Source organism: Saccharothrix luteola, assembly GCF_020859565.1.
GTDB classification, from domain to species: Bacteria; Actinomycetota; Actinomycetes; order Mycobacteriales; family Pseudonocardiaceae; genus Actinosynnema; species Actinosynnema luteola.
Genome location: NZ_JAJHUO010000002.1, coordinates 312,964 through 370,634, shown reverse-complemented (window position 1 = coordinate 370,634; position 57,671 = coordinate 312,964). Strand labels below are relative to the sequence as shown.

General features: G+C 73.5%; 30 protein-coding genes and 1 pseudogene (1 of these 31 running past the window's edge). 15 read left to right on the top strand and 16 right to left on the bottom strand.

Features of this window, described 5'->3' with window-relative positions:
• A protein-coding gene (locus LNK82_RS46560; protein ID WP_268995674.1) for an NACHT domain-containing protein crosses the window boundary here: on the top strand, positions 1-4,413 show its 3' portion. Its footprint begins 840 nt before the window's first position; the window shows 4,413 of its 5,253 coding nt (coding positions 841-5,253); its start codon lies beyond the left edge, outside the window; it ends in the stop codon at positions 4,411-4,413.
• Here the strand turns inward: LNK82_RS46560 and LNK82_RS03220 are convergent.
• Genes LNK82_RS03220 through LNK82_RS03205 form a run of 4 tightly spaced genes read right to left on the bottom strand, consistent with a single transcriptional unit; the run spans position 4,404 to position 9,588 of the window.
• The gene (locus LNK82_RS03220; RefSeq protein ID WP_230565386.1) at positions 4,404-5,636 is read right to left on the bottom strand and encodes a cupin domain-containing protein; all 1,233 of its coding nucleotides are present in this window, start codon (positions 5,634-5,636) and stop codon (positions 4,404-4,406) included. The two genes, LNK82_RS46560 and LNK82_RS03220, sit on opposite strands and share 10 nt — an antisense overlap.
• A gap of 25 nt (positions 5,637-5,661) precedes the next feature.
• Positions 5,662-6,798, bottom strand: coding sequence for a cupin domain-containing protein (locus LNK82_RS03215; RefSeq protein WP_230565385.1), 1,137 nt, complete (start codon positions 6,796-6,798; stop codon positions 5,662-5,664).
• A gap of 5 nt (positions 6,799-6,803) precedes the next feature.
• Complete coding sequence (locus LNK82_RS03210; protein WP_230565384.1) at positions 6,804-8,597, bottom strand: GMC family oxidoreductase; 1,794 nt, start codon at positions 8,595-8,597, stop codon at positions 6,804-6,806.
• A gap of 4 nt (positions 8,598-8,601) precedes the next feature.
• On the bottom strand, positions 8,602-9,588 hold the full coding sequence (locus LNK82_RS03205; RefSeq protein ID WP_230565383.1) for a gluconate 2-dehydrogenase subunit 3 family protein: 987 nt from the start codon (positions 9,586-9,588) through the stop codon (positions 8,602-8,604).
• 209 nt (positions 9,589-9,797) lie between these two features.
• Between LNK82_RS03205 and LNK82_RS03200 the strand changes: the two genes are divergently transcribed.
• Together LNK82_RS03200 and LNK82_RS03195 are read left to right on the top strand one after the other, a co-directional pair.
• Positions 9,798-10,952 (top strand): hypothetical protein, encoded by a 1,155-nt coding sequence (locus LNK82_RS03200; protein ID WP_230565440.1) that lies wholly within the window; start codon positions 9,798-9,800, stop codon positions 10,950-10,952.
• Between the two features lie 47 nt (positions 10,953-10,999).
• A complete protein-coding gene (locus LNK82_RS03195) occupies positions 11,000-12,094 on the top strand; it encodes a hypothetical protein (protein WP_230565382.1) in 1,095 nt (364 codons plus the stop codon).
• Positions 12,095-12,112: 18 nt separating this feature from the next.
• On the opposite strand, the gene LNK82_RS03190 is transcribed toward LNK82_RS03195, so the two are convergent.
• Together LNK82_RS03190 and LNK82_RS03185 are read right to left on the bottom strand one after the other, a co-directional pair.
• Positions 12,113-12,616: an inclusion body family protein gene (locus LNK82_RS03190; protein ID WP_230565381.1), complete on the bottom strand. Its 504-nt coding sequence runs from the start codon at positions 12,614-12,616 to the stop codon at positions 12,113-12,115.
• A gap of 276 nt (positions 12,617-12,892) precedes the next feature.
• Positions 12,893-13,498, bottom strand: coding sequence for a TetR/AcrR family transcriptional regulator (locus LNK82_RS03185; protein ID WP_230565380.1), 606 nt, complete (start codon positions 13,496-13,498; stop codon positions 12,893-12,895).
• A gap of 64 nt (positions 13,499-13,562) precedes the next feature.
• On the opposite strand from LNK82_RS03185, the gene LNK82_RS03180 reads away from it, so the two are divergent.
• Positions 13,563-14,474: an oxidoreductase gene (locus tag LNK82_RS03180; RefSeq protein WP_230565379.1), complete on the top strand. Its 912-nt coding sequence runs from the start codon at positions 13,563-13,565 to the stop codon at positions 14,472-14,474.
• Here the strand turns inward: LNK82_RS03180 and LNK82_RS03175 are convergent.
• Both LNK82_RS03175 and LNK82_RS03170 read right to left on the bottom strand, forming a co-directional pair.
• Positions 14,471-15,091 carry a GyrI-like domain-containing protein gene (locus tag LNK82_RS03175; RefSeq protein WP_230565378.1) on the bottom strand — a complete coding sequence of 207 codons (621 nt, stop codon included), beginning with the start codon at positions 15,089-15,091 and terminating at the stop codon, positions 14,471-14,473. The two genes, LNK82_RS03180 and LNK82_RS03175, sit on opposite strands and share 4 nt — an antisense overlap.
• Positions 15,088-15,651 carry a PadR family transcriptional regulator gene (locus tag LNK82_RS03170; protein ID WP_230565377.1) on the bottom strand — a complete coding sequence of 188 codons (564 nt, stop codon included), beginning with the start codon at positions 15,649-15,651 and terminating at the stop codon, positions 15,088-15,090. Before LNK82_RS03170 ends, LNK82_RS03175 begins: the two co-directional genes overlap by 4 nt.
• Before the next feature lie 126 nt (positions 15,652-15,777).
• On the opposite strand from LNK82_RS03170, the gene LNK82_RS03165 reads away from it, so the two are divergent.
• The 8 genes from LNK82_RS03165 to LNK82_RS03130 all read left to right on the top strand — a co-directional run bounded on the left by LNK82_RS03165 (position 15,778) and on the right by LNK82_RS03130 (position 23,910).
• Positions 15,778-16,575: a hypothetical protein gene (locus LNK82_RS03165; protein ID WP_230565376.1), complete on the top strand. Its 798-nt coding sequence runs from the start codon at positions 15,778-15,780 to the stop codon at positions 16,573-16,575.
• Positions 16,576-16,629: 54 nt separating this feature from the next.
• The gene (locus LNK82_RS03160; RefSeq protein WP_372470391.1) at positions 16,630-17,064 is read left to right on the top strand and encodes a PPOX class F420-dependent oxidoreductase; all 435 of its coding nucleotides are present in this window, start codon (positions 16,630-16,632) and stop codon (positions 17,062-17,064) included.
• An 88-nt stretch (positions 17,065-17,152) separates the two neighbouring features.
• The gene (locus LNK82_RS03155) at positions 17,153-17,986 is read left to right on the top strand and encodes a vWA domain-containing protein (RefSeq protein ID WP_230565375.1); all 834 of its coding nucleotides are present in this window, start codon (positions 17,153-17,155) and stop codon (positions 17,984-17,986) included.
• Between the two features lie 8 nt (positions 17,987-17,994).
• Positions 17,995-18,780, top strand: coding sequence for a protein phosphatase 2C domain-containing protein (locus LNK82_RS03150; protein WP_230565374.1), 786 nt, complete (start codon positions 17,995-17,997; stop codon positions 18,778-18,780).
• Positions 18,743-20,887: a hypothetical protein gene (locus LNK82_RS03145; protein WP_230565373.1), complete on the top strand. Its 2,145-nt coding sequence runs from the start codon at positions 18,743-18,745 to the stop codon at positions 20,885-20,887. Before LNK82_RS03150 ends, LNK82_RS03145 begins: the two co-directional genes overlap by 38 nt.
• An 84-nt stretch (positions 20,888-20,971) precedes the next feature.
• Positions 20,972-22,720 (top strand): glucuronyl esterase domain-containing protein, encoded by a 1,749-nt coding sequence (locus LNK82_RS03140; protein ID WP_308257146.1) that lies wholly within the window; start codon positions 20,972-20,974, stop codon positions 22,718-22,720.
• Between the two features lie 183 nt (positions 22,721-22,903).
• Positions 22,904-23,407, top strand: a complete 504-nt coding sequence (msrA, locus tag LNK82_RS03135; protein WP_230565372.1) for a peptide-methionine (S)-S-oxide reductase MsrA — start codon at positions 22,904-22,906, stop codon at positions 23,405-23,407.
• A 2-nt stretch (positions 23,408-23,409) separates the two neighbouring features.
• Positions 23,410-23,910: an MOSC domain-containing protein gene (locus LNK82_RS03130; protein WP_230565371.1), complete on the top strand. Its 501-nt coding sequence runs from the start codon at positions 23,410-23,412 to the stop codon at positions 23,908-23,910.
• A gap of 22 nt (positions 23,911-23,932) precedes the next feature.
• Here the strand turns inward: LNK82_RS03130 and LNK82_RS03125 are convergent.
• The 3 genes and pseudogenes from LNK82_RS03125 to LNK82_RS03115 form a co-directional block, all read right to left on the bottom strand.
• Positions 23,933-29,845: pseudogene (locus tag LNK82_RS03125) on the bottom strand (thioester reductase domain-containing protein); the annotation flags it as partial.
• Positions 29,846-29,886: 41 nt separating this feature from the next.
• A complete protein-coding gene (locus LNK82_RS03120) occupies positions 29,887-38,841 on the bottom strand; it encodes a type I polyketide synthase (RefSeq protein ID WP_230565369.1) in 8,955 nt (2,984 codons plus the stop codon).
• Between the two features lie 8 nt (positions 38,842-38,849).
• A complete protein-coding gene (locus tag LNK82_RS03115; protein ID WP_308257145.1) occupies positions 38,850-51,302 on the bottom strand; it encodes an SDR family NAD(P)-dependent oxidoreductase in 12,453 nt (4,150 codons plus the stop codon).
• Positions 51,303-51,498: 196 nt separating this feature from the next.
• On the opposite strand from LNK82_RS03115, the gene LNK82_RS03100 reads away from it, so the two are divergent.
• Together LNK82_RS03100 and LNK82_RS03095 are read left to right on the top strand one after the other, a co-directional pair.
• Positions 51,499-51,873, top strand: a complete 375-nt coding sequence (locus LNK82_RS03100) for a YybH family protein (protein ID WP_230565368.1) — start codon at positions 51,499-51,501, stop codon at positions 51,871-51,873.
• Position 51,874: 1 nt separating this feature from the next.
• Positions 51,875-53,323: an aspartate aminotransferase family protein gene (locus LNK82_RS03095; RefSeq protein WP_230565367.1), complete on the top strand. Its 1,449-nt coding sequence runs from the start codon at positions 51,875-51,877 to the stop codon at positions 53,321-53,323.
• Between the two features lie 68 nt (positions 53,324-53,391).
• On the opposite strand, the gene LNK82_RS03090 is transcribed toward LNK82_RS03095, so the two are convergent.
• Both LNK82_RS03090 and LNK82_RS03085 read right to left on the bottom strand, forming a co-directional pair.
• Positions 53,392-53,553: a DUF397 domain-containing protein gene (locus tag LNK82_RS03090; protein WP_230565366.1), complete on the bottom strand. Its 162-nt coding sequence runs from the start codon at positions 53,551-53,553 to the stop codon at positions 53,392-53,394.
• A gap of 9 nt (positions 53,554-53,562) precedes the next feature.
• Positions 53,563-54,402 carry a helix-turn-helix domain-containing protein gene (locus LNK82_RS03085; RefSeq protein ID WP_230565365.1) on the bottom strand — a complete coding sequence of 280 codons (840 nt, stop codon included), beginning with the start codon at positions 54,400-54,402 and terminating at the stop codon, positions 53,563-53,565.
• A 108-nt stretch (positions 54,403-54,510) separates the two neighbouring features.
• On the opposite strand from LNK82_RS03085, the gene LNK82_RS03080 reads away from it, so the two are divergent.
• Positions 54,511-54,819, top strand: coding sequence for a hypothetical protein (locus LNK82_RS03080; protein ID WP_230565364.1), 309 nt, complete (start codon positions 54,511-54,513; stop codon positions 54,817-54,819).
• A 54-nt stretch (positions 54,820-54,873) separates the two neighbouring features.
• Here LNK82_RS03080 and LNK82_RS03075 read toward each other — a convergent pair whose 3' ends face one another.
• From LNK82_RS03075 to LNK82_RS03065, 3 genes are all read right to left on the bottom strand, one after another.
• Positions 54,874-56,442, bottom strand: coding sequence for an acyl-CoA carboxylase subunit beta (locus LNK82_RS03075; protein ID WP_230565436.1), 1,569 nt, complete (start codon positions 56,440-56,442; stop codon positions 54,874-54,876).
• Positions 56,443-56,453: 11 nt separating this feature from the next.
• A complete protein-coding gene (locus LNK82_RS03070; protein ID WP_230565363.1) occupies positions 56,454-56,978 on the bottom strand; it encodes a flavin reductase family protein in 525 nt (174 codons plus the stop codon).
• 64 nt (positions 56,979-57,042) lie between these two features.
• Positions 57,043-57,459, bottom strand: coding sequence for a YybH family protein (locus LNK82_RS03065; protein WP_230565362.1), 417 nt, complete (start codon positions 57,457-57,459; stop codon positions 57,043-57,045).
• Positions 57,460-57,671 lie beyond the last annotated feature (212 nt).

Below are 57,671 nucleotides of genomic sequence, written 5' to 3'. Positions count from 1 at the left end.
ACGACCAGGCCGATCGAGGGCGCGGCCCTGGCGCCGTTGCAGCGCATCGGCGCCGCCCGCTACGAACTGCAACCGTTCGACGAACGCGCGCTGCGGCAGTTCGCGCGCAACTGGTTCGGCGACCGGGACCTCGCCTACCGGTTCGTGCGCCAGATCCGGGCCGCCCACCTGGACGAGCTGGCGCGCGTGCCGCTGCTGGCGACGATCGCCGCGATCATCTTCGAGCAGCCGGGCAACCGCCCGTTGCCGGACAACCAGTACGAGCTGTACGAGGCGTACCTGAAGTTCCTCCGCACCGCCCACACGGCCGAGCCCGGCCCGTTCGAGCCCGTGCGCGACGCGTTGCTGGAACACCTCGGTCGCGTGCGGCTGGAGGCCGACACCTCACTGGTGAACGCCGCGCACGACTGGGCCGCACGGCGCCTGCCCGACCTCGTGGGCAGGTGGCAGGACGACCTGATCACCTACCTCGCCGCCGTGGGTCCGTTCAGCCGTCGCGGCGACGACCTGCGGTTCCTGCACCACAGCTTCGCCGAGCACCTCGCCGCGACCGCGAAGGCCCGCCTGCTCCCCGACCGCTTCGACCCCGTGCACGCGGACTTCGCGAGCCTCCTGCACGCCGCCCGCGCCGAGGACCGGGGCCGCCACGCCAGGGCCGTGCTGCTGCACCACACCCGCCTGCACCCGACGGAAGCCGACCGCCTCCTCGAACACCTGCACGCGGCCGGTTCCGACCAGCACCTCCTGGCCGCCCGCCTGCTCGCCCGGCACCTGCCGGCCGGACCGGCAGCGGTCGACGACTTCCTGGGCACCGTGCGGGGGTGGGCGATGACCACCCAGCACCCCGCGCTGAAGATCCTGTCGCAGACCAGCCGTGCCGCCCACCACCCCGGCACCGCTTCGTGGCTGCGCGGTCTCATGGACTCGGACGACGCGCCGTGGCCGTCCCGGGTCGAGGCGGCCGCGGCGCTCGCGACCAGGCTTCGCGGCACCGAGTCCGCCGACGCGGCCCGCCTGCTCCAACGCGTCGTGGACGACCCCGCGATCCCGGTCGAGCACCGGCTCGCTGCCGCCGAGGCGCTGACCGAGTGCGGCCCGGACGGCCATCGCGCCTCCGACCAGGGCCTGCGGGCCATCCTCGCCTCCCCTTCGGTCACGGCCGAGCAGCTGCGCAACGCCGCCGTCGTCCTGGCCGGCTTCGACGGCGAGTCGCGCGACCACGCCGTCGCCGCCCTGACGGCCGTGCTCGACCGCACCAACGCCCGTGATCACGCCCGCGTGCACGCCGCCACCGGGCTCGTCGAGATCGACGTGGAGCACCACGAGCGCGCCGCCGAGGTCTTCCGCGAGGTCCTGCGCACCCGCACGCACTTCAGCGCCGGGTTGCGCGAGGCCGCGGTCGGCCTGGCGTCCCTGGGTCCGCAGCGCTCCGACGAAGCCGTCGCCGCCCTCGCCCGGCTGATCGCGGACCGGCACTCGGCCATCGGCGACCGGGTCTCCGCCGCCGAGGCCCTCGCCGAACTGGGTCCGCAACACCGCGCTGCGGCCGTCGACCACCTGCTGGCGTTGTCCAAGGCGTTCGACATCGACGCCTACACGCGGTCGAGCATCGCCCGTGCCCTCGCGGACATGGGCGCGCAAGATGAGGCTTTGAACCTCCTGCAAGCGCTCCTCGCCGAGTGGACCACCGACGCCAACGGCAGGTTGTGGGCCGCTCAAGCACTTGCCGACCTGGGACCGGAACACCGGGACGAGGCCGCGGCGACGCTGCTCGGCGTGACCACCCACCCGACGGCCTCCGCCTACGACCGGTCGTCGGCGTTCGCCAGGCTGGCGGCGTTGGGCGAGCCCTATCGCGCACCGGCGGTGTCGTCCCTGCTCGCGACGCTCGCGGACCGCTCCCTCGACGCCGCCTTCCGCACCCAAGCGGGCACGCAGCTGATCGGGCTGGGCCCGGAGTTCCACGACGAGGTGGCCCGTCACCTGTCGGAGATCGTCACCCGGCAGGAGGACCCCGACGCGCGCCTGGTCGCGTGGCGCACGCTGCGACGCCTGGGCACCGGCTTCCACGAGCGGGCATCCGCCGCCCTGTTGTCGCTGGTCGCGCTGGAGCAGCGGGAGCTCTGGGCCTCGTACCGCGACTACCCGACCTTCAGCCACCTCGACGTCACCGATCGGGACCTGCACGCCACGGCCATGATCGCCGTGGTGCGTGACCCCGCGTCGGACGGCCGGGCGCGGCAGAGCGCGGCGTCCGCCCTGATCTCACTGGGTCGTCCCTTCGGCCTTCCGGTCACCGAGGAGATCGTGCGCCTCATCAAGGCGCGGATCGTGCCGGATCCGTGGTTGCACCTGTGGACCAGGGACGTCCGCCGGATGGGTTCCGGTCCACGCGCCGAGGTGGCCGCCGCGCTGCGAGCCTTGGCGGAGGACCCCGATGCGAACGCCACCACCACGTGCCACGTGGCGAAGGCCATGGCGGCGTTGGACCACCGGTCCGACCCGGTCGTCGTGGCCCGCCTGAAGCGGATCATCGCCGACGACCTGCTGCCCTTGTCGGACCGCGGTGACGCGGCGGTGGAGCTGGCCCGCGCGGACCCGGCCGCGATCGACACCGCGGTCGCCGTGGTGATGCGGGAGGACGACGACACCGCGGCGACCACGTGGAGATCACGCGTGAAGGCCCTGGCCGAGCTCGGCGCGAACCTGGCGCCCGCTCTCCGGGCTCGTCTGGCCGATCCGGATTCCGACCGCCACCGGCGCCTGGCCGCCGCCGACGTGCTGGCCGACATCCACCCCGGTTCGCGGGACGAGGCGCTCTCGGAGATGCGCGAACAGGCGGCCGACGCATGCCTCGGGTTCCGGTGGCGCACGGACGCGGTGAGGACGCTCGCCGAACACGACCCGACCACGCTCGACGCCGCGGTCGCCTTCCACGCCCGGGTGCTCGACGACGAGTCAGAACCGGTGCGCGACCGCGCCGAGGCCGCGTGGCAGCTGATGGTGCTGGCCCCGGCACAGGGCGAGGCGGCCTTCTCCTCGTTGCGGAGGTTCGCCACGAGCCCCGAGTTCACCGTCGAGGAACGTGCGGACGCCCTCGACTGGTTCGTGCACCGCGTATCCCGCGATCGTGAAGTGGCCCGGTTCGTGCAGGCGGTCGTCGACGACCCGGCCGCCGGCCCGAAGCAGCGACGTCAGTTGATCCCCGCGCTGTGGGGCAAGGACCGGCTCCGCGCCGAACGCGACCTCCTGGCCGACCACACCGCGTCGCCGGCCCAACGGGTCGGTGATCTCAGCGAGTGGATCGAGCCCGCGCTCGCGACCGAGGCGGCAGCGGTGCTCCGTGAGCTCATCACCGCGGTGGAGACGATGCCGGCGGACCGGATCAGAGCCGCCTCGGCCCTCGCCGGGCTGTCACCCCGCATGCGTCCCGAAGCGGTCCGGGTGCTCGAACGGACGGCGTGGGGCCCGACCTTCCGCTACAACGTCCGTCACGCGCTCCTGGGCTTGAAGGGCGCCGGCCGCCAGTACCTCCTGGCCGAGGACGAGGCCACGGCCCGCGACGGCGCCGAACCCGTGGCCGACCGGGCGAGTGCCGCCCGCCGGATCCACTCCCTGACCGGCGACACCCCGAAACGGCTGGTCCCGGTGCTCCACGAGTTGGAGGAGGACCACCGGTTGTCCGATTCCGACCGCGTGCACCTGCTCTACGCCTTGAGGCGATCAGGCGGTCTGCGACGGCTGCGGGCCATGCGGGACGACGGGCGGACGTCACCCGCGATCCGGTGGCAGGCCGCGTGGCGGCTCCACCACCACTCCGTGGGCGACCGCGCCGCCGCTGTTCGCGTCCTGCACGGCATCGCCACCGATCCGACCCTCAGACCTGCGGTGCGGTGGCAAGTCGCCCACGACCTCATGGCGTTCGGCGAACGGGGTCGCGAGCTCGGAGCCGCGTGCCTCTGGGAGATCGCCACCGACGAGGGGTTGCCGGCCCTCCCCCGGGTCGACGCCGCGCGCAGGCTCGGCGCGGCACGACCCGACCTGCGGAAACAGGTCATGCCTCTGCTGCGGCAGTTCCGCACCGCCGAGAACCCGTTGGTCCGCACCCAGGTGTTCGAGGCCATCGGCGTGTTCGACCCGGCCGAGGGTGCGATCGCGTTGCGGGACATGGCACGTGACCTCACGCTCCCTCCCGGTGCCAGGCTGCGTGCCGCGACAGCCGCAGCCAACCTGCGCCGTGACCACCGTGAGAGTGCCGCCGTCGTCGCCCGGGAAGTCGCGCACGACCCGGCGGTCCCGCGTCACGTCCGCGTCAAAGCCGCACGGGCGTTGGCCCGGTGGAGCGAGCTGTGCCGTCCCGAGGCGCGGGCGTTGTTGGTGGAGCTCGGCGTGGCGAACGGTGGTCAGTCGTAGCCGCCGAACATGAACAGCGAGATCTGGTGGTCCGACGGGTTGGCAAGGCCGTGCAGGTTGCCGCCCTTCAGGAACGCCAGGTGGCCCGCCCGCAGCAGGCGCACCTCGAAGCACCGGTCGCGGGTGTCGGGCTCGGCCCAGTCGCCGATCACCATCCAGCCCTCGCCCTCCAGCATCAGGAACACCTCGGAGTTGTCCCGGTGCCGGTGCAGGCCGATGCCGCACCCGGCGTCGAGCACGTGCAGGTCCATGTAGTCGACCGCCAGGAACGGCTCCTGCCCGCCCGTGCCCTTGCGGCCGAACGCGTCCAGGTTGTACGGCTCCAGCCCGCGCCCCAGCTCACCGGAGCCGGTGAACCGGAAGTAGTTCGACAGCAGGTTGCGGTACTCCAGGAACCCGATGCCGCCGTGCGGGTTCGGGCTCCGGCCCACTTCGAGGAACGCGTCCCACCCGCGCACCACCATCTGGAACGCGAGCGCCACCGGCCCGATCTCGGCCGCACGATCGGCGCTGCGCCACCGCAGCACGACCCGCAGCGGGCGGACCGGGTGCAGCAGGTGGTCGGGCACGACCTCCCGGACGTCCCGACCGTCCAACCCGGCGCGGCCGAACGCGTCCGGCGCGCCGCGCGCGAGGTCCGGGCGCGCTTGCAGGATCCCCAGCTTGAGCGACTGCCTGCCGCGCACGCCGACCCGCGACTCCAGGTCGTCACCGCGGTAACCCCACAGCTCCGCGACGTAACGCCCGGTGTCCGGGTCGTAAGGCGCCTCCACCTCGGCCCGGCCGCCACCCTCGACCGCCACCTCCACGAGCACCCGGTCGCCGAGCGAGCCGCCGTGCGCCCGCGCCAGCGCGCTGTCCGGGCCGGCCCGGTAGGACAGGTGCAGGAACGGCCCGGTCCAGTCGCCGGCCAACGCCCACCCGCGCACCGCCCTGGTGTCGCCCAATCGGAAGTCGGCGACGTTCTGCTTCTGGAAGTCGGTCTTGAAGTCCTGCGCCACCGGGTCGAGGACGTCGGTGTTCGGGCTGCTCGGCCCGTACAGCTCCAGCCACTCGTGCGGCAGCACGTACTGCAACGACGGCGTGGCGTAGCACTCCAGCTCGGCGGCGAGCCGGGTCTCCTGCACGACCGTGAGCAGTCGTTCCAGCGGGTTGTCGGACGAGTAGTCCGGCGTCGCACCGGGCTCGACGCGGCGCACGGCGTCACCTTGGGGTATCCGCACGGGGGTCACCTCCCACTCAGGGGTTTCAGGGCTGGTACAGGAACGCCACGAACTTCAACGGCTCGTCGCCGTCCGCGCGGATGCCGTGGATGCCGCCGCTCTTGGTGAACAACGTGCTGCCCGGCCCCACGGCCACCTCACGGCACTGCTTGCGGCCGATGCCGTACACGTGCCGCTCGACGATCGGCTGCCCCGCGGCGGCCGGGTCGTCGTCCACCCCCAGGTAGGCCCGGCCGCGACCGGACACGACGTAGTACAGCTCCTCCGAGCCGATGTGGCGGTGCGTGCCCTCGACCACTCCCGGCGGGATCGTCACCTCGTGGAAGAACACCAGGTCGCCGCCCAGCTCGCGCTGCACGAGCCAGCGCATGTCCAGCACGTTGCCGTCGCCGGCCTCAGGGTTGTCCGGGTCCATCATCGCGTTGCGGTAGCGCACCGGCGGCACCTGCGCGGAGTCGGGGATGAACCACGCGCGCTGGTAGTCCAGCAGGTAGTTCAGGTCGCGCACGGTGTTCCGGTCCGAGGAGGGCGACGGGTCGCGCGGCTCCTGGTGCGAGCGCAGGAAGTTGTTGTCCCACTGGACGTCCGGCACCGGGTGGCCGGTGGGCGTGGTCATCGCCACCTCGCTGAACGCCACCTCCAGCCGGCGCAGCGCCTTGATGTCGACCAACGCCGACGACAGCGACGGCGGACGCGTGATCGGGGCGTTCGCGCCCATCAGCGGCAGCACCCGGTAGTCGTGGTGGGTGTGCTCGGGCGGCTCCAGCGTGTCCCACAGCTCCACCGCGTACGCGTCCACCGCCTTGTCGTAGCGCAAGGTCACCGTCGCGTCCGCCGTGAGCGCGGCGTCGTCCGGCAGCAGGCGCACCCACGCGTTCACCGAGGAGCCGAGGCGGCGTCCGCGTTCCCGCACCAGTTCGGTGAGCCGTCCGGCGCGGTACTCCAGGCGCAGCACGGAGCACAGCCGCGTGCCGTCGAGGTGGACGCTGCCCTTCATCGCGGTGATGTCCGGGCCGTTGCGCACCTCGTCCACGTCGTAGCGGTACCGGGGACTGCGCGAGGCGTGCAGGTAGCGCGAGTGGTAGATCCGGTCCGGGAAGAACACGACCCGGAAGATCTCGTTCTCCGGCTGGGTGAAGATGTCGTCGAACGCGGGGTCCATCGCCGTCACACCCTCGTGGTGAGCAGGTCGCCGACGCGGAAGGCGTTGGCCTGGATGGTCAGGGTGGGGTTCGCGCCGCCGGAGGTCGGCATGAACGACCCGTCGGTGACGTAGAGGTTGTCGAACCGCCACGCGCGGCAGTCCGGGTCGAGCACCGAGTCGGCCGGGTCCGCGCCGAACCGCGCACCGCCCAGCACGTGGTTGGCGATGCGCCGCACGTCGTTGCCGACGTGGCCGTGCCCGATCACCTGCACGCCGTCGCCACCGGCGGCGAGGATGCGGCGGCACTGCTCGGCCAGCACGTCCATCACCGCGCGGTCGTGGCTGTGCCAGCCCTTGTCGATGTGGGCGACGGGCCGGTTCCACTTGTCGCGCACGGTCGGGTGCAGCGTGATCCGGTTGGTGGGCAGCGGCAGCTGGTTGGCCATGAACGCCACCGACAGCTGGCGGCCGAAGTTCTCGGTCAGGTAGCCGTCGAACGCGTCGCCGCGCATGTCCAGGTCGTACAGGTAGCCCTTCCAGATGGTGTCCATGTCGTTGGCGGCCCACGTGCGCGCCATGCTGATCGGCAGCGCCGAGTCCGACGTGTTGTTGTAGATCGCGCCGCCCGCCCACAGGTTGTTGGCGCGCAGGAACTCCGGCGCGGCGCACGCGTCGGTGGCCCAGTCCGAGTCGAGCGTGCGCGACTTGTCGTGGCGGCCGGGCACGCGGGCCGACGCGCCGCCGAAGCAGTGCGTCAGGAAGTAGCGGCCGAGCAGGTCGTTGCCGTTGATCCGGGCGGCGAAGCCGTCGTCCAGCGCGGCGGACAGCTGCAGCAGCCGCACGGACTCGATCGCGCTGCACGCCACCACCACGACCGTGCCGCTCACCGTCCGCTCGCGACCGAGCGGGTCGCGGTAGTGCACGGCGGTCACCCGCGAGTCCGTCGCGGACAGGTGCGTCACGGCGCAGTTGGCGCGCAACGAGAACCCCGGTTCGGTCGAGATCGGGTGCAGCAGCGAGACCCACGTGTTGGACTTCAGGCCCAACGGGTCGCCGTAGCGGTTCACGAACGCGGTCTTGATCGACTCGCGGTCCAGCGGCACCGTGCGCCCGCTCGGCACGTGGTCCTCCGTGATGACCGCCAACGGCGTGCGGTAGCGGCGGTAGCCGAGCGCGTCCATCCCGGTGGCGACGTGCGCGCTGATGCTGTTGGGCTCCAGCGGTTTCTGGTAGTGGTCCACGCTCACGGGCTTGAGCCGGCCGTCGCGGGTGCCGTTGATGCCGACCAGGTCCTCGGCGCGGCAGTACCACGGCTCCAGCTCGTCGTAGCCGAACGGCCAGTCGCGCGCCTCCCGGGCCACGTCGCCGTTCACGTCGTCGCGCAGGTCCGAACGCCCCTGGTTCACCGTGCGCAGCCGGAAGTCGTCGGGCGCGAACCGCAGCGACACGCCGCCGTAGAGCTGCGTGCCGCCGCCCACGACCTGTGCCGTGTACCCCTCGATGGTGACCTTGTCCCGGCCGTCGCTGTCGCGGTAGACGTGCGGCTCGTCGTTCAGGTCCGGCTCGACGTGGCTGGAGTAGAACGACACACCGGTGTTCGCCACGCCCTGGACGCGGAGCACCTTCTCCGCGCCGGTGGCGAACTCCTCGTCCCGCTTGAAGTCCGACAGGCCGTCGGGGCTGGTGTGCTGGGCGTGGAACAGCGGCCCCTTCTCCAGCACCAGCACGCGCTTGCCCGCCCGCACCAGCGTGTGGGCGATGGGCGCGCCGCCCGCGCCGCTGCCGATGATCACCGCGTCGAACGCCTCGTCGGCCATGGTCTCATCCCCGGTAGTCGGTGTTGCGGCCCAGCGGCGCTTCGAGCGCCGCGCGCCAGTCGAAATCGAAGCGCTCGGCGAGGTACGCCCACGCCGCCGCGCCGTTGTTGCCGCCGTGCTTGGGGTGCGCGAACGCGCCGGTCATCGCGTGGCGGCGGAGCAGGACCAGGAAGTGGCGCGGCTCGCCGTACCGCCCGGTGTCCCAGCCCGGGACGTTGTTCGCGGCCAGCTCGTCGTACAGGTCCATGAACGCCTGCCTGCCCAGCTCGGTCGGCTCGCGGCCGGGGAAGCGGGCGCGCAGCACGCCGTCGATCAGCCGCAGGCACGTCTTGTAGTCGTCGAGGTTGTGCCGTTCCTCGCGGGCCAGCAGCTTGTCGATGAAGTTGACCACGCCGACCGACTCGTCCAGGAGGAACGCCAGCGGGAACTGCCGGTCGCGCTCGGAGCGGCTGAGCCGGTGGTAGAAGTCGCCGAGGAACCGCCGGTTCTCGGCGAGCTGGAACGGCAGCACCTGCGTGACCAGCCGTTCCAGCAGGCGCAGTTCCCAGCGGTCGAAGCTGATCGGCACGGCGCAGCCGTGGGTGAAGAACCGCGACCACTCCTGGCCGTTGTCACCCCGTTGCCGCTGGGGGTTCACGGGGTCGAGCACCGATCGACCGTCCACGGCGAACCGGTAGCGGTGCACCTGTCCCTTGCCCACGCGCACGGTGACGGCCCACAGGTCCGTCGGCTCGTCCAGGAACCGGACCCGGCGCAGCGGCACGGGCGTGTGCAGGTCGCCGAACGTGCCCACGACGCCGACCTCGCGCGCCTGGTCGTCGCGGTGCGCGAACGTGACGTCGTTGAAGCGGTAGGACGTCTCCGCCGACGAACCGTCCCAGTGCGTGTCGATCACCGGGAGGTGGAACGGCTCGGCCACGTCGCCCGCGTCGCGGGCGAGGAAGCGCGTGGTGTGGTTGAGCACGTACTGGTCGTCTCGGGCAACCCGCACGACGGGCATGGTCTTCACCCACCTGATGAGCGCGGGCCGCGGGCCCGGTCGCGAATGGACGGCGCGGAGCAGAACGCGACGCGCACTGGGGACGTCGCATCCGGCCGGGACCGGGTTAGCAGGCCGCCGCCCGATTCAGCGCTACGGGTGAATCCCGCGGCTCCGCCGTAACGAATCTCTTTCACGTCGACGGAGGACCGTTTTTGTCGGTGCCCTCCGCCATGATGTCGGTCGACCGGATCTCGGGGAGGGAGTCGCGGGTGCGGACGCTGATGAGCGGTGCGGCCAGGGTGGACTACGGGCAGCTCTACGTGGAGAGCGGCGAGGCCTCGTTCGCCATGGACGAGTGCTTCGGCGGTCAGGTCAACGGGCTGTGCGGCGGCGCGGTCCCGGGCACGTTGTTCCTGATGATCGGCACGAACGTCGGTGAGGTCGACTTCGCCGTGGAGCTGCACGACCGGCCGCCACCGGTCGGTGCCGAGTGGGAGGACGTGGTCGAGGTGTCCTTCCGCCCCACGGGACCGGTGGCCCTCTACGTCTGGGCGCACGAGGACTCCTGGTCGTTGGACGAGTTGGAGCCGATCGACTACCGGGTCCGCTACTGCGCCGTGGGGATGGACGACGCGCGGGACGACGACTTCCGGAGACCGGCGCGCGATCGCTACGCGCTCCAGTTCTGGCCGGCACCGCCCGAGGCGGACCGGATCGTCCGCCAGACCACCGAGCACGCCGCCTACTGGCACCGCTACGCCGCCAAGCAGCCACCGCCGCCGACCGCCGAGGAGAAGGCCGAAGCCTCACGTCGAGCGCGGGAGGAACAGGAACGCGCCGCCGCCCGGGCACGTCTGGAGGCCGAGGAACGCCGGTGGGGCGGGCGGCTGCCCGTCGACGCGCTGCGGCAGTTGCGCGGGAGGCCGTTGCTGGTGGTGGGACTGGACCGCCCGTTGGGCGAGGCGATCGCCGAGGCCGGTCCGGCGCTCCAGCGGGACGTGGCCCGCTGGGCGGCCCGCCGTGCGTTCACCGAGGCCGGGTTGGCCGAGGTCGACTGGATCGCGCCCGCCCTGGCCGCGATGGACCGGGGCGAGCCCCTGCCGCCACCGTTCGGCGACGAGCCGCTCTGGGAGCTCCTCGACCCGCTGCTCGCCGACGACCGGGTGCCCAAGACGCTGATCAGCTCGCTGGACGGCAAGCGCGACAACGTCCTCCAGCAGGCGATGGCCCTGCCCGCGATCTTCGCCGCGCAGCAGGAGAACCCGTTGGAGGCCGCTCTGGAGGCGCTCTGGGCGGGGGTCACGACGTTCGGCCACCGTCGCCACGGCGTCCTGTTCACCGAACTCCGCGAAGCGTTCCCCGTCCTCGCGTGAACCGGACCGACCACGGCGACGAAGGGAGTTCGAGGGTGCGGACGTTGATGAGCGGGACGGCCTGGGTGCACTACGGGCAGATCACCGTCGAGACCGGCACTGACGTGTTCGGCCTGGGCGAGTGCTTCGGCGGTCAGGTCAACGGGCTGTGCGGCGCCGCGATCCCCGGTGGGTTGTTCCTGTTCACGGGCCTGCACACCGGTGACGTCGCCTTCACCGCGGAGCTGCACGACCAGCCGCCACCGGTGGGCGACGAGTGGGAGGACGTCGTGGAGGTGTCCTTCCGCCCCGAAGGGCCGGCGGCGCTCGTGAGCTGGGCGGGCGAGGAGTGGTGGCCGTTGGACGGCTTGGCCGAGGTCGACTACCGGGTCCGCTACTGCGCGGTGGGGATGGATGAAGGCCACCGCATGGACAACCGGAGCGAGGACGAGCCGACGGTCGAGCGCTACCTGCTCCAGTTCTGGCCGGCGCCGCCGGAGCCGGACCGGATCGTCAAGCAGACCAGCGCCCAGGCCGCCCACTGGCACGCGTACGCCCGCGAACAGCCCGTACCGCCCACGCCGGAGGAGAAGGCCGAAGCCGCACGCCTGGCGCGCGAGGAACAGGAACGGGCCGCCGCACGGGCACGTTCCGAAGCGGAGGAACGCGAGTGGGGCGGGCGGCTGCCCGGCGAACGGCTGAGACAGCTCCGCGGCACGGCGATGAGCCTCGCGTCGCTGGACCGGCCGCTGGTGGACGCGCTCGCCGAGGCCGATCCGGCGACCCAGCGGCAGGTGGCCCGCTGGGCGATCAGACGCGCGTTCACCGCGGCGGGGCTCGCCGACCTCGACTGGATCGCACCGGCCTTGGCCGCGATGGACCGCGGCGAGCCCCTGCCGCCGCCGTTCGAGGACACCTTGCAGCCGTGGGACCGCATGATGGTCGACGAGCGGATCCCCCAGACGGTGGTGACCACCCTAGACGGCCGCTACGACAACTTCAGCCAACAGGCGATGGCCCTGCCCGCCCTCTTCGCCGAAGCGGAACCGGACCCTTTGGCAGCCGCCTGTGAAGCGGTCTGGTCGGCCGTCTCCACCCTCGGCCCCGGTCGGTACGACGCGCTGTTCGACGAACTCCGCAAAGCCTTCCCGGCCATCGCGTGAATCAGCGTGCCGCCGCCGTCAGTCCTGAATGCTGATGAACGGGTCCCAGTAGTAGTAACCCAGCTTCTCACCCGTGTGGTCGAGGATCATGAAGCTGAAGTGGTAGGTGACCGAACCCGTTTGCAGGACGGTGCACTGCCAGTAGAAGCTGTTGATTTTCTGGGTGGTCGGGTGCAACGGGTCGTGACTGTTCGGCAGCGGCTCGTTGACGACCACCGATTTCGCCTCGGGGGTGTCGATCAGGTCCGCCCCCGAGGAGGCGTCGAACTTGTAGAGGACGCTCGTGTACTTGGAGTTCAGGGACAACGTCGTCTCGCGCCACCTGATGATGTCGTCCGGAGAGGCCTTGACGGTCAACTCGCTGCCCGGAGAACCGATGATGTGGTCCTGCCGTGTGGTCATGTAGATCAGGTTGCTGCTGTCGGGAATCGCCGTCGGCCGGTCCGGGTCGGAATTCTTGCCGTACCTCTCGATAATGGTTTCGGCGTCGATGACGATGAGCACGTTGATGAAATCCGACATACCCCAATTCCTCCTGTCACACCCTCCGGAAGATCCGTTTCCAACAATTCCGCACCCACCCGCCGGGCGTCAATCGTCCGTACCAGTGACCCCATTCGACTCGCGTCACCCGCGTTCGACCACGGAAGTATCGGAATTCTCGGCGCCGTGGACTGCGCCCGTCACCCCGTTGCGCCAGGGTAATGCGACGGAAAGTAGAGCTACCCGCACGTGAAGCCGGAAAGGCGCATCTCCGGACTCGGCGCCGCGCCCGGCGGCCCGGTCGACGGGCAGGCGTCACCCGACCGGGCGGGCGCCGCGCAGGAATTGGTCGACCGCGGTCTCGACGAGGCCGTCGAGCAGTTCCGGTTTGACGATGTTGCCGTTGATGATGGTGGCGATGCCCTGGAGCGTCGCGAACAGCACGATGCCGATCCGCTCGGGGTCGCCCGCTTCGAGCGCGCCTTGTGCCTGCCCCTGCCTGATCAGGTCGTCCATCAGCCGGAACGGCGCCTCGGCCGCCTCGACGATCCGCTCCGCGCCCGGCCGGTGCTTGCTGCTGTACATCAACTCGAGGAGCGCGGCGTTCTCGGTGGCGAACCGGGTGTAGGCCGTCATCGTCGCCCGCACGCGTGCCGGGAAGCCCTCGCCCGCGCCCGCCAACGCGGTGCGCAACGTGGCCTCCAAGCGGGCGAACCCGGCCACGGCGAGGGCGTCGAGCAGCGCCTGGCGGTCCGGGAAGTGGCGACGCGGCGCGGCGTGGCTGACACCGATCTCCCGGGCCAGGTCGCGCAGCGACAGCTGGTCCGCGCCGTGCTCGCGCAAGCCGCGCTCGGCCGCGTCGAGCAGTGCGGTGCGGAGGTTCCCGTGGTGGTAGGGCCGCTCCGGGGTTGCTTCGGGCACCGAGCCACCCTAGCGAACGGTGTTTTCGTTGACAACATAGTTGTCAGTGCCTACTTTGTAGCTCATGACAACATTCACCGCCTCGGACGTTCCTCCCCTGCCCGGCCGGACCGTCGTCGTCACCGGCGCCAACAGCGGGATCGGCCGCGTCACCGCCCGCGTGCTCGCCGCCAAGGGCGCACGGGTCGTGCTGGCCGTGCGCGACCCCGAGAAGGGCCGTGAGGCCGCCGCCACCATGACCGGGCACGTGGAGGTCCGGCGGCTCGACCTCGCCGACCTCTCCTCGGTCCGCGCGTTCGCCGACGACTTCACCGACCCCGTCGACCTGCTGATCAACAACGCGGGCGTGATGATCCCGCCGCTCACCCGCACGGCCGACGGCTTCGAGCTGCAGTTCGGGACCAACCACCTCGGCCACTTCGCGCTCACGAACCTGCTGCTGCCGCGGATCCGCGACCGCGTCGTCACCGTCTCGTCCAACGCCCACAAGGTCGGCACGATCGACTTCGACGACCTGAACCGGGAGCGCAAGCCGTACCGGGCGATGTCCGCCTACGCGCAGTCCAAACTCGCGAACCTGCTGTTCACCGCGGAGCTGCAACGGCGGCTCGCCGCGGCCGGCTCACCGGTGATCGCGACCGCCGCGCACCCCGGCCTGGCGACCACGAACCTGCTGAAGTCCGACGGTCGGCGACGCGTGCGCGACCTCGCGCAGAAGGCCGCGACCGGCCTGCTCGCGCAGAGCGAGGACGACGGCGCCCTGCCGACGCTGTACGCGGCCGTGGCGGACGTCCCGGGCGACAGCTACGCGGGCCCGAGCGGTTTCCTGGAGGGCCGAGGCGCGCCGAAGCTGGTCGGCCGCTCGGCCAAGGCGCGGGACGCCGGGACGGCACGCCGCCTGTGGGCGGTCTCCGAGGAGCTGACCGGAGCCGTCTTCCCCTGGCCCTCCCCGCAGGCCGCCCAGCCGACGCCCTAGCCGGGTTGAACGGGTTGGCGCAGCACCGTCCTGAGCCTCGCGGGCGCGGTCTTGCGGGGGTCGCCGACGTAGACCTCGTGGTGCAGCCCGGTCATCCGCAGCCCGTTCGCCGGGAGCCACTCGTCGTGGAGCCTGGCCAGGATCGGCCCTTCGTCGTCATAGGACCCGATGTGCAGGACCTGGGCGCTGGTCCCCTCGTGCAGGACCTCGCGACGCAGACCGCCGATGGCGGGGAGCTCCTTCTTGGCCGACGCGACCTGCTTGGCCTCCGCGATCGCCTCCTCGGTGATCCAGTCGGGTTGGCTGATGAGCATCCGCCAGTGCCAGGAGTCCTTGGCGCGGGCGGTGAAGACCGCCGGGTCGTCCGCCCACCACAGCCCTTCCAGCGGCGCGACGACGAGGTCGCGGCCTTCGCGCTTGCTCGCGAACTTGATCGTGTAGGCGACGGAGTAGAGCGCTTCGACGGCGTTGGCGTACTCGGCGCTGGTGTTGGGGTCGCCGCGCCCGTCGACGGCGATGAACTGCTGCTCGGGCACGTCGACGAGCGCCCAGTCGGTGTTCTTGGGCGCGTAGAGCTGCTTGAGCTCCCGCTTGACGTCGTAGCGGTCCGGGCTCATGTTCCGCCGTCCTCCTGGTCGGGTGACTCGGTCAGTTCGGCCCGGTAGGCGGCCAGCCAGTGCTGTTCGGCCGTCAACTGGGCCAGGGAGTAGTCGAAGATCGCGCGGGCGAAGCGGGGCGCGTGCGGTTGGGCGGCGACGGTCGCGCGGAGCTCGGCGATCTTCTCCGCCACCGAGGCGGCACGGTGGGCGAGCGCGGCGCGGAGCCGTTCCGGCGGGATGACGGGCTGGTTCGCCAGCCCGACCAGGACTCGCGGGAACACCGGCTGCAGTTCGGTCACCGCCGCTTCGGCCGCCCGCGCGCACGCCCGGCGCCCGTCCTCGGTCGGTCCGAAGACCTTGCGGGCCTTGCCCCGGCCGGACGGCGACGGGTCGACCTCCACCACTAGGCCGCGGTCGCGCAGCTTTCCCAGCAGGTAGTAGATGGAGCTGAACCCGATCTCGGTCCACTCCCTCATGCCGCGGGCGGTGATCACCTCTTCCAGCTCGTAGCCGTGCCGGGGTCGTTCGACCAGCAGACCCAGCAGGGTCAGTTCGGCGGGGGTCAGCTCCGAGGGCACCCGCCTATTCTAGTACTAGAATAGGCGGGTGCGGAATCCAGGGCAGACGGTCGTGTTCACCGAGCGCCACCGCCGGCACCGGAGACAGACTGGACGGACAGTTCCGTGGCGCGGGAAGGATGTCCGGTGAAGGCCCGAACGACCGCCGTGCTCGCCGTGTGCGTCGCCGCCGGTCTCGTCGCGAGCCTGGTGCTCCTGCGGCGGTCCGGGCCGGACGCGCCGTCACCCTCGTCGGACGCGCCGACGGCCGGGGCGGACGTGCGGGTCGGCGTCGGGATCAGCGATCGCGACGCCGAGCAGGGGTGGTTCCTGATGGCGTCGGAGGAGGTGGCCCGCCGGACCCCGCCCGAGGACGTCTCGGACTGCCGCGCCTTGCACGCCTGGGCGTTGCGGGAGGGCGCGCTCCCCGTCGGCGACGCCGCGCACACCGTCACCTTCTCGGCGGACCGCCGCACCACGATCGAGAGCACCTACATGCGGGTCGTGCCGGATCCGACGCCCTACCCCGGTGAGCACGCGCCCGTGGTCCGGCTCCTGTGCCTGCCCCGACCCGGCGCCACGCCCCCGTTCCCGGAGCCCGCCGAGGCGCGCTTCCACGTCAACGGCGACCCCCGGCCGCTGACCTTCGACGAACGGCACCAGGTCGAGCCGGGCGCCGCCGCCGGGTTCGACGTCGTGATCGACCTGACCGGCACGACCGGCCCGTTCGCCTACCGCGTCGAGATCGGCGTCGCCGAGGGCGGCGGGTTCCGCATGGTCCCGGTCAACGGCGGCGACGACGTGTTCTTCGCGACCGAGGACGGCGGCGGCATGGGGTACTGGCCGGCCACGACCACGTGGACGATGAGCCCCACCCGCACCCGGACGCACTGCCCCGCGGTGACCGATCCGGCCCCGGACCGGCAACCCGGATGCACGAACTGACCGTGGCGCCCTCCGGCCATAATCGGTCGTGGTGTCTTCGGCGCGGAGGGCGACGTGGAGTTGGACGAGCAGGTCAAGGCGCGGCTGCTGGCGCCGACCTTCTGGCACGTGGCCACGGTGAACCCGGACGGCTCGCCGCAGGTCACCCCCATGTGGGTCGACCTGATCGGCGACCACGTCGTGTTCAACACGGCGCTCGGCCGGGTGAAGGAGGAGAACCTGCGCCGCGACCCGCGGCTGTCGCTGTCCTGCGTGAGCACCGACAACCCGTACGACCGGGTGGAGATCCGGGGCCGCGCGGTCCGGTTCGTCGTGGGCGACGAGGCCGAGCGCGGCATGGACCTGTTGGCGCGGAAGTACCTCGGGACCGAGCGGTACGAGTGGCGGATCCCCGGCGAACGGCGGGTGATGGTGCTGGTCGAGCCCACTCACGTGCGCCACACCGTCGGTGTCGAGCCGTTCCGGCGAGGCATCCTGCCGGAGGGCTGAGTGGTGACACCGGAACCTGCCCGCCTCGGTGGGCGCTAGCCTTTCGGGTGATCCACACACCGTCCCGTGGGAGAGGTGGACACCCTTCGTGACCTACGCAGCCGAGATCAGCCGCGCCAACCCGTCCTGCTTCGTGTTCCTGGTCGACCAGTCGGCGTCGATGAACGACCCGATCGGCGGCGGGCAGCAGCGCAAGGCCGACGTGGTCGCCGACGCCATCAACCGGCTGCTCGCCGAGCTCAGCGTGAAGTGCGCGAAGGAGGAGGGCGTCCGCGACTACTTCCACGTCGCCGTCATCGGCTACGGGCACGCGGTCGGCTCCGCGTTCACCGGCCCGCTCGCGGGGCGCGACCTCGTGCCGCTCAGCCAGGTCGCGGAGAAGCCCGCGCGGGTGGAGAAGCGGACGAAGAAGGTGCCGGACGGCGCGGGCGGGCTGGTCGAGACGACGACCCGCTTCCCGGTCTGGGTCGACCCGGTCGCCCACGGCGCCACGCCGATGTGCCGCGCGCTGACCTCGGCCGAGTCGCTGGTGTCGGACTGGGTGGCCCGGCACCCGGACAGCTTCCCGCCGATCGTGCTGAACCTGACCGACGGCGAGTCCACCGACGGCGACCCGGCCGGCGCCGCGTGGGGCGTGCAGACGCACGTCACCGCGGACGGCGCGGCGCTGCTGTTCAACCTGCACGTCTCCGCCGCCAACGCCGTGCCGGTGACGTTCCCCGACACCGATGTCGCGCTGCCGGACGCCTACGCGCGCACCCTGTTCGGCATGTCCAGCCTGCTGCCGCCCCACATGCGCTTCTACGCGCTCCAGCAGGGCCTGCCGGCCGGCGACCTGGCGCGCGGGTTCGTCTACAACGCCGACATCACCTCGCTCGTGCAGTTCCTGGACATCGGGACACGTGCGACGGACCTGCGCTGAGCGGCGGCATGGTCACCTCTTCCCTCCGCGTGCCCAAGCGGGGCAGCACACCGCGGGAATGCGAGGACGCCGCCCACGTCGTGGCGGTCCCGGACGGGCCCGTGCTCGCGGCCGTGGCCGACGGCGCGTCGGAGAGCCTGCTCGCGGGCGAGTGGGCCGACCTGCTGACGCGGACCGTCGCCGACGCCGCACGGGACGACGACTGCGCGTTGCGGGACGTGGACCGGTTCGCCGGGGCGCTGGTGCGCGCCGGCGAGGCGTGGGGCGAGTGGCTCGCGGACTACGTGGCCGGGCGCGAGGCCGACGACCGCCCGATCGCGTGGTACGAGCAGCCCAAGCTGGACCGCGGCCCGCACGCCACGGTGCTCGCCGCGCGGTTCGACACCGATCCGTCCGGGGTGACCCGGTGGGATGTCGCCGCGCTGGGTGACAGCTGCCTGTTCCACACCCGCGACGACCGGCTGCTGCGCGCGTTCCCGATCGAGTCGGCGGAGGCGTTCGACAACGCGCCGGGCCTGGTCAACGCGTTCAACCGCGACCACGAACTGCTGGCGCGGCACGTGCGGGCGGTGTCGGGCACGGCGGAGCGCGGCGACGGGTTCTTCCTCTGCACGGACGCGCTCGCCGCCTGGTTCCTGCGGGCGGCCGACCGCGGCGACCGACCCTGGCAGGTGCTGGCGGAGTTCACGCGATCGGATGATCTCGACGGGTTCACGGCCTGGTTGGCGAACGCACGGGCGGAAAGGTTGATGCGCGATGACGACGTCACCGTCGTCCACGTCGACCTCGGGTGACGAGCCCACCGGCGCGTTACCGTCGGGCGCGACCTACGTCGAGGCGTTGCAGGACACCGCGCTGTGCTTCCGCGGCACCGACCTCGCCGGGGCCGACGTGCGGGTCGACGCGCTGGGCCGCCCTCGTGCGATCTCCGGCAACTTCGCCGGCGTCTTCTCGGTGACGGCCGCCGACGGCACCCGGTACGCGCTCAAGTGCTTCACCCGCGAGGCGCCGGAACAGGCCGCCCGCTACCGCGCCGTCGGCGAGCACCTGGCGCGCCTGGACGACGACTGGACGGTCGGCTTCGACTACCTCGCCCGGGGCATCCTCGTGGAGGGCGTCTGGCACCCCGTGCTGCGGATGGAGTGGGTCGAGGGGGTCAACCTCCTGCGCTGGATCGACCGGCACGTCGACGATCCCGCGGCCGTCTCGCGCGTCGCCGAGCGGTTCGCGGACCTGGTCGACCGGCTCGCCGCGGCGGGCGTCGGGCACGGCGACCTCCAGCACGGCAACCTCCTGATCACCGCCGACGGCACGATGAAGCTGGTCGACTACGACGGCGTGTACGTGCCCGCGCTCGCCGGGCTGCCCGCCGTCGAGACCGGGCACCGCAACTACCAGTCGCCCGACCGCACCGCGGCCGAGTTCGGCCCGGAGGTCGACCGGTTCTCGTCCTGGGTGGTCTACCTGTCGCTCGTGGCCCTGGCGACCGAACCCTCGTTGTGGCGGCAGCTGCGCGACGAGGACGCCGAGCACCTGCTGCTCGCGGAGTCCGACTTCGTCGACCCGGCGGGCTCGTTCCGGCTCGCCACGCTCACCGGCCACCCCGACGCGCGCTTGCGCGGGCTCGCCGAACGCTTCCACGAGATCCTGCTCCACCACCGCGCCGCGCCACCGCCGCTCGAACGACTCGGCGGCGTGGAGCTATCCGGCGTGGAGCATTTCGGGGACCTGGAGACGGTCGGCCCCGGCTTGCCCGCGTGGGTGGCGGAACGCCTCGAACCGCACCTGCCCGCGCCGCCGCCCCAGGTGCGGTTCGGCCGTCGCGCACCCGCCCTGGCCGCGCTGACGTGGGCGCTGGCGGTGCTGCTGCCGTTCGGCGTGCCGGCGGCGATCCTGGTGGACGAGGCGCTCGCGGTCGCGGACGTGTCCGCCGTGCTGGCGTGGGCGGCGGCCACGGCGGCGGGTTACCGGCGTCAGCCCGAGTCCACCCGGGCGCGTGACGCGCGGGCCGAGCGCAAGCGGCTCGCCGACGCCCGCCTGGCCGCCGCCGCCCAGGCCGCGCGGGTCGACCGGGCCGCCCGGGAGGTCGCCGAGGCGACCGAGCGGGCCAAGGGGGAGCAGGACCAGCGGCGCCGGGGCCTGCAGCAGTGGCACGACCAGCGCCTCCGCGCGCACCAGCGGACCGTGAAGGAGCACCTGGACCGCATCGACCGCGACCGGCAGGGTTCCTTGGCCCGGATGCACCTGGAGGAGCAGCGGCTGCTGGTCCGGCGGCAGAAGGCGCACCTGCGCGCGGAACTGGCGAAGTTCCGCCTCGCGACCGCCGGCGTCGAGGGCGTCGGGCCGAAGCAGATCGCCAACCTCGAAGCCGTCGGCATCCGCACCGCGGCCGATTTCGTCGGCGTCCGCTACGAGGCGGACGGTCTGGACCGGGTGGCGATCTTCGTGCTGGTCGACGGTCGCGCGGTGAGCGCCGCGAGGGTCGGCGAGGTGTCCGCGGTGCTCATCGACCAGTGGCGGGAACGGCGCACCGCCGAGGTCGAGGCCACTCGACCCACCACGCTGACCGAGGTGGAGCAACGCGCGCTCCGGATCCGGTTCGGCGCGGAGCGGGCCCGGCTCGACGCCGAGCACCAGCAGGTGCTGGCCGAGGCCGAGGCGCGGTTCGGTGAGCTGCGGGCCGAGCTGCGCGCCGCACAGGTCGCTCTCGCGGACGAGATCAGGACCGCCAACACGACGACCGCGCACACCCGCGTGGACCACGACCGGGCGGTGACCGAAGCCGCGGTGCGCCTCGAACGCGCCGAGCGGGCCGCCGCCGAGGGCGTCACGCGCGCCGACGCGTTCCGGCCCATCACCTACCGCCGGTACCTCCGGTTCCTCCTCACCGGTCGGAACTGAATTCTCGCCACCGCGTCACGGTCCGCCGCGACGTCCGGCGATCGCCAAGTGAGACCGCGAACTGAAGCGGGACGCCGAGATTCATTGACACGTTTCGGCCTGCTGTTCGAAACTTTAGGAGACCCGGCACCGATCGTCGTCCGGTGTTCCTGCCTCCACACCTCGTCTCAAAGGAGAGCCCTGGTGATCATCAGTTCAGGCCGCTTGAGAGTGCGTTCGGCGGTGCTCATGTTCGCGGTAGCGGTGTTGGCGTTGGCCGGGACGGTGACGGCGCTGGCGCGGTCGACGACCGCGAACGCCGCCGCCGGTGATGTCGTGGCGCTGGCGGGTGTCGAGGACGACGGCGCCGACTGCCCGGTCAGCCCACCCGGCTCGTTCCCGTCGAACTCGCGGTTGCCGGATCCGTTCACGAAGCTCAACGGGCAGCGGATCACCTCGCAGTCGGACTGGCGCTGCCGACGCGCCGAGATCCGCGAACTGGCCGAACGGCACGTCTACGGCGACAAACCCGCCAAACCCGCCGGCGTGACCGGCACGGTGTCCACCAGCGGCATCACCGTCAACGTCTCCCACAACGGCCGCAGCGCGAGCTTCTCGGCCGGCGTGCAACTGCCCAGCGGCACGGGCCCGTTCCCGGCGGTGATCGTCTACGGCGGGTTCGGCGGCGACACCGCCACCATCCGCGCCGCCGGCGCCGCCATCATCACCTTCGACCCCTACACCGTCGGCCGCGAAGGCACCCCCCGCACCAACAAACAGGGCGCCTTCTACACCCTCTACGGCAACACCAGCCCCACCGGCCTGCTCATGGCCTGGGCCTGGGGCGTGTCCCGCATCATCGACGTCATCGAGTCCTCCGGCGGCAGCATCCTGCGCGCCGACATCGGCGTCACCGGCTGCTCCCGCTTCGGCAAAGGCGCCTTCGCCGCCGGCGTGTTCGACCAACGCGTCGCCCTGACCATGCCCATCGAATCCGGCACCGCCGGCCTGCCCGTCTACCGCGGCGTCAACGCCGAAGGCGGCCAGACACTGTCCAGCGCCTACGGCGAGCAGCCGTGGTTCGGCGACGCGTTCAGCCCCTACACCGGCAACCCCAACACCACCCCCATCGACACGCACTCGCTGGTCGCGATGGTGGCCCCCCGCGGCCTGTTCGTCATGGACAACCCCCACATCACCAACCTCGGCCCCCGCTCGGCCAGCGTCGCCGCACTGGGCGGCGCGGAGGTCTACAAAGCCCTCGGCGTGCAGAACAACCTGCTCTACCACTCCAACGTCACCGACGGAAACCACTGCGCCAACCGCACCGAATGGCGCACCCCCCTCACCCAGGCCATCAACAAATTCCTCCGCAACACCGGCACCTTCACCGGCGGCGTCACCATGCACAGCAAAGCCACCGGCACCCTCTCCCAATGGCGCGACTGGACCACCCCCACCCTCACCACCGGCCCCACCAGCACCACCACAACCACCACCACAACCGGTGACACCACCACCACGACCACTACGACGACGACCACCACCACGTCACAGCAGCCCGGTGGCTGCACGGCGACGGTGTCGCTGAACCAGTGGACCGGCGGCTTCGTCGCCACGGTGAAGGTCACGGCCGGCTCGTCGCCGGTCAGCGGCTGGACCGTCGCCATGACGCTGCCGTCCGGCGCCACGGTCACCAACTCGTGGAACGTCAACCGCAGCGGCAACACCGGCGCGGTGAACTTCACCAACGTCAGCTTCAACGGCAACCTCGCTGCGGGCCAGTCGACCGAGTTCGGCTACCAGGCCACCGGCAGCGGCGCCGGGATGACGCCGACCTGCACGGCCAGGTAGCGGCCGGGCAAGCCGACCCGCCTGCTCGCCATCGGTCAGGGCCCGGTGCGGAGGTCGCGAGCCTCCGCACCGGGCCTTGCCCGTCCACGCCGAGCCGCGGGTCACAGCCACCCCGGGATGACAACGAGGCACGGGAGCGTTCACGCTGGTGGAGATATCCCGGACTGAGGAGTGGAGCGCCACATGGCTACCGTGACCGAGAAGGCCGTCCTGGCGGGCGGGTGTTTCTGGGGCATGCAGGACCTGTTCCGCCGCCACCCGGGCGTCGTCTCCACCCGCGTCGGCTACAGCGGCGGCGACGTCCCGAACGCGACGTACTACAACCACGGCAGCCACGCCGAGGCGATCGAGATCGTGTTCGACCCGGCCCAGCTGAGCTACCGGCAGATCCTGGAGTTCTTCTTCCAGATCCACGACCCGACGACGCGCGACCGCCAGGGCAACGACATCGGCGCGAGCTACCGCTCGGCGATCTTCTACGCCGACGACGAGCAGAAGCGGATCGCGGAGGCGACGATCGCCGACGTGGACGCGTCCGGCAAGTGGCCCGGCAAGGTCGTCACCGAGGTGGCGCAGGCAGGCGACTTCTGGGAGGCCGAGCCGGAGCACCAGGACTACCTCGAGCGCTACCCGAACGGGTACACCTGCCACTACGTCCGACCTGAGTGGCAACTCGGCGAGCGGTGAGCATGGCCGTCGAGATCGTGGCGCTGCACGTCTCGCCCGTGCACGCGTACGAGGGACGGCCGGCGGACGGGCCGCGGCCCGACCCCGAGCCGGTCTCGCGTGACCACGTCGTGGTGCGGGCCGGCCTGGGCCTGGTGGGCGACCGCTACTTCAACCGGCCCGCGCACCGAACGGCCGCCGTCACGGTCTTCGCCGTCGAGTCGCTGGAGGACATCACCGGGGGGCTCGGCCTGCGCACCACGCCGAGCCCGCTGGTCGTGCGGCGCAACATCGTGCTGCGCGGGTTCGACGTGGACGGGCTGGCCCGGCACGACGTGTTCACGCTCGACTCGGGCGACGGGCCGGTGCGGTTCGAGGCGCACCGGCCCGCGAACCCGTGCGGTTGGATGGACGCCGTGATCGCGCCGGGCGCCTTGAAGGCGCTGCGCGGCCGGGGCGGCAAGCGGTGCGTCCCGCTGGACGACGGCGTGCTCCGCCTCGGCCCGGCGACCCTGACCACCTGAGCAGCGGGGTCGCCGGTACCCCTCACGCCCCAGCGACCAGCGCAGGCTCCCGGCTCGGCGGGTAGTAGCCGGTCTCGGCGAAGAACCTGATGTAGTTGTCGACCAGGTCACCGGTGACCGGCGGACAGGTGATGGAGGTCCCCGCCAGCGCCTGCTCGGTCTTCGACACGTCCACCGCCGGGTAGAAGCCCGCGTTGTCGGCGACCATCATCTCGAACGCGTCCAGCAGCGGGATCAGGGCGTTGTCGCGGTCGGCCAGCACGTCCCGCCGCCACCGCGCCCACCCGCGCTCCTCCAGCCGGTAGCCGCGGGCGCGCAGCCGGGCCACGATCTCCCGCCAGCTCACCCGACCCGGGTTGTAGAGGTGGAACACCCCGCCGGACTCGCGCGACAGCCTGACCACCGCGGCCGCCGCGTAGTCGACCGGCACCATCGGCACCGTGCCGTCCAGGCCCGCGGGCACCGCCCCCGCCTGGATCAGGCCCTTGGTGGCCAGCCACACGAAGTCCCGGGTCTGGCAGGCGCCGTTGACCTGGTCGCCGGAGACCAGGTCGACCCGGTACACGCGCACCGGCAGCCCCCGTTCGGCCGCCTGGGCGACCAGGTGCTCGGCCACCCACTTGCTGCGCAGGTAGCCGCTGGGCAGCGCGTCCGGCGGGCCCGTCGGGTCGTCCACGGTCAGCGGCACGCCCGGTTCGCGGGCACCGGCGAACACACCGGTGGTGGACAGGTGGTGCACCGGCACGGTCCGGTGCCGGGCGGCCAGGCGCAGCACCTCCTGCGTGCCGTGCACGTTCGGCGCGCGCAGCTCGGTGTACGGCCGCAGCCAGTTCACCGTCGCGCCCGCGTGGTAGACCGCGTCCACCTCGCGGGCCAGCCGGTCGTAGGTCTGCTCGGACAGGCCGAGGCGCGGCTGGGCGAGGTCGCCGGGCACCACGCGCAGCCGGGTCGCGTCCACCTCGTCCCACAGCCGGTACCAGCGCAGGTTCGCTTCGACCTTGCGCAGACCCTCGGCCTCGTCGGCAGCTCGGACCAGGCAGTGCACGGTCGCCGCTGACGCCTTCAGCAGCTCCCGCAGCAGGAACGCCCCGACGAACCCGGTCGCGCCCGTGAGCAGCACGTTCTCCGGCTCGTCGACCGTGCGCACCACCTGCTCGGCGGGCTGGACGTCGTCGGCCAGCACCTCGTCGTACTCCACGTCCGCCGCGCCGGCCGCGCCCGCCAGGAACGCCGTCAACGCGCCGGGCGTCGGGTGGTCGAACACGACGGTGGCGGGCAGGGTCAGCCCGGTGGCGGCAGCGACCCGGTTGCGCAGCTCGACCGACAGCAGGGAGTCGAAGCCCAGGTCGGAGAACGGCTTGTCCTCCACCTCGCCGGACAGGCCCAGCACGGACGCGACCTCCCGCCGCACCAGCTCGCCGACCACCGCCCGCCGTTCGTCCGCGGACAGCTCGGCCAGGTCCGGCACGGGCGCGCCGGTGCGCGCGACCGGCCGGACCGGCGGCAGCAGGGTGCGCAGCAGCGGCGGCGCCTGGTCCGGGCGGGCCCGCAGGGCGGCCAGGTCCAGCGGCGCGCCCACGAGGGCCGGCGCGCCCGACGCCACGGCGGCGTCGAGCATCGCCAGACCCTGCTCGGTCTCCACCGGCCGGAAGCCGGCGCGCGCGATCCGGGCCCGGTCCAGCTCGCTCAGCCCGCTGGTGATGCCGCTGGACTCGGCCCACAGGCCCCAGGCGACCGACGTCGCGGGCAGGCCGAGCGCGGCGCGGTGCGCGGCCAGGCCGTCGAGGTAGGCGTTCGCGGCGGCGTAGTTGCCCTGGCCCGCGCCGCCGATGACCCCGGCGATGGACGAGAACAGCACGAACGCCTTCAGGTCGTGGCCGCGGGTCAGCTCGTGCAGGTGCCGGGCGGCGTCGGCCTTGGGCCGCAGCACGGCGGCGAGCCGGTTCGGGGTCAGGTCGCTGATCAGGGCGTCGTCGATGACGCCTGCGGTGTGCACGACCCCGGTCAGCCGGGTGTCGCCGATGGCAGCCTCGAGCTGGGCGCGGTCGGCCGCGTCGCAGGCGACGATCCGGACGGACGCGCCCAGGGACCTCAGCTCGTCGCGCAGGTCCGCCGCGCCGGGAGAGTCCGGACCGCGACGGCTGGTGAGCAGCAGCTCCCGCACGCCCCTCCGGGCCAGGTGCCGGGCGACCATCGCGCCGAGCGTGCCGGTGCCGCCGGTGATCAGGACCGCGCCGTCGACCGGCCACGCCGTGCGGCCGGCCTGCGCGCGCCGCAGCTTCGGCACGTGCACGACACCGCGCCGCACCACCGCCTGCGGCACGCCGGCCGCGACGACGGCCGGGACAGCGGCCTCCGACGCGGGGTCGTCGTCGACGTCCACCAGCACGATCCGGCCCGGCTGCTCGGACTGCGCCGACCGCGCGAGCCCCCACAGCGCCGCGCCGTCCACGTCCGTGACGTCACGCATCGCGCCGCGGGTCACCGCCACGAACGGCGCGTCACCCCGCAGGTCGGCCAACGCGGACGCGGCCCGGCTGTGCAGGTCGCCGTCGGGCAGCCACCGGACCACGTGCGGCGTGACGTCGGAGGACGGCAGCTTCACCGGCTCCCACACCACGTCCAGCAGCGCGTCCTGCGGGCGCAGCCGGGCGTCGGCCACGGCGTCGGCGGCCGTGGGGCGCAGCCGCACGGACCCGATCGTGGCCACTGGCGCCCCGCTCGGGTCGGCGAGCAGGAGGTGGTCACCGTCCACGTGGGCCCGCACGTCCGACGCGCCGGTGGCGTGCAGCTCCACGTCGCGCCAGTGCACCGCGTCGCCGTCGCCGACCAGCCGCAGGGCGGCGTCCAGCAGCGACGGGTGCAGCCGGAAGCCGTCGGGGGCGACGGCGTCCAGTCCGGTCCACTCCCCCGCGTCGGGCCAGGTGGGGTGGGTGGCCGGGGCGAGCGTCCCGGCGGCGTTCAACGCCCAGTCGCCGTCCAGCCGGGTGTGGACGGTCAGCTGCCCGTTCGCGACCCGCACCTGGACCTGCACCCCGCCGCGGTCCGGTACGACGACCGGCGCGAGGACGTCCATCGACGCCAGCCGGGGCAGGTCGACCTCGTCGCCGGCGCGGATCGCCAGCTCCACCAGGGCCGCCGACGGCAGCACCACGCAGCCGTGCACGCGGTGCCGGTCCAGCCACGGGTGGCTGCGCACGGACACCTTGCCGGTGAACACGACCTCGTCCGCGCCCGCCACCGGCACCGCCGCGCCGAGCAGCGGGTGGTCCGCCCGCGTCACGCCCAGTTCCGCGACGTCGACCGCCTCCTGGTGCTCGACCCAGAACCGCTGCCGCTGGAACGGGTAGGTCGGCAGCTCCACGTGCCGCGCGCCCGACCCGGCGAAGAACGCGCGCCAGTCCACCGGCACCCCGGCCGTGTGCAGCTCGCCCAACGCGGCCACCAGGCCGTCCCGCTGCAACGCCACCGCGGTGGCGTCCACGGTCTCGCGCACCATCGGGGTCAACGCGGGGGCCGGACCGACCTCCACGAACGTGGTCACACCCTGCTCCGCCAGCGTCCGCACGCAGTCGGCGAACCGCACCGCCTCGCGCACGTGCCGGACCCAGTAGTCGGGCGAGGTCACGTCGGCGTCGGCCGCGCCCGTCACGTTGGACACGACCGGGATCACCGGCGCGTGGTAGGTGATCTTCGCGGCGACCCGGCGGAACTCCTCCAGCGCGGGCTCCATCCGGTGCGAGTGGAACGCGTGGCTCACCGTGAGCCGCTTGGTCCGGCGGCCGCGAGCGCGCAGCTCGGCTTCGACCGCCAGCACGGCGTCCTCGTCACCGGACACCACGACGGACGCCGGACCGTTCACCGCGGCCAGCCCCACCCGCGGCGTCAGCAGCGGCTCGACCTCGGCGGCGGGCGCGGCCGCGGCGACCATCGCACCGCCCTCCGGCAGTTCGCCGATCAGCCGGGCGCGTGCGGCGACCAGCGTGCACGCGTCCTCCAGCGAGAAGACGCCGGCGACGTGCGCGGCGGTCAGCTCGCCGAGCGAGTGGCCGGCCACGAAGTCCGGCCGGACGCCCCACTCCTCCAGCAGCCGGAACAACGCCACCTCGAACGCGAACAGCGCGGGCTGCGTGTACCGGGTCTGGTGCAGCAGGTCCGAGTCGCCGAACACCACATCCTTCAGCGGCGTCGGCAGGTGCGGGTCGAGCAGCGCGCACACCGCGTCGAACGCCTGCCGGAACGCCGGGAAGCGTTCGTGCAGGTCACGACCCATGCCGGAGCGCTGCGCGCCCTGGCCGGTGAACACGAACGCGGTCCGGCCCGGCTGCGGCACGGGGACACCGCCGTCGAACGCCGCCAGCGCGGCCAGCAGCTCGTCCCGGTCGCGGGCCACGACCGCGCCGCGGTGCTCCAGGGCCGTGCGGCAGGTGGCGAGGGTGTGGGCGACGTCGACCGGGGAGACCTCGGGGCGTTCGGCGAGGAAGGCACGCAGCCGCTCCGCCTGCGCCCGCAGCGCCTCGGCCGACCGCGCGGACAGCAGGAACGGCAGCTCGCCGTCGGCTTCGGCGGCCGGCCCCCGCTCCTCGGGCACGTGCTCCAGCACCACGTGGGCGTTGGTGCCGCTGACGCCGAACGACGACACCGCCGCCCGCCGGGGCCGGTCGGCCTCCGGCCACGGCCGCGCCTCGCGCAGCAGCTCCACCGACCCCGACGACCAGTCGACCACCGGCGTCGGCTCGTCCACGTGCAGGGTGCGCGGCGCGACGCCGTGCCGCATCGCCTGCACCACCTTGATCACGCCGCCGACACCGGCCGCGGCCACGCTGTGCCCGATGTTGGACTTCAGCGATCCCAGCAGCAACGGCGTCGACCGGCCCTGGCCGTAGGTGGCCAGCAACGCCTGCGCCTCGATCGGGTCGCCGAGCCGGGTGCCGGTGCCGTGCGCCTCCACCAGGTCCACGTCCGAAGTGGACAGCCGGGCGTCGTCCAGGGCGGCGCGGATGACGCGTTCCTGCGCGGGGCCGTTCGGGGCGGTGAGGCCGTTGGACGCGCCGTCCTGGTTGACCGCGCTGCCCCGGATCACGGCCAGCACCGGGTGGCCGTTGCGGCGGGCGTCGGACAGCTTCTCCAGCAGCAGCAGGCCGACGCCCTCCGACCAGCCGGTGCCGTCCGCCGCCGCGGCGAACGACTTGCACCGGCCGTCCGCCGCGAGACCGCGCTGGCGGGAGAAGTCGACGTACCCGGTGGGCGAGCCGTACACCGTGCAGCCGCCCGCCACCGCCAACGTCGACTCGCCCGTCCGCAGCGAGCGGACCGCCATGTGCAGCGCCACCAGCGACGACGAGCACGCCGTGTCCACGGTGACCGCCGGGCCCTCGAAGCCGAACGTGTAGGCGATCCGCCCGGACGCCACGCTGCCCAGCTTGCCGGTCATGAGGAAGCCCTCCAGCTCCTCCGGCCCGGCCAGGCCCAGGTAGCTCTGCTCCCCCACGCCCGCGAACACGCCCGTGCGGCTGCCGCGCAACGCGGCCGTGTCGATGCCGGCCCGTTCGAACAGCTCCCACGCGGTCTCCAGCAGCACGCGCTGCTGCGGGTCCATGCCCAGCGCCTCGCGCGGCGAGATGCCGAAGAACGCGGCGTCGAACTCGGTGGCGTGGTCGACGAACCCGCCTTCCCGGGTGTAGGTCTTGCCCGGCACGCCCGGTTCGGGGTCGTAGAGCCGGTCGACGTCCCAACCGCGGTCGGTCGGCCACGGCGTGATGCCGTCCCGGCCCTCGGCGACGAGCCGCCACAGGTCGTCGGGCGAGGTGACGCCGCCGGGGTAGCGGCAGGCCATCGCCACGATCGCGACCGGCTCGGGCGTCTCCAGTTCGGCGATCCGCTGCCGGGCCTGCTGGAGGTCCGCCGTCACCCACTTCAGGTACTCGACCAGCCGCTCCTCGTTGGACACTGCACTCTCCTCGATGTCGTGGGTGGTCAGCGGGCGGCGCGGCCGAGCTGGTTGTCGATGAAGTCGAACAGCTCGGCGGTGGAGTCGAAGTCGGTGCGCACGGCGGCCGGTTCCGGCTCGGCCCAGCGGGACAGGATGGTCCGCAGCCGCACGGTCACCTGCTGCCGCTGCTCGTCGTCCGCCTCGGCGAGCGTCGCCTCCAGGCGGTCCAGCTCGGTCAGCACCGGCGCGGCCTCGTAGGGCGTGAGGCGGTCGAGCAGGACGCCGGTGAGCGCGGCGGGCGTCGGGTGGTCGAACACAAGGGTCGCCTCCAGCGCGACGCCGGTCTCGGCGGTGAGCCGGTTGCGCAGGTCCACGGCCGTGAGCGAGTCGAAGCCCAGGTCGTTGAACGGCTTCTCCAGGTCCACCCGGCGCGGGTCGCCGTGCCCGAGGACGGCCGCCACCTGGGTGCGGACGACCTCCTCCACGACCCGGCCGCGCTCGCCGTCGACCGCGGACGCCAGCCGTTCGGCCAGCGGCACCCGTGGCGCGCGGATCAGGTCGCGCAGCAACGCCGTGCGCGGCAGCTCGGACACCGGCGCGGCGATCACCACGGGTCGATCGGTGACCACCACGTCCGGTCCGCCGATGACCGCCGTGCCCGGCAGCCCTTGCGCGGCACGGTGGTGCGCCAGGGCTTCCATGAACGCCACCCCGGCCGCGTAGTGCGCGTGACCGGCCGCGCCGAAGCCCTCCACGGCGGCCGCGAGGACCAGGTGGCCGGACGTCTCCCCGTGCAGCCGCCAGGCCTCCTCGGCGGTCGCGCGCAGGGCGTCGGTGAGCGCGTCGTCGGTGAGGCCGGCGAGGGTGGCCCGCGCGGGCGGCGCGGGCCGGTGCACGACCGCGTCCGCCGGCAGGGGCACGGCCTGCGCCGTCGCCCGGACCAGCCGGGGCGCGAACGCCCGCCCGTCGCGGAACACGACCTGCGGCTCGCCGGACGCCACCGCGGCGGCGACGTCGCCGTCACCACCGACCAGCACGATCCGATCAGGCGCCTCGACCTGCGCGGCCCGCACCAGGCCCCACACGGCCGCCACCCCGGGATCGGCCGGGTCGGGGGTGTGCACGACCGCCCGGCCGGTGCCGGTGGCACGTTCACGCAGCTCGGCCAGCACGTGCCGGGTCGCGGTGTGCGCGGTCGCGACCGGGTCCGGGCCGGCTTCGACCCGGATGACGTCGGGCGTCGAGTCCCCTGCCGGCAGGTCGACCGGCACCCAGTCCACCTCGTACAGCGGCACTCCGTCGAGCGCGCGGAACTCGACCGAGTCGACGCGGGCGACCTCGTTGCCCTGCTCGTCACGGAGCACCTGGCCGTCGACGCGCACGGCGGTGCCCGGCGCGGTGGCCCGCAGGCCGCGCCACACGGCGGGTTCCACGTCCTCGCGCGCCAGCAGGGACAGGTCCACCTCGGCGTCGACCGCCGGGCCGGCCGTGAGCGTGCCCCTGGCCTGCTCGACCCACCCGTCCTGCCACGCGTGCACGCTCACCGGCCGGGTGTCGCCGTCCCGCTCGCCGACCTTCAGCTGGATCAGGCCGACACCGGGCAGCGCGGCGACGTCCAGGTCCACCACCGGGAAGCCGACCTCGCGGCCCGCGTGCCACACCAGGTCCGCGACGCCCGCGCCGGTCAGCGGCTCGGTCAGGGTGCCGGTGAACAGCACCTCGTCGCGGTCGGCTACGTGCACCGGCGCCTCCAGCACGGGGTGCCCGCTCGTGGTGCGCGGCTTGGCCGACAGCCAGTACCGCTCGCGCTGGAACGGGTACGTCGGCAGCACGGTCCGCCGTCCCGGGAACGCCGACCAGTCCACCGGCACACCCCGGGCGTGCAGGTGGGCGAACAGCTCGACGGCGGTGCGCCGCTCGGACCGGTCGCGGCGCAGCGCGGGCAGCGCGGCGTGCCCCTCGGGCAGCACGGCCGCGAGCAGACCGGTCAGGATCGCGTCCGGGCCCAGCTCCACGAACGTCGTGACGCCGCGGTCGAGCAGCGTGCGGGCGGCGTCGTGGAACCGCACCGGCTCGCGGACGTGCCGCACCCAGTACGACGGGTCGGTCCAGTCGGCGTCGTCACCGACGGTCGACACCGCGGGGATCTCCGGCCGGTGGTAAGTCAGCTCCTCCGCCACCGCGCGGAAGTCGTCCAGCATCGGGTCCATCAGCGGCGAGTGGAACGCGTGGCTGACCGTGAGCCGGGTGTGCTTGAACGGCTTCGCGCAGGCCAGGACCGCGTCCTCGACCCCGGACAGCACGATGGAGCGCGGCCCGTTCACGGCGGCGACCGCCACGCCTTCGGGCAGCTCCAGCTCGTCCTCGGCCGCCTGCACGGCGACCATCGCGCCACCGCGCGGCAACGCCTGCATCAGCCGGCCGCGTGCCGCGACGAGCTCGGCCGCGTCCGCCAGGGACAGCACCCCGGCCACGTGCGCGGCGGCGATCTCGCCGATCGAGTGCCCGGCGACGAGGTCCGGCCGCACGCCCCACGACTCCAGCAGCCGGAACAGCGCCACCTCCACCGCGAACAACGCGGGCTGCGCGGTCCCGGTCTCGTCGAGGCCGTCGCCGGACGAGATCGCTTCGCGGACCGGCAGGTGCTCGCACACCTCGTCGAACGCGCGGGCGAACGCCGGGAACGCGCGAGCCAGCTCCAGCCCCATGCCGACCCGCTGAGCGCCCTGCCCGGTGAACACGAACGCCGTCCGGCCGTCGCGCGCGCGGGGCTGCACCACGGCGTCACGCAGGTCGGCCGGGCTTTCAACCGCGACCACCGCCCGGTGCTCCAGGAGCGCGCGGCCCGTGCCGAGCGTGTGGGCGAGGTCGGCGACCGGGACGTCGGCCTCGGCCAGCCGTGCCAGCTGATCGGCCAACGCCTGCGGGGTGCGGGCGGACACCACCACGGGCACGGCGCCGTCTGCCCGGTCGACCTCGGCCTCCGCCGGCGCTTGTTCGAGCACGACGTGCGCGTTGGTGCCGCTGATGCCGAACGACGACACCGCCGCCCTGCGCGGCCGGTCCACCACCCACTCGCGGGCCCGCGTCAGCAGCTCCACGGAGCCGGCCGACCAGTCCACGTGCGGAGACGGCTCGTCCACGTGCAAGGTCTGCGGCAGCACGCCGTGCCGCATCGCCTCGACCACCTTGATGATCCCGCCGACGCCCGCCGCGGCCTGGGTGTGGCCGATGTTGGACTTCAGCGACCCCAGCGCCAGCGGCCGGTCACGCTCGCCGTACACCGCCAGCAGCGCTTCGGCCTCGATCGGGTCGCCCAGCGTCGTCCCGGTGCCGTGCGCCTCCACCAGGTCCACTTCGGACGGCTCCAGGCCGGCGGCGGCGAGCGCGGCCCGGATGACGCGTTGCTGCGCCGGGCCGTTCGGGGCGGTCAGGCCGTTGGACGCGCCGTCGGAGTTGACCGCCGTGCCGCGCACCACGGCCAGCACCGGGTGCCCGTTGCGGCGGGCGTCGGACAGGCGTTCCACCAGCAGCACGCCGACGCCCTCGGCCCAGCCGGTGCCGTCGGCGGACGCCGCGAACGGCTTGCAGCGGCCGTCCGGTGCCAGGCCGCGTTGCCGCGAGAACTCGACGAACGCGGTCGGCGTGGCCATCACGGTCGCACCGCCCGCCAACGCCAGGTCGCACTCACCGCGCCGCAGCGCGCTGACCGCGAGGTGCAGCGCGACCAGCGACGACGAGCACGCCGTGTCGACCGTGATCGCCGGGCCCTCCAAGCCCAGCGCGTAGGCCACGCGGCCGGACGCCACGCTGCCGGACGTGCCGCCGACCAGGTAGCCCTCCAGCTCGGGCGGCAACGCGCCGCCGGTGCCGTAGTCGTGGTACATCAGGCCGGTGAACACTCCGGTCCTCGTGCCGCGCGCGGAGGTCGGGTCGATGCCGCCGCGTTCCAGGGCCTCCCAGGCGGTCTCCAGCAGCAGGCGTTGCTGCGGGTCGGTCGCCAGCGCCTCGCGCGGGGACATGCCGAAGAACTCCGGGTCGAACAGGTCGGCGTCGTGCAGGAACCCGCCGTGCCGGGTGTAGGTCGTGCCGGGGTGCTGCGGGTCGGGGTGGTAGAGCCGGTCGAGGTCCCAGCCCCGGTTGACGGGGAACTCGCCGATCGCGTCCCGCCCCTCGGCGACCAGCTCCCACAGCTCCTCGGGCGTGCGCACACCACCCGGGTAGCGGCACGCCATGCCGACGATCGCGATCGGCTCGTCGGCCGCCGTCACCTTCTCCTCGGCCGGCTTGACCGCGCCCGCCAGGTGCTCGGCCAGCGCGGCGGGCGTGGGGTGGTCGAACACCAGCGTCGTGGGCAGCCGCCGCCCGACGGCCTCGGCGAGCCGGTTGCGCAGCTCGACCGCCGTCAGCGAGTCGAAGCCCATCTCGCTGAACGCCCGCCGCGCGTCGACGCCGGACGGGTCCGCGTGCCCAAGCACGGCCGCCACGTGCGACCGGACCAGGTCCGTCAGCGCTCGGACGTCGGTGGGGAGCGTCTTCGGCTTGCTCGCGGCACGGCGTTTCGGCGCGAGTTCCCTCAGGGCCGGGTGGGGGTCGTCGCGCAACGCGGCCCGGTCCAGCCCGGTCACCGCGAGCACCGGTTCGCCGGTGGTCAGCGCCGCGTCGAACGCCGCCAGCGCCGCGTCCACCGCGATCGGCTTGAGCCCGAGCCGGCGGATCCGCTTGCGGTCCACGTCGGACAGACCGCCGGACATCGCGCTGTCGGACTCCCACAGGCCCCAGGCCAGGGACGTCGCGGGCAGGCCGAGCGCGTGCCGGTGCCGGGCCAGCGCGTCCAGGAACGTGTTGCCCGCCGCGTAGTTCGCCTGCCCGGCCGTGCCGAGGACGCCCGCGATGGACGAGTACAGCACGAACGCCTCGACGTCGCCGGCCAGCTCGTGGAGGTTCCAGGCGGCGTCAACCTTGGGCCGCAGCACCCGGTCGACCTGGTCTGGGCTCAGCGAGTCGAGCGTGCCGTCCGCCACCACGCCCGCCGCGTGCACGACCGCCGTGACCGGGTGTTCGGCCAGCACGGCGGCCAGGGCGTCGCGGTCGGCCGCGTCGCACGCCACCGACACGACCTCCGCGCCCTCGACGTCCGGCGCCTTGCCGCTGCGGCTGAGGAGCACGAGCTTGCGCGCGCCGTGCCGGGTGACCAGGTGCCGGGCGATCGCGCCGCCGAGCGCACCGCTCGCGCCCGTGACCAGGACCGTGTCCCAGCGCGGGCCGTCGTGCCCGGTGCGCGGGGCCGCGGTGAGGACGGGTTCGAGTGCCTGCCCGTCGCGCAGCAGCGCGAACCGGCCGGGGTGTTCGGCCGCCGCGCTGCGGACGAGGCCGGCGACGGCCGCGTGGGCGAGGTCGTCGGTGACGGCCACGCCCAGCACGCCGTCCGATCCGGCCGCCCAGTCGCGCAGTTCCGCCAGCACTTGGTGCGTGACGTGGTGGACCTGCTCGGGCACCGGGCCGTTCGGGGTCTCGACGGTGAACACGCGGTCCACGTGGGCCGGTGCGGACCGGAGGGTGGGGGTGAACAGCAGGTCCGTGCCGGTGACCGGGCCGGTGAGCGGGCGCAGGACGAGGTCGGAGACGGAGACGACCGGGGTGCCCGTGCTGTCGGTGACCAGCAGGGCCACCGAGTCCGGTCCGTTCGGCGTGATGCGGACGCGCAGCGACGTGCCGGCGGTGCCGTGGAACCGGACGCCGGACCACGAGAACGGCAGCCGCGCCGGACCGTCCTCGACCAGGCCGGGCAGCAGCGGGTGCAGTGCCGCGTCGAACAGCGCCGGGTGCACGGCGAACCCGGCGGGTGGCACGTCCGCGGTGACCTCGGCGAAGATCTCACCGTCGGCGCGCCACACCTTGCGCAGGCCTTGGAACGTCGGCCCGTAGCCGTACCCGTGCCGGTCCAGGCCGTCGTAGGAGACCGCGACCTCGGGCGCGGCGGGCGGCCACTCGGCGAGGTGGTCCACGGGGTGCTCGGCCGGGTCGGGGGTGCCGGTGGCGTGCCGGGTCCACGGCTCGTCGTCCCGGCGCGAGTGGATCTCGACGGTGGTCGTGGTGCGCACGACCTGGACGGTCACCGCGCCGGTGTCCGGGACGACCACCGGGGAGGTGACGGTCAGGTCGGCGACGTCGCCGACCAGCTCGACCAGGGCCGTGCCGGGGACGACGGCGGCGCCGTGCACGCGGTGCTCGCCCAGCCACGGGTGGGTGGCCAGGGACAGCTTGCCGGTCTGCACGGTCGCGCCGTCGGGCAGCTCGACCGTCGCGCCGAGCAGCGGGTGCCCGGACGACGTGAGGCCGGCCGCCGACACGTCACCGCTCGCCGACGGCGCGAGCCAGTACCGCTTGCGCTGGAACGCGTAGGTCGGCAGTGGCACCTTGCGCGCGCCGGGGAACACCGCCGCCCAGTCCGGGTCCACGCCACGCATGTGCAGCTCGGCCAGCGCGTTCGCGACCGTGAGCGGTTCCGACTGGCCTGCCCGCAGCAGCGGCACCGCCTTGACGTCGTCGAGCGCGGCGGCGGTGAGACCGCTCAGCACGGCGTCCGGGCCGATCTCGACCACCGTGCGCGTGTCGCGGTCGCGCAGGGCGACGAGGGCGTCGTGGAAGCGGACCGTGGCGCGGACCTGCCGCACCCAGTACTCGGGGTCGGTCCAGTCGGAGCCTTCCGCCACCGTCGACACCACGGGGATGCGCGGCTGGTGGTAGGTCAGGCCGCGGGCCACGGCGCGGAACTCGTCCAGCATGGGTTCCATCAACGGCGAGTGGAACGCGTGGCTGACCGCGAGCCGCTTGCCGCGCAGCCCCTCGGCGACCTGGAGGACGGCGTCCTCCGCACCGGACAGGACGAGCGAGCGCGGCCCGTTGACCGCGGCGACCGCCACGCCCTCGGGCAGGTCCAGCTCGTCCTCGGCGGCCCGGACCGCGACCATCGCGCCGCCGGCCGGCAACGCCTGCATGAGCCGGCCGCGGGCGGCGACCAGCGCGGCGGCGTCGGCGAGGGACAGCACACCGGCCACGTGCGCGGCGGCGAGTTCGCCGATCGAGTGGCCGACCAGGAAGTCCGGGCGCACGCCCCACGACTCCACCAGCCGGAACAACGCCACCTCGACCGCGAACAGGGCGGGCTGCGCGTTGCCGGTGAGGTCGAGGTCCGCGCCGGACTCGATGACGTCCCGCACGGGCAGGTGCTCGCACACCTCGGCGAAGGCGCGGGCGAACACCGGGTACGCCTCGGCCAGTTCGAGCCCCATGCGGACCCGCTGCGCACCCTGCCCGGTGAACGCGAAGGCCACCTTGCCACGTGGCGGCACCACGGCGGCCGGGAAGTCGTGCAGATCGGTGCCCGCCGCCCGGTACGGCATGGGCGTGCGGGTGGCCACCGTGAACGCCGCGTCCCGACCGGCCGCCCCGGCTTCGGCGAGCCGCTTCGCCTGCTCCGCCACGGCTTCCGGGCTGCGGCCGGACAGCACGAACGGCACCGGCAACCCCGGGTCGCGCTCGGAGCCCTCCGAAGACGCGACCGGCACCGCGTCATCCGCTTGCGGCTCACCATCGGCGGGCGTGCCCTCGACCGGCGTGGGGTCGGCCTCTTCGATCACCACGTGCGCGTTCGTGCCGCCGAACCCGAACGACGACACACCGGCCCGCCGCGGCCGGTCGGTGCGTGGCCACTCGCGAGCCTCGGTCAGCAGCCCGACCTTGCCCGCCGTCCAGTCGACGTGGCTCGACGGCTCCTCCGCGTGCAGCGTGCGGGGCATGACGCCGTGCCGCATCGCCTGCGCCACCTTGATGATCCCGCCGACGCCGGCCGCCGCCTGGGCGTGCCCGATGTTCGACTTCAGCGACCCCAACCACACCGGCTGCTCGCGGTCCCGGCCGTAGGTGGCGAGCACCGCTCGTGCCTCGATCGGGTCACCCAACGTCGTCCCGGTGCCGTGCGCCTCCACCAGGTCCACGTCCGACGGCGACAGGCCGGCCGCCGACAGCGCCGCCCGGATCACGCGTTCCTGCGCCGGGCCGTTCGGCGCGGTCAGGCCGTTGGACGCGCCGTCGGAGTTCACCGCGCTGCCCCGGATCACCGCCAGCACCCGGTGGCCGTTGCGGCGCGCGTCGGACAGCCGCTCCAGCAGCAGCACGCCGACGCCCTCGGCCCAGCCGGTGCCGTCGGCGTGGTCGGAGAACGACTTGCAGCGGCCGTCCGACGCCAGCCCGCGCAGCCGGGAGAACTCGATGAACGCGGTCGGCGTCGACATCACCGTCGCGCCGCCCGCCACCGCCAGCGTGCACTCGCTCCGGCGCAGCGCGTTCGCCGCCAGGTGCACCGCGACCAACGACGACGAGCACGCCGTGTCCACGGTGACGGTCGGGCCCTCCAGGCCGAACGTGTAGGCCAGCCGACCGGACGCGATGCTGCCCGCGCTGCCGCTGAACAGGTAGCCCTCGACGTCGTCGGGCGGCAGGTTCGGCCGCGAGCCGTAGTCGTTGTACATCACGCCGACGAACACACCGGTCTTGCTGCCGCGCAACGACTCCGGGTCGATGCCCGCGCCCTCCACCGTCTCCCAGGTGGCCTCCAGCAGCAGCCGCTGCTGCGGGTCCACGGCCAGCGCCTCGCGCGGTGACAGGCCGAAGAACCCGGCGTCGAACCGGTCGGCGTCGTGCAGGAAGCCGCCGTGCCCGGTGGTGGACCGGCCGACCCGGTCCGGGTCGGGGTCGTGCAGGTCGGCGGGCCAGCCGCGGTTGGTCGGGAACGGCGTGATCGCGTCACGCCCCTCCGCCACCAGCCGCCACAGCTCGTCGGGCGTGCTGACGCCGCCGGGGTAGCGGCAGGCCATGCCGACGATCGCCACCGGCTCGTGGTCGCGGTCCTCGACCTCCTTCAACCGCCTGCGGGCGTCCCGCGCGTCGGCGATGGCCCGCTTGAGGTAATCGCGGAGCTTGTTCTCGTCAGCCACGTCGTCTCCTAGTCCAGCTCGTCGACCAGCGCGAACAACGCGTCGTCGTCAGCGGAGTCGAGGTCGGTGTCCAGTGCGGTGCCCGCGCCGAGCAGGGTGCGCAGCCGGTCCAGCGCGGTGTCGTCCAGCTCGCCCGCGCGCACCGCCGCTTCCAGGCGGTCCACCAGCGATTCCTCGTCGGCCGACACCAGCGACCGCAGGTGCTCGGCCAACGCCTCCGGGCTCGGGTGGTCGAACACCACCGTGGTCGCCAGCGTCAGCCCGGTGGCCGCGCCGAGCCGGTTGCGCAGCTCGACCGCCGTCAACGAGTCGAAGCCCAGCTCGGTGAACGCCCGCCGGGTGTCGATCGCGTCCGGGTCGTCGTGCCCGAGCACGGCCGCCACCTGCGTCCGCACCACCGCCGGCAGGTCCAGGTCCGCCACGTCGGCAGCCGCCGCGGCCCGCGAGGCCTTGCGGGCGCGGACCACGTCCCGCAGCACGGCGGGCAGGTCGTCCCGACCCCGCAACGCCGCCTGGTCGAACCGGGTCACGGCGAGCACCGGCGCGCCGTGCGCCAGGGCCGCGTCGAACAGCTCCATCGCCTCGTCCGCGCCCAACGGCGACAGACCGGACCGGGCCAGCCGCCGCAGGTCCACTTCGGACAGACCGCCGGACAGCTCGCTCTCGGTCTCCCACAGGCCCCAGGCCAGGGACGTCGCGGGCAGGCCCAACGCGTGCCGGTGCTCGGCCAGCGCGTCCAGGTAGCTGTTGCCCGCCGCGTAGTTGGCCTGGCCCGCGGTGCCGAGCAGGCCCGCGACCGACGAGTACAGCACGAACGCCGACACGTCACCGGCCAGCTCGTGCAGGTGCCAGGCGGCGTCGACCTTGGGCCGCAGCACCCGGTCCACCTGCTCGGAGGTGAGCCCGGTGAGCGTGCCGTCGTCGACCACGCCCGCCGTGTGCACGACGGCCGTCGGCCGGTACTGCTCCACCACCGCCGCCAGCGCGTCCCGGTCGGCCGAGTCGCACGCCACCAGGTGCACCTTCGCGTCCAGTTCGGAGACCAGCCGGTCCGCGCCCGGCGCGTCCGGACCGCGCCGGCTCAGCAGCACCAGTTCCGCCACGCCGTGGGTCGTGACCAGGTGCCGGGCCAGGACCGCGCCCAACGCGCCGGTCGCGCCGGTGATCAGCACCGGCCCGGCGCCCCAGTCCACCGGGCGGTCGGCCGACGGAGTGCGGGCCAGGCGGGGCACCAACACCTCCCCGCCGCGTACCGCGACCTCGGGTTCGCCCAACCGCAACGCCGTGTCCACCAGGTCGTCGGCATCCGCGGTGACCAGCCTGAACCGGCCGGGTTGCTCGGCCTGCGCGCTGCGCACCAGACCTCGCACGGCCGCGTGCTCCAGCCCGTCCCGCACCACGACCGCGAGCGGCCGGTCCGCCCGGCGCAGCACGTCGAGCGTGTGGTGGACCGCCTCACGCGCGTCCAGCTCCGGCACCCGGTGCACGGTCAGGCCGTGCGGCGGCAGGTCACCGGGCACGGTCACGGGCCGCCAGGTCAGCGCGTGCAGCCCGTCCCGGGCCACCCGGCCGCCCAACGGCCGCAACGCCAGCTCGTCCACCGTCAACACCGGCCGGCCCGCCGCGTCCGCCAGCACCAGCGCCACCGACGCCCCGGTCCGGGTCACCCGCGCGCGGACGGCGGGCGCGGTGGAGTGCACCGTCACCCCGCTCCACGCGAACGGCAGCACGGACTGCGCGTCGTCGTCCGCCACCCCGGGCAGCAACGAGTGCAGGGCTGCGTCGAGCACCGCCGGGTGCACCAGGAACCCGTCGCCCTCCTGCGGGACCAGCTCGGCGAACAGGTCGTCACCCGACCGCCACAACGCCTTCAGCCCTTGGAACGCCGGCCCGTAGTGGTAGCCGTGCGGCGCCAACCGCTCGTAGACACCGTCGAGGTCCACCGCCTCGGCATCGGCGGGCCAGGAGAACTCACCGGCCGCGGGAACGTCCTCCGTCAGCGCGCCGGCCGCGTGCTGCTCCCACGGCGAGTCGGCATCCGGACGGGAGTGGATCGTGACGGGACGACGACCGCCCTCCGGCGCACCGACGGTGACCTGCACCTGCGCGCTGCCGAGCACCAACGGCGCGGACAACGTCAGCTCGGCCAGGTGCGGGAACCCCGTGTAGGCGCCGGCGGCGAGCGCCATCTCGGCGAGCGCCGTGCCGGGCAGCAGCACGTCGTCCCGCACCCGGTGGTCGGCGAGCCAACCACCGGCCGACACCCGTCCGGTGAGCACGACGGTGTCGCCACCGCTCAGCTCGACCGCCGCGCCGAGCAACGGGTGCCGGGGGTCGGACAGCCCCAACTCGCCGGCCGAGCGCGTGGAGCGGGGCGCGTCCAGCCAGAACCGACGTCCCCGGAACTGATAGCCCGGCAGCGTCACCGGCCGTGCGTCACCGAAGTCCCACGTCACCGGGATGCCGCGGGTGTGCAGGACGCCCAACGCCGACAGCGCGTGGTCGAGCTCCGGCCGGCCCGCGCGCAGCACCGTCACCGCCGAGCCCGGTTCCCGCTCCAGGCACTGCCGGGCCAACGCGGTCAGCACGCCGTCCGGTCCGAGCTCCACGAACTCCGTCACGCCGAGCCGTTCCAGCGTGCGCACGCCGTCCAGGAAGCGCACGGCCTCCCGGATGTGGCGAACCCAGTACTCCGGCGACCGCAGCTGCTCGACGGTCGCGACCTCGCCCGTGACGTCCGAGACCACGGTGATCGACGGCTCGCGGAACACCACGTCGGCCAGGTCGGCGCGGAACGCGTCCAGCACCTCGTCCATGTGGGGCGAGTGGAACGCGTGGCTGACCGGCAACCGGCGCGTGCGGCGGCCCTTGGCCGACCACTCCGCGACCGCCCGCGCCACCGCCGCCTCGTCACCGGACACGACGGTCGAGCGGGGCGCGTTCAGCGCGGCCACCGCCAGCACGCCGTGCAGCGACGACCGCACCTCGTCCTCGGTGGCTTCGATCGCCGCCATCGCGCCGTCGTCCCGCGCGGACTGCATGGCCCGGCCGCGCGCGGCGACCAGCGTGCAGGCGTCGGCCAGGTCGAGGACACCGGCGACGTGCGCGGCGGCCACCTCGCCGACCGAGTGGCCGAACAGGTAGTCCGGGCGCACGCCGTGGTGCTCGACGAACCGGTAGAGCGCGACCTCGACGGCGAACAGCGCGGCCTGCGTGAACGCGGTCTGCCCGAGCAGCGCCGAGTCCGCCGAGTCGGGTTCGGCGAACAGCACCGCCTTGAGCGGGCGGTCCAGCACCGGGTCCAGGTGCGCGCAGACCTCGTCCAGCGCCTGCCGGAACACCGGCGAGGTCTCGTACAGCTCCCGTCCCATGCCGACCCGCTGGCTGCCCTGGCCGGTGAACAGGAACGCGGTCTTGCCGCGGCCCTCCCCGTCACCGATGGCGAGGTCGCCGAGCAGGGCGTCCCGGCCGACGACGACCGCGCGGCGGTCGAGCAGCGCCCGGCGGGACAGGGTCAGGCCGACGTCGGCCGGGTCCAGGTCGGGGTGCTCTGCGAGGTGGGCGTGCAGGGCCGCGGCCTGGGCGCGCAACGCCTCGTCGTCCCGGGCCGACAGCACCCAAGGCACCACCTCGGGCGTGGCGCGGTCGGCCGGCGCGGGCTCCGGGCCCTGTTCGAGCACGACGTGCGCGTTGGTGCCGCTGATGCCGAACGACGACACCGCCGCGCGACGCGGACGGCCGGCTCGCCACTCACGGGGCTCGGTCAGCAGTTCGACCGCGCCGGACGACCAGTCGACGTGCGGGGACGGCTCGCCGACGTGCAGGGTGCGCGGCATCACGCCGTGCCGCATCGCCTGCACCACCTTGATGATCCCGCCGACACCGGCCGCCGCCTGCGCGTGGCCGATGTTGGACTTCAGCGACCCCAGCCACAGCGGTTCCTCGCGGTCCTGACCGTAGGTGGCCAGCAGCGCCTGCGCCTCGATCGGGTCCCCGAGCTTCGTCCCGGTGCCGTGCGCCTCGACCAGGTCGACGTCCGCCGGGGTCAGCCGGGCGGCCGAGAGCGCCGCCTGGATCACCCGTTCCTGGGACGGCCCGTTGGGCGCGGTGAGGCCGTTGGACGCGCCGTCGGAGTTCACCGCCGAGCCGCGCACGACCGCCAGCACGCGGTGGCCGCGCTCGCGCGCGTCGGAGAGCCGCTCGACCACCAGCAGGCCGACGCCCTCCGACCAGCCGGTGCCGTCGGCGTCGGCCGAGAACGACTTGCAGCGGCCGTCCGCCGACAGCCCGCGCTGGCGGGAGAACTCGACGAACGTGCTCGGCCCGGCCATCACCGTGACGCCGCCCGCCAGGGCCAGGTCGCACTCGCCGTTGCGCAGCGCCTGGGCCGCCAGGTGCAGCGCCACCAACGACGACGAGCAGGCCGTGTCGACCGTGATCGCCGGGCCCTCCAAGCCGTAGGTGTAGGCGAGCCGCCCGGAGATGACGCTGGAGGTGTTGCCCGCCAGCAGGAAGCCCTCGACCTCGTCGGGCGTCTCGGGCAGGCGTGAGGCGTAGTCGTCGTACATCACGCCGGTGAACACGCCGGACCGGCTGCCGCGCAGGGTCGTCGGGTCGATGCCCGCGTCCTCGAACGCCTCCCAGGCCGTCTCCAGCAGCAGCCGCTGCTGCGGGTCGGTCGCCAGCGCCTCGCGCGGCGACATGCCGAAGAAGCCCGCGTCGAACAGGTCGGCGTCGTGCAGGAACCCCCCGTGCCGGGTGTAGGTGGTGCCGAGCTTCTCCGGGTCCGGGTCGTACAGCGCGTCGACGTCCCAGCCCCGGTTGGTCGGGAACTCCGAGATCGCGTCCCGGCCCTCGTCGACCAGCCGCCACAAATCCTCCGGCGACCGCACCCCGCCCGGGAAGCGGCACGCCATGCCGACGATCGCGATCGGCTCGTCGGCGCGGGCCGAGACCTTCCGCTCGGCCTTCCGGTTGCCCGCCACCAGGTACGCGGCCAGCGCGGTCGGCGTGGGGTGGTCGAAGACCAGCGTCGTGGGCAGCTTGCGCCCGGTGGCCGCGATCAGCCGGTTGCGCAGGTCGACGCCCGCAAGCGAGTCGAAGCCCTGGTCCCGGAACGCCTTCTCCGGGTCGACCGCGGCGCCGTCGGCGTGGCCGAGCGCGGCGGCGGCCAGCGAGCGCACCAGGTCCAGCGCGTTCGCCTCGGTCAACGTGGCCGCCACGGCCTTGGCGGCACGCCGCTTCACCAGGCCGCGCAACGGCGGCGGCACGTCACCGTCCACTCGGGACGGCTCCAGCGCGGCCGGGACGAGCAGGCCCGCGTCACCCGCGAGCGCGCGGTCGAACAGCGCCAGGCCGCGCTTCGGGTCGAGCGGCGCGACACCGGCACGTGCCCAGCGCGCCAGGTCGGCCTCACCCAGCCTCTCCCCCATGCCGGCGTCCCACAGACCCCACGCCAGCGACACCGCGGGCAGGCCCCGCGCGCGGCGGTGCGCGGCCAGGGCGTCCAGGTAGGTGTTGGCGGCGGCGTAGTTGCCCTGGCCCGCCGTGCCGAGCACACCGGAGATCGACGAGAACAGCACGAACGCCTCGACGTCGCCTGCCAGCTCGTGCAGGTGGCGGGCCGCGAGCGCCTTGGGTGCGAGGACCCGGTCCACCTGCTCGTCGGTCAACGCCGTGGTGGTCGCGTCGTCCAGCACGCCGGCGGCGTGGACGACGGCGGTGATCCGCTCACCGGCCAGCAGCTCGGCCAACGCCTCGCGGTCGGCCACGTCGACGGCCGCCACCCGCGCGCCCAGCTCCTCGGCCAGTTCCCGCGCGCCGGGCGCGTCCAGCCCGCGCCTGCCGACCAGCAGCAGGTCGCGCACGCCGTGCTGGTCGTGCAGGTGCCGGGCGACCAACGCGCCGAGCCCGCCCGTGCCACCGGTGACGAGCACGGTGCCGTGCAGCCGCACGGGCTCGCCCAGCTCGGTCCGGGTCAGGCGCGGCACGAGGAACCGGCCGTCCCGCACGGCGACCTGCGGCTCACCGGTCGCGACGGCGGCGGGCACCGCGTCGGCGTCCTCGGCGTCCACCACGACCACGCGGTCCGGGTGCTCGGACTGCACCACCCGCACCAGACCCCACACGGCGGCGTTGGCCAGGTCGTCCACCGGCTCGCCCGGCTGGGCCGCGACCGCCCGCCGGGTGTGGAACACCAGCCGGTCGCCCGGGTCGTGCTCCTCCGCGAGCCAGTCCTTCACCAGCCCCAACGCCCGGCGCACGGCCGCGCGCGGGTCGTCGGTCCCGGCCGGCGGCACGACCACCAGGTCGCCCACCGGCTCGTCCGCCGCGACCTCGGTCCAGGTCACCGCGAACGTGGAGCTGCCCGCGAGGGCGTCCTTGGCGACGGCGCGCAACGTGATGCCGTCGATGCGGCCCAGCGGCACGCCCGCCGGGTCGGCGACGTCCACGGCGAAGGTGTCGGCGCCGTCGGGCGTGATGCGGACGCGCAGCCCGGTCGCGCCGGCCGCCTTCAGCTCCACCCCGCTCCACGCGAACGGCAGCCTGATCCGACCTTCGCCGGCCGGTTCGAGCACGAGCGGGTGCAGCACGGCGTCCAGCAGCGCCGGGTGGACCGCGAAGCCCTTGACCGGCGCGGTGATCGCGACCTCGGCGTAGACCGTGTCGCCGTCACGCCACATCGCCCGCAGGCCGCGGAACGGGTCGCCGTAGTCGTAGCCGAGAGCCGCCAGGCGGTCGTAGGCGTCGTCGATCGGCTCTTCGTCGACCTCCGGGGGCCACGGGAACGACTCGGCCTGCGTGGCGGCCTCGGTGAGCGTGCCGGAGGCGTGCCGCTGCCAGGTGTCCTGGCGCGAGTGCACGGTGAACCGGCCCTCCCGCACGGTGACCTGCACCGACACCGACCCGGTCGCCGGCACGACCAGCGGCGCTTCCAGGGTCAGGTCCTCGACGCGCGGCAGGCCGACCCGCTCCCCCGCCGCCAGCGCCAGCTCCAGGAACGCCGTGCCCGGCACCAGCACCGAGCCGTTGACCACGTGACCGGCCAGCCACGGCTGCGCGGTCAACGACACCTCGCCGGTGAGCACGACCTCGTCCCGCTCGGCCAGCTCCACCACCGTGGTGACCAGGCCGGTGGCGCGGGGCCGGTCGGTGAGCCAGTAGTGGTCGCGGCGGAACGGGTAGGTCGGCACGTCGTCGGCGCGGTCCGCGCCGGGCACGAACGACGCCACGTCCAGAGGCGCGCCGTGGGCGTGGGCGTGCGCCATGCCCCACACCGCCGTCACCGGCTCGGGCCGGCCGGCGCGTCCCAGCGACACCGCCGTGACGCCGGCGGCCTGCGCGAGCGGCGCGAGCACCGCGTCCGGGCCGACCTCCACGAACACCGTCGCGCCGTGCCGCTCCAGGCCGCGCACGGCGTCCAGGAAGCGGACCGTGCCGCGGATCTGGCGCGTCCAGTGGTCGGCGTCGGGGACCAGCGGCTCGCCGGTCACCGTGGAGATCACCGGGATCCGCGGCTCGTGGTGGGTGACGGTCGCGGCGATCGAGCGGAACTCGTCCAGCACGTCGTCCATGTGCGGCGAGTGGAACGCGTGGCTGACCTGGAGCTTGCGGGCGCGCGGGAACCGGCTCGCGAACGCCGTGACGGCGTCCTCGTCACCCGCCAGCACCAGCGAGGTCAGGCTGTTGACGGCCGCGAGCGCCACCCCGTCGGGCAGCTCGCCGAGGTCGTCCTCCCCGGCCTGCACTGAGATCATCACTCCGCCGCCGCGGGCCGACTGCATGAGCCGGCCGCGCGCGGCGACCAGCTTGGCCGCGTCGTCGAGCGTGAGGATCCCGGCGACGTGGGCGGCGACCAGCTCGCCGATGGAGTGCCCGGCCACCAGGTCCGGGGTGAGGCCGTGGTGCTCGGCCAGCCGGAACAGGGCGGTCTCGAAGGCGAACAGGGCGGGCTGGGTGCAGCGGGTCTCGTGCAGCTCCGGGCGGTCGCCGAACATCAGGTCCTTGAGCGGCACGTCCAGGTGCGGCGCGAAGGCGTCCACGACCTCGTCCAGGGCGCGGGCGAACACCGGGAACGTCTCGTACAGCTCACGTCCCATGCCCGCGCGCTGCGCGCCCTGCCCGGTGAACAGCACCGCCGTGCGGCCGTCGGGGACCGCACGACCGGTGGCCGGCGCGGCGCCGGAGAAGTCCTCGGGCGTGACGCCGACCAGGACGGCCCGGTGGTCGAAGCGCGTGCGTCCGGCCAGCGCGCGGGCCACCTCGGCGACGTCGGTCCGACCGCGGACCCGGTCCAGGCCGGCGACGGCGGCCTCGGCGTCCCGGCCGCTGAACACCCACGGCACGGGCGTGGCTACCTCGGCGCGCGTCGGCTCGTGCACGTCGCCCTGCTCCAGCACCAGGTGCGCGTTGGTGCCGCTGATGCCGAACGACGAGATGCCCGCCCGGCGGGGCGCGGGCCACTCGCGCGCGTCGGCCAGCAGCTCGACCTTGCCCGACGTCCAGTCGACCTTCGGGGTGGGCTCGCCGACGTGCAGGGTGCGCGGCATGACGCCGTGCCGCATCGCCTCCACCAGCTTGATCACGCCACCGACGCCGGCCGCCGCCTGCGCGTGGCCGATGTTGGACTTGAGCGAGCCCAGCCACAGCGGTTCGTCGCGGTCGCGGCCGTAGGTGGCGAGGATGGCCTCGGCCTCGATGGGATCGCCCAACGACGTGCCGGTGCCGTGCGCCTCCACCACATCCACCTCGGACGGCTCCAGCCCGGCGTCGGCCAGCGCCTGCCGGATCACGCGCTGCTGGGACCGGCCGTTGGGCGCGGTGAGGCCGTTGGACGCGCCGTCGGAGTTGATCGCGCTGCCCCGGATGACGGCGAGCACCCGGCGCCCGTTGCGGCGGGCGTCGGACAGCCGTTCCAGCATCACCACGCCGACGCCCTCGGCCCACGCCGTGCCGTCCGCGTCGGCGGAGAACGACTTGCACCGCGCGTCGGCGGCGAGGCCGTGCTGGCGGGAGAACTCCAGGAACATGCCGGGTGTGGCCATGACCGTGACGCCACCCGCGATGGCCGCGCTGGACTCGCCGCTGCGCAGCGACCGCACCGCGAGGTGCAGGGCCACCAGGGACGACGAGCAGGCCGTGTCCACGGTGAGCGCGGGTCCGATGAGCCCGAGCTGGTAGGCGATGCGGCCCGACATCACGCTCGGCGTCGCGCCGGTCAGCACGTGCCCCTCGGCCTGGTCGGACGCCTCGTGCATGCGGGGCCCGTAGTCGGCCGCCGTGCCGCCGACGAACACGCCGGTCCGGCTGCCGCGCAACGACTCCGGGTCGACGCCCGCCCGTTCGACGGCCTCCCACGCGGTCTGGAGCAGCAACCGCTGCTGCGGGTCCATGGCCAGCGCCTCGCGCGGCGAGATGCCGAAGAACGCCGGGTCGAACTCGCCCGCGCCGGCCAGGAAGCCGCCCTCCCGCACGTAGCTGGTGCCCGAGCGGTCCGGGTCGGGGTGGTAGAGGTCGCCCGACCAGCCGCGGTCGGTCGGGAACTCCCCGATCGCGTCCCGGCCCTCGGCGACCAGCCGCCACAGGTCCTCCGGCGACTCCACGCCGCCCGGGAAGCGGCACGCCATGCCGACGATCGCGATCGGCTCGTCGTGCTGCTCGCGCTGCTCGAACACCTCCTCGGTGACCTCGTCCTCGTGCAGGTAGGAGATCAAGGCCTGCGGCGTGGGGTGGTCGAACAGCAGGCCGGTGGGCAGGGCGCGGCCGGTCGCGGCGGCCAGGTTCTCCCGCAGCTCCACGCCCATCAGCGAGTCGAACCCCAGGTCGCGGAACGGGCGGCGCGGGTCGACCTTGCCGGGGTCCGCGCCGAGCACGGCGGCGACGTGGTGCAGCACCAGGTGCGCGACGTCCGCCGACCGTTCGACCCGGACCGGCGCGGCCTCCTCGTCCAGCCAGTGCCGTTCGCGCTGGAACGGGTAGGTGGGCAGCTTCACCCGCCGCCCGAGGTGCAGGGCGGACCAGTCGACGGGCACGCCCCGCGTGTGGGCGGCGGCGAACGCGGTCAGCGCCGTGGTCACCTCGTCGTGGCCCTTGCGCATCATCGGGAACGCGCGCACGCCCGCGTCGGCCGCCATCGCCGAGCACACGCCGTCCGGCCCGGCCTCGACGAGCGTGGTGACGTCCAGCGCGCGCACGGCCTGGAGGAACCGGACCGGCTCGCGGACCTGGCGGACCCAGTGCTCGGGGTCGGTGAGGTCGGCGTCGGGGCGCACGGTCGACACCACCGGGATGACCGGCTGGTGGAACGTGAGGCCGCGCACCACGTCGCGGAACTCGTCCAGCATCGGGTCCATCAGCGGCGAGTGGAACGCGTGGCTCACGGTGAGCTGCTTCGTGCGGTGGCTCAACGTCTTCGCGTAGGCCAGGACGGCGTCCTCAGGCCCCGACAGCACGACCGCGCGCGGACCGTTGACCGCCGCGAGCGCGACGCCGTCCGGGAGGTCCAGCTCGTCCTCGGCCGCCTCCACCGCGACCATCGCGCCACCGGCCGGCAACGCGCCCATCAACCTGCCGCGCGCGCTCACCAGGGCGCAGGCGTCGGGCAGGGAGAGGATCCCGGCCACGTGGGCGGCCGCGATCTCGCCGATGGAGTGGCCCAGCACGACCTGCGGCGTGAGGCCCCACGACTCGGCCAGCCGGTACGCGGCCACCTCGACCGCGAACAGGGCGGGCTGGGTCCAGGCGGTGTCGTCGAGGCCCTCGCCCGAGGTGACGACGTCGCGCAGGCCGGGGTCGAGGTGCGCGCAGACCTCGTCGAACGCCTCGGCGAACACCGGGAACGCGCGGTGCAGCTCGGCGCCCATGCCGGCGCGCTGCGCGCCCTGACCCGTGAAGACGACGCCGAGCGTGCCGTCCGCGACCGTGCCGCTGACGACGTTGGGCGCGGGCACGCCCGCCGCGACGGCGTCCAGGCCGGTGTCGAGGGAGGCGCGGTCGGACGCGATCACCACGGCCCGGTGCTCGAACGACGTGCGCGTGGTGGCGAGTGACCAGCCGAGGTCGCGTGGTTCGCCTTCGGTGGCCCGCATGAGGGCCGCGTGCGCCCGCAACGCCTCGGGCGTGCGCCCGGAGACCGGCACCACCGCGAACCCGTCGGCGGTCGCGGTGGCCGGCTCGATCACGTTCGGCGCCGGCGCGGGCGGTTCGGCGACCACCACGTGGCAGTTCGTGCCGCCCATGCCGAACGAGCTCACCCCCGCCACCAGCGGCCGGTCCGGGTGCGGCCAAGCGGAACGTCCCGTTTGGACGGTCAGGTTGTGCTCGTCCAGCCGCAGCTCCGGGTTGGGCGAGCGGAAGTTCAGGCTCGCGGGCAGCTCGCGGTGCCGGATGGCCAGCACCGACTTCAGCAGGCCGACGATGCCCGCCGCGCCCTCCAGGTGCCCGATGTTCGTCTTCACCGACCCCACCGGCAGCGGCTCGGCCCGACCGGCGAACGCCTCGCCCAGCCCCGCCGCCTCGATCGGGTCTCCGACCGGCGTGCCGGTGCCGTGCAGCTCCACGTACTGCACCGCCCCGGCGTCCACCCCGGCCCGCCGCTGCGCCGCCCGCACCACCGCCGCCTGCGCCGCGGGCTGCGGCACGGTCAGACCCGGTGTCGCGCCGTCGTTGTTGACCGCGCTGCCCCGGATCACCGCGTACACGTCGTCACCGTCGGCCAGGGCGGCGCGCAGCGGCTTGAGCACCAGCACTGCCGCGCCCTCGCCGCGCACGTACCCGTTGGCCCGCGCGTCGAAGGTGAAGCACCGGCCGTCCGGCGACAGCCCGCCGAACTTGTCCGCGCCCAGCGCGCCCTCGGCGAGGATGTTCAGGTTCACACCCGCCGCCAAGGCCAGCGGCGACTCGCCGTTGCGCACGCTCTCCGCCGCGAGGTGCACCGCGACCAGCGACGACGACTGCGCGGTGTCCACCACGACGCTGGGACCGCGCAGGTCCAACGCGTAGGACACGCGGTTGGCGATGATGCCCCGGTGCGTGCCGGTGTTGGTGTGCTGCGTGATCGCGCCGCGCCCGAGCACCAGACCGGCGTAGTCGTCGCGCAACGAGCCGACGAACACCGACGCCGCCGTGCCCGCCAGCGAGCCGGGCACGATCCCGGCGTCCTCCAGCGCCTCCCACGCCAGCTCCAGCACCAGCCGCTGCTGCGGGTCGGTCGCGGCGGCCTCGCGCGGTGAGATGCCGAAGAACCCGGCGTCGAAGTAGCCGACCCGGTCCAGGAACGCGCCGTACCGCGCGCCGCGCACCGCCTTGGTCTCCGGGGACAGGGTCTCCCACCGGTCCGCGGGCACCTCGGTCACCGCGTCCCGGCCGTCGCGCAGCAGCCGCCAGAACGCGGCCGGGTCGGTCGCACCGGGCAGCCGGCAGGACACACCGACCACCGCGACCGTGTCGTCCAGGTTCGTCATCGACAAGCCCTTCGCGAGCGGGATGGTTTTCCGATCTCCGGTTCTACCGACGAATTGCGCCCGCGCAGTCACGAAACGGTCGTCGGGCGTTCTCCGGCCGGCGAATTACCGGCGCGTGACCGAGTCCTGGTTAACGTCGGTGCCGTCATTCCGGCCCGACCCAGAACCGGCCAAACCCAGAAAGGGACTGGTCCCCATGACCACGAACTTCGCGTTGCCCGAGGACGCCACCAAGATGACCGCGCTGTACGTCCGGGCGATGAACTCGGGCGACGTCGACGCCGTCCTGTCGCTCTACACCGAGGACGCCGTGTCGGTGTGGGCCCCCGAGAACCCCATCAGCGGCGCCGAGCACGAGCAGGCCGTGAAGGAGTTCATGGCCAAGCGCCCGGCGATGCGCGCCGAGCTCAAGGAGTCGTACGTGACCGGCGACACCGCGCTGCTGGTGGTCGACTGGTCGTTCGACATCGAGGGCGAGGAGCCGCTGTCCGGCACGGGCCTGGACGTGCTGCGCAGGGGCCCGGACGGCAAGTGGCGCTACGCCATCGACAACCCGTTCGGCGACAACTGACATGGAGCCGCGACTGGCCGAGGCGCACCTGGGCGGCCTGTTGTCCCAGCTGGGGCTGGACGCCGAGTACGTGCGCGGCGAAGCGGACACGCTGTGGTGGCGCCGGCCGTCCGGCGACGAGGTGCCGGTGGTGGACTTCGTCGGCGGTTACGGCTCGCTGGTGCTGGGCCACAACCACCCGGAGGTCGTGCGGTGCGCCCGGGACCTGCTGGACCGGCAGGTCCCCGTGCACGCGCAGTTCTCCGACCACCCCTACGCCAACGACCTGGCCCTCGCGCTGAACCGCGTGCTGTGGCGGGAGTTCGGCACCGACGAGCCGTACTCGGCGATCTTCGCCAGCACCGGCGCGGAAGCCGTCGAGATCGCGTTGAAGCACGCCGAGATGGCCCGCGGCGCGCGGGTCGCGGCGCTGCGCGACGAGATCGAGGCGCATCTGGCCGACGCGCCCGCCGACCTGGCCGAACGGGTCCGCGAGCACAACGAGGGCCGGTACGACGCGCCGCCGGTGTTCCTGACGCTCGAAGGGTCGTTCCACGGCAAGCTGGCGGGCAGCGTGCAGCTCACCCACAACGCCGGTTACCGGCTGCCGTTCCGGGCGCTGGCCGCGCAGGCGCGGTTCGTGGCGGGCGGCGAGGTCGCCAAGGAGGTCGAGGCGTGCCGCGTCACGCTGCTCGACGTCCGCGACGGCCGACTGGTGGAACGCGACCTGCCGGTGATCGCCGCGTTCTTCGTGGAACCGATCCAGGGCGAGGGCGGCATCCACGTGCTCGACGCCGAGGTGGCGGCCGACATCCGCGCCGCGGCCGACGCGGGCGGCTTCCCGGTCGTGGTGGACGAGATCCAGACCGGGATCGGGCGGACCGGCGCGTTCTTCGCGTCGTCGCACGTCGGGCTGCGCGGCGATTACGTGCTGCTGGCCAAGGCACTCGGCGGCGGCATCGCCAAGGCGGCCGTGACCCTGATCCGGCAGTCGGCCTACGTGCCGGAGTTCGAGCTGGTGCACAGCTCGACGTTCGCCAAGGACGCGTTCTCCTGCCACATCGGTTCGCGGGTGGTCGACCTGGTCGAGCGGCTCGACGCCTGCGGACGTGCGGCGGAACGGGGCCAGGCGCTGGCGTCGGCGTTGCGCGCGGTCCAGGCCGACTTCCCGACCGTCGTCGCCGACGTCCGCGGTCGCGGGCTGATGCTGGGCCTGGAGTTCCACGACCAGACCGGCGCCGCGGGCCCGGTGGGCGAGCTGGCCGGCCAGGGCCTCCTCGGCTACGTGTTGGCGGGCTACCTGCTCAACGCCCACCACGTCCGCGTCTTCCCCACCGCCAGCGCCACCCACACCCTGCGCTTCGAACCGTCGGTCTTCATCACCGACGAGCAGATCGACCGACTGGCCACCGGCCTGCGCGCCGCGTGCACCGCGCTGCGCGACAACCCGAACGCCCTCCTACCCGGCTGACCCACACCCCCAGGGGTCGGCTGTCCCCGACGGCCCACCGACCGCGTTCCCCGGTCGGTGGGCCGTTCTCACTGCTTGAGGGTGTTGAGGAACGCCTGGAACGCCCCCGGCCGGAACACCAACGTCCCCGACTCCCGGCTCTTGGTGTCCCGCACCGCCGCCCGTTCGGCGGACCGAGCCACCTCGACGCAGTTCTGCGCCCCACCACTGCGCGACGACTTCCGCCACATTGGCCGCTCCTAAGACAGCTCGCGAATACGCCGATTGATCTTCTCAACCGTGCGCTGCTCGCTCAAGGCGTTGGCCCGCAGGCTGTCGAAAGCGAGGTTGTAGGTGCGGACGTGCTCGCGCCCCAGGTAGTCCGAAGCGGTCAGCCCTTCGACGTAGACGATCCCCGGCCGCCCCGCGAGCAGGGTCAGGATCGTGAAGGCGACACCATGGGAGGAGTGCGCACCGGCGTCGAACGGCACGACCTGAACGCACACGTGCGGCAGCTTCCCCAGCGCCCGGAGCTCGGCCAGCTGGGCCCGCATCACCTCCGGCCCGCCGATCTCGCGGTGCAACGCCTCTTCGCTGAGCACCAACCAGAGGCGGGGCGCACCTTCGGATTTCATCCACTCCAGCCGCTTCGCCCGGTCCTCGGCCATCCGGTCGACGTCGGTGGCCGAGGCGGTCACCGACCGCTCCAGCAGCGCCCTGGCGTAGTGGGCGGTCTGCACGATTCCTGGCACGCAGTCGAGGTTGAAGACCTTCAACTCGGTGGCCGCGCGCTCCAGGTTCACGTACTTCACCGAGTGCTCCGGAACCCGAGCCGGTGGCAGCTTGCGGCGAGACTCGGTAGCCAACCGCCGCAGCTCCGGAGCGGCGGACTCGGGGATCCCGTAGATCCGGACGATCTTGGCCAGGTCCTTCTCGCTGACCTGCAGGTCGCCCTGCTCGACCTTCGACAGCTTCCCCGAGTACCAGCCGAGGGCCTTGCCCGCGTCGGCGCTGGACAGGCCCGCGGCCTCCCGCGCGTCGCGCAACTCGGCACCCAGCAGGATCCGCTGCACGATCGGGCCGGGGTCGGATGTGATCACACCCGGAGTCTGCCCGACCGCCCCGGCATCCCCGCTGCCATTCACTCCATCGAGCGGACTCCATGCCACTTGAGCCGCAAACTGAATTTCAATCGCTAGCGTTGCGCCATGACCGAGACCGAGCTCGTACCCGACCTGGACACCTTCGTGGCCGAGATGGTGGCCGACGACGCGCCCCGGCTGTTCGCCGTCGTCCAGGTGCACGACAACACCGACGCCGACATCGCCGCCTGGGGCCTGGCCTTCCCCGACCACGCCGAAGTCGTACTCGCCAACGGCGGCACGCGGATGCGGCTGCGGTCGCCCGAACGCGCCGCCCGCCTGCTCAGCCGCCCGCCCGCCACCGACGCCCGCTTGGTGTGGGTCACCGATGGCGTCCCGGAACGGCGCGCGTTGCCGGACCTCACCGGCCGGTGACCGGCCCAGGAGCCGGAGGGCTGGCGCCGCCCGGCTCCCGAGCCGTCCAGCTCGTCACAGCGGCACGTTGCCGTGCTTGCGCGCCGGACTGCGACGACGCTTGTCGCGCAGCATTTCCAGCCCTCGCCGCACCGCCGCCCGCGTCTGCGCCGGGTCGATCACGTCGTCCACCAGGCCGCGCTCGGCCGCGTAGTACGGGTGCGCCAGCTCGTCCGCGTAACGGGCCACCAGCACCCGCCGCAGCTCGTCCGGATCGGCGGCGGCGGCCAGTTCCTTGCGGTGGATGACGTTCACGGCGGCCTCCGCGCCCATCACCGCGATCTCGTTGGTCGGCCAGGCCAGCGACAGGTCGCAGCCGATCGACCGCGAGTCCATCACGATGTACGCGCCGCCGTACGCCTTGCGCAGGATGACCTGCACCCGCGGCACGGAGGCCTCGCAGTAGGCGTACAGCAGCTTCGCGCCGTGCCGGATCGCGCCGCCGTACTCCTGGTCGGTGCCCGGCAGGAAGCCCGGCACGTCCACCAGCGTCACCAGCGGGATGGCGAACGCGTCGCAGAACCGCACGAACCGGGCCGCCTTCTGCGACGCCGCCGTGTCCAGCACGCCCGCCAGCACCAGCGGCTGGTTGCCGACCACGCCCACGACCTCGCCACCGACCCGGGCGAACGCGCACACCACGTTGGCCGCCCAGCCCTCGTGCACCTCCAGGAACTCGCCGTCGTCCACGACCTCGCCGATCACCGACCGGATGTCGTAGGGTTGGTTCGGCGACACCGGCACGAGGGAGGCCAGGTCGGGCCGCACGTCGTCGTCCTCGTCAGGCGGCTCGCACGACGGCGGCGGCTCCAGGTTGTTCGACGGCAGCAACGACAGCAGGTACCGCACGTCGGCCAGGCAGCTCTCCTCGTCGTCGTGCACGAACGACGCCACGCCGGACAGCGAGCCGTGCACGTCCGCGCCGCCGAGCTGGTTGTGCGTCACCCGCTCGCCGCTGACCGCCTGCACCACGTCCGGCCCGGTCAGGTACATCTGAGCGGTCTCCCGCACCATGAACGTGAAGTCGGCCAGCGCGGGCGAGTAGGCCGCGCCACCGGCGCACGGCCCCAGCACCACGCTGATCTGCGGCACGATGCCGGACGCCTCGACCTGGCGGCGGAAGATGCCGCCGTAGCCGTTGAGCGCCATCACGCCTTCCTGGATGCGCGCGCCACCGCTGTCGTTCAACGCGACGATCGGCGACCCGGTGGCCACCGCCATGTCCATCACCTTGTGGATCTTCTCGGCGTGGCCCGCGCCCAGCGAGCCGCCGGAAATGGTGAAGTCCTGCGCGTAGACGAACACCCGCCGCCCGTCCACGGTGCCGGAGCCCGCGACCACGCCGTCGGTGTGCGCACCGGTCGTGCCGCGCCGGTACATGTCCACCTCGACGAACGAACCCTCGTCCAGCAACAGCTCCAGCCGTTCCCGGGCGGTCCGCTTGCCCAGCCGGTGCTGGCGCTCCACCGCCACCCGGTCGCCCAGCGCGATGCGGCCGGCCAGCTCGTCCCGCCGGTCGCGCAACGCCCGCATGGTGCGCGGCGGCGGCGGCTGCGTCGGGCGCACGGCGGGCCGCACGTCCATCTCGGAGATGCTCATCGTCGCCTTTCGCTCGTGTCGACCTGCCGGTAGCCACCGTCGAAGAACACCAGTCCTTCCCGCCCGTCGCCCCGGCCCGCGCCGAGCACCCGGCCGATGAACACCGAGTGGTCGCCCGCCTCGTGCACGTCGACCAGCTCGCACTCCAGCCACGCCAGCGAGCCGGCGAGCACCGGCGCGCCGGTGGCCGGGCCGGGCGCCCAGTCCACCCGGTCGAACTGGGCGCGTCCCGCGGGCCGGTCGCCGTCGGCGAACCAGCGGGCGCTGGACTCCTGGTCGCCGCGCAGCACCGATGTGGCGAAGTGCCCGGCGGCGGCGATCGAGCCGTGCATGGTCGCCGTGCGGGCCACGCAGCACAGCACCAGCGGCGGGTCGAGGGACACGGAGCTGAACGCGTTCGCGGTCATCCCGTGCATGTGCTCGCCACCGACGGTCAGCACGACGACGCCGGTGGCGAAGCGGGCGAGGGTGGAGCGCATCTCGGTCGGGGACACCCCGGTCAGCTCGGGTGCCAGTTCCATCGCACACGTCCTTCCCGCGAGCAGGGCGCGGACCGCGCCGGACGACGCGGCCCGCGCGTGCGGCTCAGCCCTCGATGTCCTCGACGCTGTCGGCGACCGGGCGGTCCACCGCCATCACCCACTTGCCGTCCTCGCCCCGCACCAGCACGTCGGTGCACTTGCCGAGGATGCGCTGCTTGCCGCCGTCCTCCTTGGTGATCTCCAGGTCGTAGTCCACGATGATCAGCGAGGTGTCGCCCGCCGTGTAGCTGGCCTTGACCTTGGACTTCAGCTTCGGCTTCGTCGCCAGCAGCGCGATGATCGCGTCCGTGCGCGCCTGGCCGGTCAACGGCCCACCGGACAGGTTGGAGATCGAGTCGTCCCGGTAGAGGCTGTCGAAGATGGCGCCCTGGCCCGAGTTGAACGCGGCCAGGAAAACGTCGTTCTGGACATCCGGGTCGTCGGTCAGGTCCAGGTTCTGCAAGTCGATCTGGGCGGTCATGGGAGAGTCCTCGCTTTCCTCACGGATTCCGCTTGGCCCACCGGACACGCTAATGGCACGACCGGTCGGCTCACTCACCGCGGAATAACTGGCCGCTCATTCGGCAATCAACCGCGCGTTTTCCGGGAATGCGCCGCCGCCCCCCGCCGGGGGGGGGGCGCCCGGCGGGCGCGGGGGTGGGGGGGGGGGGGGCCCCCCCGGGGCCCGGCGCC

Coding starts and splice junctions, on each gene's coding strand:
- LNK82_RS03115 (WP_308257145.1), bottom strand. CDS start 51,302: ATGACGAACCTGGACGACACGGTCGCGGTGGTCGGTGTGTCCTGCCGG.
- LNK82_RS03100 (WP_230565368.1), top strand. CDS start 51,499: ATGACCACGAACTTCGCGTTGCCCGAGGACGCCACCAAGATGACCGCG.
- LNK82_RS03150 (WP_230565374.1), top strand. CDS start 17,995: ATGGTCACCTCTTCCCTCCGCGTGCCCAAGCGGGGCAGCACACCGCGG.
- LNK82_RS03130 (WP_230565371.1), top strand. CDS start 23,410: ATGGCCGTCGAGATCGTGGCGCTGCACGTCTCGCCCGTGCACGCGTAC.
- LNK82_RS03145 (WP_230565373.1), top strand. CDS start 18,743: ATGACGACGTCACCGTCGTCCACGTCGACCTCGGGTGACGAGCCCACC.
- LNK82_RS03095 (WP_230565367.1), top strand. CDS start 51,875: ATGGAGCCGCGACTGGCCGAGGCGCACCTGGGCGGCCTGTTGTCCCAG.
- LNK82_RS03070 (WP_230565363.1), bottom strand. CDS start 56,978: ATGGAACTGGCACCCGAGCTGACCGGGGTGTCCCCGACCGAGATGCGC.
- LNK82_RS03190 (WP_230565381.1), bottom strand. CDS start 12,616: ATGTCGGATTTCATCAACGTGCTCATCGTCATCGACGCCGAAACCATT.
- LNK82_RS03180 (WP_230565379.1), top strand. CDS start 13,563: ATGACAACATTCACCGCCTCGGACGTTCCTCCCCTGCCCGGCCGGACC.
- LNK82_RS03195 (WP_230565382.1), top strand. CDS start 11,000: ATGAGCGGGACGGCCTGGGTGCACTACGGGCAGATCACCGTCGAGACC.
- LNK82_RS03065 (WP_230565362.1), bottom strand. CDS start 57,459: ATGACCGCCCAGATCGACTTGCAGAACCTGGACCTGACCGACGACCCG.
- LNK82_RS03075 (WP_230565436.1), bottom strand. CDS start 56,442: ATGGACGTGCGGCCCGCCGTGCGCCCGACGCAGCCGCCGCCGCCGCGC.
- LNK82_RS03210 (WP_230565384.1), bottom strand. CDS start 8,597: ATGGCCGACGAGGCGTTCGACGCGGTGATCATCGGCAGCGGCGCGGGC.
- LNK82_RS03175 (WP_230565378.1), bottom strand. CDS start 15,091: ATGAGCCCGGACCGCTACGACGTCAAGCGGGAGCTCAAGCAGCTCTAC.
- LNK82_RS03215 (WP_230565385.1), bottom strand. CDS start 6,798: ATGGACCCCGCGTTCGACGACATCTTCACCCAGCCGGAGAACGAGATC.
- LNK82_RS03080 (WP_230565364.1), top strand. CDS start 54,511: ATGACCGAGACCGAGCTCGTACCCGACCTGGACACCTTCGTGGCCGAG.
- msrA (WP_230565372.1), top strand. CDS start 22,904: ATGGCTACCGTGACCGAGAAGGCCGTCCTGGCGGGCGGGTGTTTCTGG.
- LNK82_RS03090 (WP_230565366.1), bottom strand. CDS start 53,553: ATGTGGCGGAAGTCGTCGCGCAGTGGTGGGGCGCAGAACTGCGTCGAG.